The following is a 56,960-nucleotide window of genomic DNA, read 5'->3' as shown; positions in this document are numbered from 1 at the left end:
GTTGATCGGCAGGTCGACCGCCGCCTCCTCGCCCGCCCAAGTGAGAGCCATCGACCGGTCCGCATGACTGGTGAACCACGACAGCACCCGGAACTCGATCTCCTCGTCCCAGGTTCGACTGCTCCCGGTGAGCGCCTCCAGACGATCCCGCTGGGCCGGCGTCATCCGGCGAGCCACTTCCGCGTAGTACGGCGTGTGCCAGTCACCGATCCCGACCCCGCCGAGATAGACGACTCCGGCGGCGTGATCGGGGTACGACGCCGCATACGTCAACGCCAGCGTGGCGCCGAAGGAATGGCCGATCACCAGGATCCGCTGATGGCCCCAGTACTCGCGGAGTTCGTCGATGTCCTGGGCGAGTCGCGCCATCGTCTGCTCGTCCGACGGTCCCGAGCGACCGCACCCGCGCTGGTCGAAGCGGTGGACGACAGTCAGGTCGTCGAGCATGTCCGCGAGTACGGCGTAGTCGTCCCAGAGGCCAGGACCGCCGTGCAGGATGACGACCGGTGGCGCGGAGGTCGTCGTACCAGTGGTTGCGGTCCACAACCGAACGCCGTCAGATGTCGAAAACGGCATGCGGGGTGGCGATCTCGACGGGACCCGGGTAGGTGCGGCGGGCGTGCTCCGCTTGGGTGGCGCGGTCGTACCACGGTGGGACGTGGGTGATGACGAGCCGGCTGACGCCGGCCTTCTTGGCCTGCTCGCCGGCGTCCGCGGGGGTCAGGTGCAGGTTGGTCGGGTTGCGCGGATCGTTGTCCGGCAAGGCGGCCTCGGACAGCAGCAGGTCGGCGCCGCGGGCGAGGTCGACCAGTGCGTCGTTCGGGCCGGTGTCGCCGGTGTAGACGAGCGATTTGTTGCCATGCTCAACCCGGATCGCGTACGCCGGGACCGGGTGCACCATCGGCGCGGTCCGGACGGTGAAGGGGCCGATGGACTGAACATCCTGCCAGGCATGGAATTCCAGCTCCTCCTCCATCCCGGGATCGGTCGGCAGGTCGTAGGCCAGTGCCATCCGGCCCGCCGTACCGGGTGGGCCGAAGACCGGGATCCGCGGGATCGGTGCGCCCGGCGCGTACTTGGCCGCGACGTACAGACCGCACAGGTCCATGCAGTGGTCAGGATGCAAATGGGACAGGCCGACCGCGCCGATCTCCGAAACGGCGAGATGCCGCTGGAGCGAGCCGAGCGAGCCACTGCCGAGATCGAGGATCAGGTGGAAACCCTCGGCGGTGACCAGATAGCTCGAGGCAGCCGAGTCAGGCCCGGGGACGGACCCGGAGCAACCGATCACGGTGAGCTTCATACCTGGAACATTACCGGCGGGTTGCCGCCTTCGCAGACCAGCCGGTGGCGTCGATCCGACGGCCAGGCAGCGATTCCGCGCCGGGCACCGCCGGATCCGGTGCCGTGGACAACATCCGGTGCGACCCCCGTCACATCTGAGACGGCGAGTCGCCCGGGCGCGCTGCGCCTACCGGACCCAGGCGAACTGGTCGACATCGGCGAGGACCGGGCCGAGGAAGCGGGAGCCGATCGCGGCGAACTCGTCGGGGCTGCCGGTGGTGACGAAGCGGTGCCGCGGCTCAGGCAGGTGGTCCGGGCGGAGCAGCGCGGTCTTGGTCAGGACGCCGTACACGTCCTTGGCGCACTCCTCGGCGCTGCTGACCAGGGTGACGTTGTCGCCCATCACGTACGAGATCACGCCGGTTAGCAGCGGGTAGTGCGTGCAGCCGAGGATGAGCGTGTCCACGCCGGCCTCGACCAACGGGTCGAGGTACTCGTGGGCCGCCTCGAGCAGCTCCGGTCCGGACGTCACGCCCGACTCGACGAAGTCGACGAACTTCGGGCAGGCCCGGGTGAACAGCTCGACCTGCGGCGCGGCGGCGAACCCGTCCTCGTAGGCGAGCGACTGCGCGGTCGCCCGGGTGCAGATCACGCCGACGCGATGGTTGCGGGTCGCGGCGACGGCGCGGCGGGCGGCCGGGAGGATCACTTCCACCACGGGTACGTCGTACCGCTCGCGGGCGTCGCGGAGCATCGCGGCACTGGCCGAGTTGCAGGCGATGACGAGCATCTTCACGCCGGCGTCGACCAGGTGGTCGAGGCACTCGAGCGCGTACTCGCGGACCTCGGCGATGGGCTTGGGTCCGTACGGCTGGCGAGCGGTGTCGCCGAGGTAGAGGATCGGTTCGTGCGGCAACTGGTCGAGCACCGCGCGGGCGACAGTGAGTCCGCCGAAGCCTGAGTCGAAGATCCCCACCGGTGCGTCTGCCACAAAGGGAAGCTTATACAGGTCCGCTCGCGGGCAGTTCTCAAGTCAGCCTTACCTAACAGGGCGATCCGACACGCCGGACTTATCCACATCTTTACTCCGCGGAATTGCCTTTTCGCGTGATGCACGCCACTCTGGAGCGATGTTTGTTAGACCGCCCCTCGTGATGCCATGAGTCTGGCGCACCACATCGCGGTGGTGCTGAGCACCGCCGCCGCACCGAATCCGCAACCCGATCACGTCACGGCTGCCGGTCAGACGGCGAACCAGGCTGCGGCAAGCAACAGCACGTTCGCGGACATCGTCACGGCCCTCGGGCCGACCGGGATGATGCTGGTGGTCGCCGTGGCGGCGTTCGCCCTGTACGTCGTCTCGCTGTCCCTGCACCCGAACGCCAAGTGCAACCGCTGCAAGGGCGCCGGCCGCCACCGCGGCGCGGTCTTCAGCTACGCCCAACGCCCGTGCAGCAGTTGCAATGGCCGTGGCGTGCACCCCCGGCTCGGACGCAAGGTCCTCTTCAAGGAACCGTAGGAGCCATTAGCAACTATCAGGCCCAGAGCTGGCCTTCGAGGCGGTCCTCGGCCTCGTCGATGGTGCCTTCGTACGCGCCGGTGGACAGGTACTTCCAGCCGCCGTCGGCGACCACGAAGGCGATGTCCGCGGTCTGACCTTCGCGGACGCACTTGGCCGCCTGGCCGAGCGCGGCGTGCAAGATCGCGCCGCTCGAGATGCCGGCGAAGATGCCCTCGTTGTCGAGGAGTTCGCGGACCCGGCGGACGGCGTCGCGGGGGCCGACCGAGAACCGCGCGTCGATGAGCGTCTCGTCGTACAACTCCGGGACGAAGCCCTCGTCGAGGTTGCGCAGTCCGTAGACGAGTTCGCCGTACCGGGGCTCGGCGGCGACGATGCGCACGTCGGGCTTGTGCTCGCGGAAGAACCGGCCCGCGCCCATCAGCGTGCCGGTGGTGCCGAGGCCGGCGACGAAGTGGGTGACGGACGGCAGGTCGGCGAGGATCTCGCGAGCGGTGCCGTCGTAGTGCGCGGCCGCGTTCGACGGGTTGCCGTACTGGTAGAGCATCACCCAGTCGGGGTGCTCCTCCGCGACCTGCTTGGCCACCCGCACCGCCTCGTTCGAGCCGCCGGCGGCCGGGGAGGAGATGATCTCGACACCCCACATCCGCAGGATCTGCCGGCGCTCCTCGGAGGTGTTCTCCGGCATCACGCAGACCATCCGGTACCCGCGCAGCTTGGCCGCCATCGCCAGCGAGATGCCGGTGTTGCCCGACGTCGGTTCGAGAATCGTGTTCCCGGGCCGCAGCCGGCCCTCCTTCTCCGCGTCGATGAGCATGCGCAGGGCGGCCCGGTCCTTGATCGAGCCGGTCGGGTTGTGGTCCTCGAGCTTGGCCCAGAGCCGGACGTCGGCCGAGGGCGACAGCTTGGGCAGCCCGACCAGCGGCGTACCCCCGACCGAATCCAGCAGGCTGTCGAAGCGCATGATCAGCCGCCGGCCACCGCGGGCAGCACGACGACGACATCGCCGTCCTTGACGCCGGTCTTCAGGCCGCCGGTGAACCGGACGTCCTCGTCGTTCACGTACACGTTCACGAACCGGCGCAGTTCCTCCGGCTCGCCCTCGACGATGCGCTCCTTCAGGCCCGGGTGGGCGCCGTTCACGTTGTCGATGAATTCGGCCAGGGTCTCGCCGTCGCCGCTGACCGCCTTCTCACCGCTGGTGTAGGTGCGCAAGATCGTCGGCACCCGCAGCTCGATCGCCATATCAGTTGTCTCCTTCGGTTTCTCTATAAGAACCCACCACGCGCACTTCTTCTTCCACGACCTCGCCGTCGACGATCCGGTACGACCGGAACTCGACCGGTCCGTCGTACGCCGGGGAGTCCGCGCCGTCCTGGGTCGACACCAGCACGTAGTGCGCGCCGGGCTCCTGGGCGAGGGTGATGTCGGTGCGCGACGGGTACGCCTCGGTGGCGGTGTGCGAGTGGTAGATCACCACCGGTTCCTCGTCGCGCTCGTCCATCTCCTTGTAGAGCCGGAGCAGATCACCGGAGTCGAACTCGTAGAACGTGGGCGACATCGCCGCGTTGAGCATCGGCACGAACCGCACCGCCCGGTCGGAACCGGCCGGTCCCGCGACCACTCCGCACGCCTCGTCCGGATGGTCCTTACGGGCGTGCTCGACGATCGCGTCGTACGTCGCCCTCTCGATGATCAGCACGAGACCACGGTACGGCGGCCATCGGAGCGGTCCCGCCAACCCGGGAGTCGGTCCAGGATGCGGACAGAGAGCTACCAGCGGTCGTGGATCTGGGGGCGGATCAGGTCGTCGTACGTCTGCTGGACGGCGGCCAACTGGTCGGGAGTGAGCGGGGGCAGGGCCGCGGCGGCGACGTTGCCGGCCACCTGGGAGGGGTTGCGCGCGCCGGGGATGACGACGGTGACGCCCGGCTGGTCGAGGATCCAGCGGAGGGCGAACTGGGGCATCGTCGCGCCGGCGGGGACGGCGGGGAGCAGGCGGCGGGCAGCTTCGAGGCCGGTGGTGAAGTCGACGCCGGAGAAGGTCTCGCCGACGTCGAAGGCCTCACCGTGGCGGTTGTAGGTGCGGTGGTCGTCGGCTCCGAAGACGGTGCTCTCGTCGTACTTGCCGGAGAGCAGACCGCTGGCGAGCGGGACGCGGGCGATGATGCCGACGCCGGCCTTTTGGGCGGCCGGGAGCACCTCGTCGAGGGGCTTGAGGCGGAAGGCGTTCAGGATGATCTGGACGGACGCGACGTTCGGCCGGGCGATCGCGGTGAGCGCCTCGGCGCAGGTCTCGACGCTCACGCCGTACGACGCGATCCGGCCCTCGTCGACCAGCGTGTCGAGCGCGTCGAAGACCGCGTCGGTCGAGTAGACCGGGGTCGGCGGGCAGTGCAGTTGGACGAGGTCGATGGTGTCCACGCCGAGGTTGGCGCGGGAGCGGTCATTCCACGCCCGGAAGTTGTCCAGGGTGTAGTTGGACGGCACCTGCTCGACCCGGCGGCCCATCTTGGTGGCCACGGTGAGGCCGTCGTACTCCTTCAGCACCTGACCGACCAGTCGCTCACTGCGGCCGTCGCCGTACACGTCCGCGGTGTCGATGAACGTGACCCCGCCCTCGACCGCGGACCGCAGTACGGCCAGCGCGTCGCTCTCGTTGACGTCGCCCCAGTCGGCGCCGAGCTGCCACGCGCCAAGCCCGACGACGCCCACATCCCGACCGGTCCTGCCCAACGTCCGCGTCTCCATGAGCCCCACCCTAGGCAGTGATGTCGATCCGCAGTTCGGGACCCTCCACAACCTCCAGCTCAACAGCCAGCGTCTCCGCCATGATCAGCTCGCGATGCGCCTCGCCAGCGGCGACCACCGCGGGCGGTGCGGCGAGCGCGACAGCCTCGTCCGGTCGGTGACCTCCAGCCCATCGTCCCAACGGGCCTGCCCCGATCGGATCACCGGCCGAGCGCTCGAACAGTCCGGACTCCGCCTCGTCGTGATCGAACCGGACCCTCCGGACCTAGAACGGTGGCGGATCGCCGGTCGCGGGAACCCGCGCATCGGCGTCGGAGCTCGAGTGATCACGGCTTGGGGCCGGCTCGTAGAGGGTGGCCCGGAGGTGATCGGGGTCCGCCGCGCGGGGTTGGGTGATCGGACCGCGGGCGGATGGAACGGTCGTGTAGCGATGGCCTGTGGGCGTCGTCAACGTGATGGAGCCGTCGGGATGACTGGTGGTGGCTCAACCCCACGCGGGAGTGTCTTTGATGACGTGGTGTTGCGCCGTGAGGCGCTGTTGATTCGAGTGGAGGTGGGAGACCTTCGCCTTCGTCTTGTCGCAGCAAGGCGGTGAAGCTGGGGGCAGCCTGATCCGGGTGGTGCCGGGGAGGGTGGGAGCAGCCCTGACAAAGCCGGGACGTGCCAGTACTGCCAGATGGTGCGGGTCCGGCGAGCGTGATGGAGAGGAGTACGCGAGGAACCGGCGTTGTTACGTCCTTCAACTCTCAGACCGGCTCGAATCTGGTGGATGTGGGCCGGGCGCGGTGCGTCCCGCTGGGTAAGTAGGCCGGCGGGAACTCCTGAAGGGGCATCACCATGCTGCTTCGGGAGGCCATGGGGAAGGTCTGCGGCGTACCTGTGGCGATGCCGCTGGGACACAGTCGGGCTCCTCCTTCGTCGAGCGAATCACAGTGAACACGGGAACCATCCGGTGATGGCTCCCGGCGCCGGGGATCCAGTCCGGGCTGCCGGGATAGGCGCACCGACCGCTGAACGGGCCGGGTGGGGCGGAGCCGTCGTAGTACTCCGAGGCCGGGAGAGCCGGTCACATGGGGAAGGGCGGCAGCGGGTTCGAGCAGGGAAGGATGCTGTAATGCCGAAAGATGCGCCACCGAATGGTGACGCCGCGCCCGAGGAGGACGTGCCGGGGACAGACTCGGTGGGTCCGCGTCGGCGGGTATCGGAGATGCAGGCCAAGCTGCATCGTTGGGCTGTGGCCGATCCGGGCCGCAGGTTCGATGACTTGTTCAACTTCGTGCATGACCCGGCGACGCTGCTTGTGGCGTTCGATCGGGTCGCGGGCAATACCGGGTCCCGCACGCCGGGCGTGGACGGCCTGACGGTCGCCGACGTGGAACAACGGCTTGGGGTTCCGGGGTTTCTGGACGATCTGCGGGCCCAGGTGAAGGCGGGCACGTTTCGTCCGTTGCCGGTGCGGGAGCGCAAGATCCCCAAGCCGGGTGGGTCGGGAAAGCTGCGAAGTCTCGGCATTCCTACCGTGGCGGACCGGGTCGTTCAGGCGGCGCTGAAGCTGGTGCTGGAGCCGATTTTCGAGGCCGACTTCGAGCCGGTTTCGTATGGGTTCCGGCCCAGGCGGCGTGCTCAGGACGCGGTCGCGGAGATCCACTATTTCGGCACTCGTGGCTATCGATGGGTGCTGGATGCAGATATCGAAGCGGCCTTTGACAACGTCTCGCACTCGACCGTGATGGATCGGGCGCGGGCCAGGGTCAAGGACAAGCGCGTGCTGGCGCTGGTGAAGGCGTTCCTCAAGGCCGGGGTCTTGACCGAGCTCGGCGAACACAGGGACACCCACACCGGCACGCCGCAGGGTGGCATCATCTCCCCGTTGATCTTCAACATTGCCATGTCGGTGCTCGATGAGCACCTGCACGGTCCGTGGAAGACCGGCGGGACGATGGCCACCGGCAAACGGCGCGCTGCCCGCCGTCGCAGGGGTCTGCCGAACTGGCGGGTCATCCGTTACGCGGATGACTTCGCGGTGGTGGTGCATGGCACCCGGCACGACACCGAGGCGCTGCGCGATGACATCGCCGGGGTGCTCGCCACCTTGGGATTGCGCCTGTCGGAGGCCAAGACCCGAGTGGTGCATCTCAGCGATGGGTTCCAGTTCTTGGGGTTCCGCCTCCAGTGGCGCCGCAAACGAGGGACCACCCAGTGGTACGTCTACACCTTCATCGATGACCGGCCCATCCGGTCGGTGAAGGCGAAGATTCGTGCCCTGACACGCAAGACATCGCAACTGGATCTGGGATACGTGCTGACCAAACTCAACCAGGTCATGCACGGCTGGGCCAACTACTTCAGGCACGCCGTGGCCAAGAACATCTTCAGCATGCTGGACGGCTTCGCCTGGTGGCGGGTCATCCGCATGCTGAGGCAACGGCATCACTGGAGATGGACGGACGTCCGCCGATGGCTGACCACGCCCACCGGGCACTGGCGGCCGATCACCGCGGGCGAGATCGAACTGCGGCGGATCGCCGCGATACCGGTCACCCGGTATCGCTATCGCGGCGGCAAGATCCCCAACCCCTGGACCCAACCCGTATAACGACAGGACCCGTGGAGAGCCCGTTGCGTTGAAAGGCGCACGGCGGGTTCGGCGAGCGGCCCGGGGAAACGGACCGGGAGCAATCCCGGCACCGCGCCCCGGGCCGACTCAGCGTATTCGCAGTACGGCGCCAGGCCGGTCAGGCTGGTGATCCCGGTTCGGGCGAACGGGGTGGTGTGGTCTCGGTCGCAGTCCCGGGAGGTCCGGTTGCAGCCGGGCCAGGCGCAGACCGGATACCGGGCGAGCAAGGTCTCGCTCACCAGGGCGCCGGGGTCATGGCGGGTGGTGGACGCTTCCAGGACGGCGCCGTTCACCGGGTCGGTCAACAGCCGCCGCCAGGTGCCGTCGTGGGCGATACGGCGAGCCATCTCGGCGGGGATGGGGCCATAGCCGGTGAGCTCGGCGGGGTCCCCGTCCAGGCCGAGGAGGGTGTTGGCGGGGACGACGACTTCGATGTGGGGTCGCCGTCGGTGCTGGTCGGGGAGTCTGCGGCCGAGCCAGTCGAGTCCGTTGCGCAGGATGTGTTCGAACAGGTCTGCGGTGACGTCGGCGCGCCGCTGTTCGCCGGTCCGGTCATCCTTGACCAGAGCCGCGTTCTGGGCGGCAGTCGGGGCGTCCGACGTTGGTCTTGTGTCCGCGGTGTCAAGGACTGATCGCGCAGTGGCCGCCGTAGCGGGGGTGGTGGCCGCAGTTGGGTGGTGGCCGCAGTTGGGGCAGTGGCCGCAGTTGGGGTAGTGGCCGCAGTTGGGGCAGTGGCCGCAGTTGGGGCAGTGGCCGCAGTTGGGGTAGTGGCCGCAGTTGGGGTAGTGGCCGCAGTTGGGGTAGTGGCCGCAGTTGGGGTAGTGGCCGCAGTTGGGGTAGTGGCCGCAGTTGGGGTAGTGGCCGCAGTTGGGGTAGTGACCGTGACGGGGGTGAGGGTCGTGACGGGAGTGAGGGCCGATTCGCTCGAGGTGACGCCTTCTCTTTTGGCGAGCTTGGCGATGGCTTGGATGGCGACCCACATCTGCTGGATCTTGTCGGCGGTGTGAACGATCCACAGTCCGGCCATGCCCTCGGCCAGCGGGACGATTTTGCAGGTGCGATCGGTGACTGCGGCGCGATGTCTCGCGGCAGCCTCGCGGGTGGTGTGTTTGGCGACCTGCCGGCGCAGGGACTCGAGCAGGTTCTTATGGGTCTGCGAACCTGCGCGCTTGAGCACGTGCGCCTCGACCGCTTGGGCCGCTTCGCCGGACAGGTCGCGCGTAGCTTCGGAGATGGCCAGCGCCTTGCCCCAGGTCAGTGCGCCACACCTCAGCGCGGTGTGCGTGGCCGACAGGGTGGAGGTAAGTCGGAGGGCGGTGTCGACGCGGCGACCGATCGTGTTCGGAGACAGGCCGAGCGCCAGCGCCATCTCGCCGTACCAGGAACGTTCCGGGTCGATCGGACGACCCTTCGAATCCAGCTGAGTGGGGCGCGGCGACTCGCGATGCTCGGCCTGACGCTGACGGTAGAACGAAGCCATTGCGGCAGCCTTGATCGACTCGGCCCATCCGGACAGCTTGGTGGCGGCCTTCATCAACTCGATCAACGCCATCGGCGACATCGCCTGTGGCCGGGTCCCCTCCAACTCGGTCGCCAACTGACCGCCGGGCGGCAGGAACACCCACGCCGGGGCCTCGAGGCGCAGCGGTGACGACCTTCTGTGCCGAGCACGGCATCTCGCGCAGGACGTTCTACGAGATCCGGCGGCGTAGCCTGACCGACGGTGCCCGCGGCGGCGTTGGAGCCGAGGTCGCGGCGGCCGAAGTCGAGCCCTCGAAGCTGGCCGATGACGTCAGGCGGCAGGCGATCGGGGTCCGGGCTGCACTCGATTGGCTTGGCGGACGGCGTTGGCCGACGAGGAGTACGGCCGCCATAGCGGATGGGTAGCCACGCTCACACCATCGCATGGTCGACTCATGCCATCACCTGACCCTGCGCCTTGGAGCGGGTGAACGGGAATCGAACTCGCATTTCTCAGCTTGGGAATCCCACGTAGCCTCTTAGGTGGGTCTGAAATGACCGGGTCCGGTTATGGACGCCCGCTCCGCGGCCTCGGCTGACCACCGCCAAGGATGCACCGGGGGATGCACCAATGCTCAAGCTGAACCGGGCCACGGGCAGGGCTAGAGCATGGGCGTCGCCACCCTCGCCACTTCCGCCAGCCAGTTGCCTCTACGTCTCGGCAGTTGTGGGCCAGGCGGGCCCCTCGACAAGTCCCAGCCAACCAAACGCGGAAAGGGCGCGCAGCCACACTCTCTCTGCCACAATCCAATCTGCGACGCCGTAGACGCGTGAACCCTGGGAGAGGAACTGATGCCGGACGAACCCGATGCCGAGATCCGACGCCGGGTCGAACAGGCACTGGGCCGGCCGACCACGACGTGGGCCGTCCCCGATACCGGTTGGTCGGGGGCGATCCGGCACTCAGTCGGATTGGCCGACGGTACGCGCGTCTTCGTCAAAGCCGCCACCGACGACGATACCGAGCGCTGGCTCCGCACCGAACACCTTTCCCTGCAGCACGTTCCCGAGCGGTTCGCGCCAACGATCATCGCGTGGCTCGACGAGCCCGGCCGCCCGATTCTCGTCACTGAAGATCTCAGCCGGGCTCACTGGCCGGCCAGTCATCAGGGCGTGAATTGGCGCCCCGGCGATATCGATCTCCTACTCACCGCTGTCGCCAATCTTTCACATATCGAGGCACCGAACGTCTTCTCACCCACACCGCGAACGCGCGCTCGCTGGCCCGGCCTACTGTGCGGCCCGGACCGAACGGCCTTCCTCGAATTGCAGCTGTGCTCGGAGAAGTGGCTCGACAACGCCGCACCGCAGCTCATCGCCGCCGAATCCCGCTGCGACGAGGACGGAATGAGCCTGGTGCACGGGGATATTCGCAGCGACAGTATCTGCATCGACGGCGACCGGGTGGTCTTCGTCGACTGGAGCCATACCTCATGCGGCAGCGCCGACCACGATCTGGCCGGATTGCTCCCGACCCTGCACCTGGAAGGCGGCGCCCTTCCCTACGACGTCATGCCCGACGGCGCACCCTGGGCCGCCGCCGGTGCCGCCACGCTCGCCTATCGCGTTCACCACGATTCCCTGCCGGACTGGCTGGTCCCGGTGATGATCCGGCTGATCGCGATCGACCTGTCGTGGGCAGCGTCATCGCTGGGGCTTCGGTCGCCCGACGGCACCGCCCGGCGCTAGCCGAACAATTCTGGATCATCCGAGTCCGGGTTCTGGCCACCGATCGCGAAGAATCGGCGGGCCGGACGCACCCGGGCCGGTGCAGAATCTGACCGCCTGGCAGGCCACCGCGAAGACCGAGGCACCTCGCCCCACCCGTGACCTGATGCGCCGTCCCGCCGGCCGGCCCCGACCCACCCCGGCGCCTGACCAGCAACGGCGTCTTCATCCTGAACAAGGTCCAGTACATGGTCGACGGGCGACGAGGCTTCCAGCAGGTCCTCGTCATCATCGCCGGCGACAAGATCACCGTCGCCGGCCTCGAAGGCGAGATCCTCATCGAGCACACCAGACCCGCGCCCGGAGTGACCTACGTCGGCAACTGCCGCCCCCGCGGCCCACGCCAAGACCCCTGAATCGTCACCGACGTCCTGACACACCCAGTGTCACCGATGTCCTGATACAGAACCGTCACCGATGTCCTGAGACATCACACCAGGTCGATATCAACGCCTGTACCGCAGCTCAGACCTTCTCCACGCTCACCACCAGGTCGGTTCCCGAGGCGACAGTGAACGCGACCTCGACGGCCAGCGTCTCAGCCGCGATCAGTTCGCGATGCGCCTCGACAGCGGCGACCACCGCGAGCGGTGCGGCGAGCGACAGCCTCATCCGATCGGTCACTTCCAGACCAGCATCCCGGCGAGCCTGCTGCACCGACCGGATGACGTCGCGCGCGGTCCCCTCCGCCTCCAGCTCCGGCGTGACGATGGTGTCCAGTACGACGAACCCGCCGTCAGCCAGCAGCCCACTAGCGGAGCCTCCGTCGGCCAGAGTCGTCTCGAGGGTGTACTCCCCCTCCACCAACTCGATGCCCCCAGCAACAACCACGCCGGCGGCCGACACCGACCAGTCACCACTCTTCGACGCCTTGATCACCAGTTGTACATCGCGCCCGAGCCGCGGTCCCGCCGCCCGCGCGTTGACGGTCAGCCGCTGCGACACCGGCGCATCCACCGCGTCCGCCGATGTCAGCACGACCTCGCGGACATTGACCTCCGCGGCGATGACCGGCGCCAGCGGCCGCAGGGCGTCCGGATCGGCAACCGCGACCGTGAGCCGATGCAGCGGCTGGCGGGCTCGGATCCCCTCGGCCTTGCGAATCGCCGACGCGACCGAGCACACCTCCCGGGCGCGTTCCATCCCCTCGACCAACTCGGGATCGTCCGGCAGATTGTCGACAACAGGCCAATCCGACAGGTGGACGGATCGCTCACCGGTTAGGCCGCGCCACACTTCCTCGCTGACGAGCGGGAGCAGCGGCGCGACGGTCCGGCAGAGGATCTCCAGGGTCGTGTACAGCGTGTCGATCGCCTCGGCCGAGCCCGCCCAGAAGCGGTCCCGCGAGCGCCGGATGTACCAGTTCGTCAGGATCTCGACGTACGCCGCGACCGCGTCACAGGCCGACGCGATGTCGTAGCGATCGAGATCTTCCTGGACCTCGGTCACGAAGATCCGCAACCGCGCGAGCAGGTAGCGGTCCAGCTCGTCCGGGGATTCCGTGGACCGGCGCGCCTCGCGGCCGGCTGCGTTCGTGTACAGCGCGAAGAAGTACCACGCGTTCCACAGCGGGATCATCACCTGGCGGACGCCCTCGCGGATGGCCTGCTCGGTGACGACCAGGTTGCCGCCGCGCAGGATCGGGCTCGACATCAGGAACCAGCGCATCGCGTCCGCGCCGTCTCGGTCGAACACCTCGGACACGTCCGGGTAGTTCCGCAGCGACTTGCTCATCTTCTGCCCGTCGCTGCCGAGCACGATCCCGTGACTCAAGCAGGACGAGAACGCCGGCCGGTCGAACAGCGCCGTCGACAACACGTGCAAGGTGTAGAACCACCCTCGCGTCTGCCCGATGTACTCGACGATGAAGTCGCCCGGGAAGTGGTGCTCGAACCAGTCCGTGTTCTCGAAGGGATAGTGCACCTGCGCGAAACTCATCGACCCCGAGTCGAACCATACGTCCAGTACGTCGGGCACCCGGCGCATCGTCGACCGGCCGGTCGGGTCGTCGGGATTCGGTCGCGTCAGTTGGTCGACGTACGGGCGATGCAGATCCGGTACGGCGACGCCGAAGTCGCGCTCGAGCTCCTCGACCGAACCGTAGACGTCGATGCGTGGATACGCCGGGTCGTCCGATCGCCAGACCGGGATCGGGCTGCCCCAGAAGCGGTTCCGGCTGATCGACCAGTCCCGCGCGTTCGACAGCCACTTGCCGAACTGCCCGTGCTTCACGTGCTCGGGGACCCAGGTGATCTGCTCGTTCAGCTCGACCATCCGGTCCCGGATCCGGGTCACCTCGACGAACCAGCTCGACACTGCCTTGTAGATCAGCGGATTCCGGCACCGCCAGCAGTGCGGATAGCTGTGCACGTAGCTGTCCTCGCGGACCAGCGACCCTGCCGCGTGCAGGTCCCGGATGATCGGGCGGTTGGCCTCGAACACATGCAAACCCTGGTACGGCGGAACCACGGAGGTGAACCGGGCTCCGTCGTCCACGGTCAGCAGGGTGGGGATCCCGACAGCGTCACACGCGATCTGGTCCTCCTCGCCGTACGCCGGAGCCATGTGGACGACGCCCGTACCCTCATCGGTCGTGACGTGTTCGGCCGCGATCACCTGGAACGCCTCGCCCGTCCCCCACACCTCGGTGTCCGCGAAGAACGGGAACAACGGGGTGTAGCGGCGGCCGATGAGCTCCGAACCCTTGAACCGCCGCAGTACCTCGGAGTAGCCGTAAGCGTCGAGCCGCGCCTCGGCGAGGATGGTCGGCCCCGCAGGATCGTCGACAATCGCATAGTCGACATCCGGACCGACGGCCATCGCCAAGTTGCTCGGCAGGGTCCACGGTGTCGTCGTCCAGGCCAGCAGCCGCTCGCCCGTCTCCAGTTGGACCGCGATTGTCACGGACGGGTCCTGGCGGGGCTGGTAGACGTCGTCGTCCATCCGCAGTTCGTGGTTGGACAGCGGGGTCTCGTCGTTCCAGCAGTACGGCAGGACTCGCAGTCCCTCGTACACCAGGCCCTTGTCGTAGAGCGTCTTGAACGCCCAGATCACCGACTCCATGTATCCGGGATCAAGCGTCTTGTAGTCGTGGTCGAAGTCGACCCAGCGCGCCTGCCGGGTGACGTAGCTGCGCCACTCGTCGGTGTACTTCAGCACGGACGCCCGGCAGGCCTCGTTGAACTTCTCGATCCCCAGCGCCAGGATCTCGGCCTTCGTCTTCAGGCCGAGCACCCGCTGGGCCTCCAGCTCGGCCGGCAGCCCGTGCGTGTCCCACCCGAACCGCCGTTCCACCCGCCGCCCGCGCATGGTCTGGTACCGCGGTACGACGTCCTTCACGTACCCGGTGAGCAGGTGCCCGTAATGCGGCAACCCGTTCGCGAACGGCGGGCCGTCATAGAAGACGAACTCGTTCGCCCCGTCCTCCCCCGCCGCCCGCTGCTCCACTGAAGCCCGGAACGTCCCATCCGCGCCCCAGTACCCCAGAACGCCACGCTCAACCGCCGGAAAGTCCGGACTCGACGTCAGCTCACTGCCAACCTTCGGATAGCTCACTCAGCGCATGTTATGCAGCAGGGCTCTCAACCGGAGTACTTCGTGGCCTTGACTGCCACGAATCCTTACGGCGCGAGGACGCCGAGGTGGCAGGCTGCCTCGATCACCTCACCGAGCAACTTGAGCCATTGGTCCACGTCGGCGGCCTGCAGGCCTCCCGGGCGGGGTCATGGAACGCGGACACGATGCCGCGCAGTTCCTGCGCCGAGGAGGTGATCGGGATCAGGCCGTCGGCGAGCCGGCCGGCGCGTTGGATGGCAGCCGGCGCATTCGTGGCCAGCAGCACCGGAATGCGGGCCTTGCGGCTGCTCGACGCGTTCGCCGTCTCGAACTCGTTGTGCTGCCAGCCCTGTCCCAGACCGGCGATGACGCGGCCGCCGCTGAATCGGTCCAGGGTGGCCAGCCGGCGGGCGAGCATCACCGGCACGTGGAGCCGGAGGGGTAGACCGCTGTTCCTATATATTAGAATCGTGTCCAATATAGTAGATCCGTTGGCCGGGCAGATCGCCGCCCGCATCCGCAGTGAACGGGAACAACGCCGATGGACGCTGGCGCAGGTCGCCGACGCCTCCGGTGTGTCCCGCGCGATGATCAACCGGATCGAGCGCGCCGAGAGCAGCCCCACCGCTGTCGTCCTCGGCAGGCTGGCCGCTGCCTTCCAGGTCTCCGTCTCCGCCCTCCTCACCCCGGCCGAGGCCACTGGGGTGCACCGCATGGCCGACGCCATGGAATGGCACGATCCCGGCACCGGATATCGCCGGCGCCAGATCACCGGGCCGCAGTTCCCCGCAGACATCGCCGAGGTCCACCTGCCGCCCGGGGCCAGCGTGCCGTATCCGGCTGCATCGCTGGCCTTCCAACGGGAGGCCGTCTGGGTGCTCGACGGCCGGCTGACCTTCCACGAAGGCGACGCGGTGCACGAACTGAACCCGGGCGACTCGATCGAAGTCGAAGGACCCGTCGCGTGCGTCTTCGCCAACACCAGCGATGCCGAGTGCCGCTACGCGATCATTCTCGCGCGCGTCGACAGGCCGTGACCTGTCCTTGTGCGTCAGCGCATGTTGTGGAGGAGGGCGGACTGGAGGTAGCCGAGCCAGTCGTAGAGGTCGTACGTCAGGCGGCGGGGGTCCTCGTCGGGGAGCTTCTCCCAGGTGGAGTAGTCGTCCTCTTCCTTGATATCCAGGCGGGTGCCGATGGCCAGGCGCAGGTCGTTCAGGGCGCGCAGCCAGGAGAGCTGTTCGTCGGGTTCGAGGGCGATCTCGTCGGCGCCGGACTCCTCGAGCGCGGACAGTACCCGCCGCGCGTCGGTCACCTTGCCTTCGCGCAGGCCGCGCTCGGTGAAGCGGCGGAACTCGGCCGACGCCATGTCGTCGGCCTTGTAGGCGTCCGGCAGCAGTCGCTGGAGGACGACGTCCTCGGGCGGGGAGGTGGGTCCGTCGTTGTCGAGCAGGGCGGCGAGCGGGTCCGACGACTCGGTGGCGCGCGGCGGCATCCCGTCGTACAGGAGCTCGACCAGGTTGCGGAGCAGGTTCGCCAGGATGTCCGCCTCGTGCTCGGCGAAGCTGACGACGACGGTCTTGCGGTGCTTGCGGAACCGGGTCACGACTTCTCGCAGGTGGCCCACAGGCCGTAGGTGTGCATCGCCTCGACGTCGCGTTCCATTGCCTCGCGGTTGCCGTTCGAGACCGCCGACTTGCCCTCCTGGTGCACCTGCAGCATGAGCTTCTCCGCCTTCTTCTTGGAGTAGCCGAAGTAGGTCTGGAACACGAACGTCACGTAGTCCATCAGGTTGACCGGGTCGTTCCAGACGATCGTCACCCACGGAGGGCTCAACTCGATCGCCTCGTCGACCTCGGGGCTCTCGAGTTCGCTTGGTGCGGTGCTCACCAGTCCATTCTCTCCATCATCGGTTCGTGGTTCGCAATAGGCTGCCTTTGTGACGCACTCGACCGCGCTCCTGACGGACCACTACGAGCTCACCATGCTGCAGGCCAGTCTGGCCGACGGCACGGCACAGCGCCGCTCGGTCTTCGAACTGTTCGCCCGCCGGCTGCCCGACGGCCGCCGGTACGGCGTGGTGGCCGGCGTGAACCGGCTGCTCGACGTGCTCGAGCAGTTCCGTTTCGACGACCGGGCGATCGCTTTCCTGGCCGATCACGGCGTTGTCGACCAGGCTACCCGCGACTGGCTGGCGGACTACCGGTTCACCGGCGACATCTCCGGATACGCCGACGGGGAGATCTTCTTCCCCGGCTCCCCAGTGCTGGTGGTCGAGTCGAGTTTCGCCGAGGCGGTGCTGCTGGAAACCGTCTTCCTGTCCATTCTGAACCACGACTCCGCGGTCGCCTCGGCCGCCTCCCGGATGACCTGGTGGGCCGGTGGCCGGCCGTGTATCGAGATGGGTTCGCGCCGGACCCACGAGGAGGCCGCGGCCGCCGCGGCGCTGGCGGCCTACATCGCGGGCTTCGCCACCACCTCCAACCTGGAGGCGGCCCGCCGGTACGGCATTCCGAGCGCGGGTACGGCGGCGCACTCGTTCACGCTGCTGCACGACACCGAGCGGGACGCGTTCACGTCCCAGGTCGATGCCCTCGGCAAGGGCACCACGTTGCTCGTGGACACGTACGACGTGGCCGAGGCGGTCCGGACCGCGATCGAGATCACCGGTCCCGAGCTCGGCGCGGTCCGGCTCGACTCCGGCGACCTGCCGTCGCTGGCCGGGCAGGTCCGCGAGCAGCTGGACGCGCTCGGCGCCACGAAGACCCGGATCATCGTGACCAGCGACCTGGACGAGTACCAGATCGCCGCGCTCGCCCCCGCGGCGGTGGACGGGTACGGCGTGGGCACGTCGCTGGTGACCGGGAGCGGGTACCCGACCTGCGGGTTCGTCTACAAGCTGGTGGCCCGGGAGGACGCGAGCGGCGCGCTGATCCCGGTGGCGAAGAAGAGCCCGGACAAGATCTCGATCGGCGGCCGCAAGTGGGCGCTCCGGCGACGCTCGGCCACCGGGGTCGCGGAGGTCGAGCTGATCGGCGTCGGCGAGCAGCCGATCGACGACGGCGACGACCGCGTCCTGCTCAAGCCGCTGGTCGAGGGCGGCAAGATCGTCGGGCGTACGACGCCGGCCGAGTCGCAGGCGCATCACCTGAAGGTCCGCGACGAGCTCCCCCGCTACGCCGGCCAGCTCAGCCGCGGCGAGCCGGCCATCCCGACCGAGTACACCGGCGACTACGACGCCCGCAACCCGTTCCTCGCCCGGAGCCACACGTGAGCACCGAGCTCGACCCGACCACCGAGCCGGCCGCGACCGCCGGCTCGGACGGAGGCGCCGGCTCGGACGGAGGCGCCGGCTCGGACGGGGTCGGCGGTGCTGAGGGGTGGCCGCCAGGGGCGCCGGCCTCGGTGACGGATGTGCTGATCGCACTGCGGTTCGCCGACCGTGCCGCCCGGAAGGCGGTCGGCGCCGAGCTGGCCGGCACCGGACTGCACACCGGCCAGGAGCTCGTGCTCGCCAAACTCCTGCACCACGGCTCGCTCCCGGTCGCGAAGCTGGCGAAGGTGCTGGACGTCGAGGTCCCGACCGCGACCAAGACCACCCAGCGGATGGAGGCCGCCGGCCTCGTCCGCCGGGTGAAGAGCAGCACCGACGCCCGGCAGGTGGGCATCGAGCTCACCGACCGGGGCGTCGAGCTCGCCCACACCGTCCAGGAGGTCTACGACCGCGCCGGCCGCCGCGCCCTGGCTGACCTGACCCCCGAGGACCGCCGCCTCCTGCGCAACCTGCTCTGGACCATCACCACCACGCTCGAAGGCAACCCCTAGCGCGCGTCGATCACCTTCGCCAGCAGGCCCAGGGCTTCGCGCAGCAGGTCCGGCGGCATCACGAGCGGTGGCAGGAAGCGCAGTACGTTGCCGTCGGTCCCTGCGGTCAGCACGACCATGCCTTCGGCATGGCAGGCCTTGGCGATCGCAGCGGTCGCGGCCGCATCGGGCGCACCCGACCCGTCGACCAGCTCGATCGCGATCATCGCGCCGCGACCCCGGACGTCGCCGATCACCGGGTGCCGCGCGGCCAGCTCGCGCAGCGCCGGCAGCATGATGTCGCCGATGTCGCGCGCCCGGGCCGGCAGATCCTCGGTCTCGATGGTCGCTATCGCGCCCAACGCGGCCGCGCACGCCACCGGATTCCCGCCGTACGTCCCGCCGAGCCCACTCACATGCGGCGCGTCCATGATCTCGGCCCGGCCGGTGACCGCGGCCAGCGGCAGCCCGCCCGCGATCCCCTTCGCCAGCGTGATCAGATCCGGTACGACGCCCTCGTGAGTACACGCGAACAGATCACCCGTCCGCCCGAACCCGGTCTGGATCTCGTCCGCGACGAACACCACCCCGTTGTCCCGGCACCACTCCGCGACCGCCGGCAGGAACTCCTCTGCGGGTACGACGAACCCGCCCTCCCCGTGGATCGGTTCGATCACCACACACGCCACGTTCGACGCCCCGACGTACTTCTCGATCGAGGCCACCGACCGCGCCGCCGCCTCCGGCCCGCTCAGCCCGTCCCGATAGGGGTACGACGTCGGCACCCGATAGACCTCCGGTGCGAACGGCCCGAACCCGTCCTTGTACGGCATGTTCTTCGACGTCATCGCCATGGTCAGGTTGGTCCGGCCGTGGTACCCGTGGTCGAACACCACCACCGCGTCCCGCTTGGTGTGCGCCCGCGCGATCTTCACCGCGTTCTCGACTGCCTCGGCGCCGGAGTTCAGCAGCACCGACCGCTTCTCGTGGTCGCCGGGCGTGATCCGGTTCAGCGCCTCGCACACCTCGAGATACCCCTGGTACGGCGTGACCATGAAGCAGGTGTGCGTGAACCGGGCCACCTGCTCCTGCACCGCCTGAACCACGGCAGGCGCCGCGTTGCCGACGTTCACCACCGCGATCCCGGACCCGAGGTCGATCAACTGGTTGCCATCGGCATCCACCAGGATCCCGCCGCCGGCCTCGGTGACGAACACCGGCAGCGTGATCCCGACCCCGCGCGCGACCGAGCGCCGTACCCTCCCCAGCAGTTCGACCGACCGCGGCCCCGGAATCTCCGTGACCAGCTTGCGTTCTTGCGTGACAGTCATCGTCCTGCTCCTAGAGATTCGGCGTCGCCGGACAGTCGTTGGGCCAGCCAGACCGGGATCACCGAGAACACGATCAGCGTCGCCGCGACCACGTTGACGATCGGTGCCTGGTTCGGCCGGAACAGGTTGTTGAAGATCCAGATCGGCAGCGTCTGCTGGTTCGCCCCGGCGGTGAACGTGGTCACGATGATCTCGTCGAACGACAGCGCGAACGCGAGCAGTGACCCCGCCAGCAACGCTGACCGGATCATCGGGAACGTGACCAGCCGGAACGTGGTGAACCCGGACGCGCCCAGGTCCGCCGACGCCTGCTCCAAGGCGACCCCGGTACGGCGCAACCGGGCGATCACGTTGTTGAACACGGTCACGATGCAGAACGTCGCGTGCGCGATCACGATCGTGAAGAACCCGAGCTCCCAGCCGAAGATCGTCCGGAACGCGTTGTTCAGCGCGATCCCGGTGACGATGCCCGGCAGTGCGATCGGCAGGATCACCAGGAGCGACACGGTGTCGCGCCCATAGAAGGCGAACCGCTGCAGTGCGAACGCGACCATCGTGCCGAGCACCAGCGCGATCACGGTCGCGGCCAGTCCCACCCGCACGCTCACCCAGAGCGCGTCCAGCGCACCCTGGCTCTCGGCCGCCCGGCGCCACCACTCCAGCGTGAAGTCCCGCGGCGGCCAGGCGAACGTCTTGTTCACACTGAACGAGTTCACCAGAACCAGCAGCAGCGGTACATAGATGAAGCCGAGAATCAGCACGGTCAGGACCCGCAGCACGATCCGGGTCGATCGGGAGATCGTCATCACAGGCTCTCCATCGCTCCGGTACGCCGTACCGCCGCCAGGTACCCGACCATCACGATGACCGGAATGGTGGCGACCGCGGCCGCGAACGGCAGGTTGTTGGCCGCACCCACGTTGTCGTACACCACGTTGCCGAGCAACTGGTTGGTGCCGCCGACGATCCGGACGGCGATGTAGTCACCGAGCGACAGACTGAAGGTGAAGATCGAGCCGGCCACCAGCGCGGGGACGATCATCGGCAGGATCACCCGCCGCAGTGTCTGGGTGGTCCGGCCGCCCAGATCGGCGGACGCCTCCAGCAGTGAGTCCGGCAGCCGTTCGAGACCGGCGTAGATCGGCAGGACCATGTACGGCAACCACAGATACGCCAGCGTCACCACGGTCGCAGCGAGACCGTAGCCGGGCGACTTCAGCCCGACCGCCTCGAAGGCCGACGACACCAGCCCGCCCTCGGAGAACATCCCGCGCCACGCGTACGCCTTGACCAGATAACTGGCCCACAACGGCATCAGCACCGCCACCAGCAGGAACCGGCGCAACCCCGGCCCGGCCACCTTCGACATGTAGAGCGCGATCGGGAACGCGACCAGCGCGTCGATCACGGTCACCAGCAGGGCGACCCCGATCGTGCGCAGGGCGATCGTCCGATACACGTCGACGGTGAACAGGGTCCGGAAGTTGTCCAGCGTCCAGTTGCGCTCGATCAGCCCGGTGAACCCGTTCTGCGTCCACAGCGCGGTGATGAACAATGCCGCCAGCGCCCCCAGATACGCAACCCCGAGCCACAGCATCGGCGCGCCGAGCAGCAACGCCAGCCGGGCTCGGGGACGACGGTGGAGTGTGCTCATCCCTTAATCTGCGTCCAGGCCTGGGTCCAGCGGGTGTAGTCGGTGCACTTGACGTCAGTGCGACCGTCGAGGCACTGCTCGATGGGTGTGGTCCAGTACCAGATCTTCTCGGAGTAGGCCTGGTCGCCGGCGTGGAACGTCGTGCAGTGGTTCTTGTCAGCCGTCTTCGCACACGCCTTCGCGTTGGCCGGCGACTCACCGAAGTACTCGGCCACCGCCGCGTTCGCCTCGGGGCTGATGATGTGGTTCATCCACATGTACGCGCAGTTCTTGTTCTTCGACGTCGCGCTGACCATCCAGGTGTCCGACCATCCCGTGACGCCCTCGGTCGGCACGGTCACCTGCACCGGCACCTTCTCGCCGGTCGCGACGTTGGCGATCACCTGCCAGGTGGTGCCGACCACCGAGTTGCCGCTGGTGAACGCCTGCACCTCCTTCAGGTAGTCCGACCAGTACTCCGACACCAGCGTCTTCTGCTGCTTGAGCAGATCCACCACCGCGGTGAACTGCTTGTCGTCCAGGGCGTACGGGTTCTTGATGCCCAGGTCCGGCTTGGTCGCCATCAGGTACATGGCCGCGTCGGCGATGTAGATCGGCGAGTCGTACGCCGTGACCGTGCCCTTGTACGGCGAGTTGGCGTCGAACACCACGCTCCACGACGTCGGGGCCGGCTTCACCTTGTCGGTCCGCCACATCAGCAGGTTCGCGCCGTAGCCGTGCGGTACGCCGTACATCTGGCCCTTGACCGAGTTCCACGGACGGTTCTTCAGGAACGGGTAGATGTCGGCGTAGTTCGGGATCAGGTCGGTGTTCACGGGCTCCACCTGTCCGCCCGCGATCAGCCGCAGTGACGCGTCGCCGGAGGCCGACACCACGTCGTACTGCCCGGTCTTCATCAGGCTGACGGCCTCGTCCGACGTACCGAACGTCTTCACCGTCACCTGGCAGCCGCTCTGCTTCTCGAACGGCGTGACCCAGTCGACCTTCGGGTCGTTCGAGCCGTCCTCGGCGTACCCGGGCCACGCCAGCACGCTGAGCTTGCCCTCCCCGGTCCCGAGCTTGTCGAGCTTCGGCAGGTCCGGTGCGCTGAACCCGCTGCTCCCGCCGGCGGCGTTGTCACTCGAACTGCCACCGGACGTGCCGCACGCTGCGAGGAGTGCAAGCACAGCCAGGCTCGCCGCCACACTGAGTCTCTTCATCGAAACCTCCTGGGTTCGGGGCGGGAGTTGTAAGGAAGGAAAAAGAAGGGAGCGGAGGTGGGTTCGGGGCGGAGGTTGCTAAGGCTGACCGCCGATTGCGACGGTGTGTTCGCGGTGCCAGGTGAGCCGGACCTGGGCACCCCGAAGTTCGAGCTTGTCCTGCACGGATCCCTGCGCGTTCTGCTGCAGCACGATGAGCGAGCCGCCGGCGTCCAGGTCGACCACGCACTGGGTCGCCGAGCCCAGGTACACCACCTCACGGACGACTCCGGTCGCCGTACACAGCCCCGGTTCGGCGACGGCGTCGCGGAGCTGCAACTGGATCTTCTCGGGGCGGACGGTGAACAGCCCGGACGTCCCCAGGATCGTCGCCGCGATCTCGCCCTCGAGCAGGTTCGAGGTGCCGACGAAGCCGGCCACGAACGCGCTCGCCGGGTGCTCGTACAGCTCGGCCGGCACGGCCAGCTGCTCGATCCGGCCGCCGTTGAACACGGCGATCCGGTCGCTCATCGTCAGCGCCTCCTCCTGATCGTGGGTGACGAACACGAAGGTGATGCCGACATCGCGCTGCAGCGCCTTCAGCTCGAGCTGCATCTCCCGCCGGAGCTTCAGGTCGAGCGCTCCGAGTGGTTCGTCAAGCAGCAGCACCTTCGGCCGGTTCACCAGCGCCCGGGCCAATGCGACCCGCTGCCGCTGCCCACCCGACAGCTGACTCGGCCGGCGGTCGCCGTACCCCTCCAGCCGGACCGTCGACAACGCCTCGACAGCCCTCGTACGGCGACTCCGCCGGTCGACTCCCTTCACCCGCAGCCCGTACTCGACGTTCTGCAGCACACTCATGTGCGGGAACAGCGCATAGTCCTGGAAGACCGTGTTCACATCCCGCGCGTACGGCGCCTGGTCGGTGACGTCGACGCCGCCGAGCAGGATCCGGCCGGCCGTGGGCACCTCGAAGCCGGCGATCATCCGCAGCACCGTGGTCTTGCCGGAACCGGACGGGCCGAGCATCGAGAAGAACTCACCCTCGGCCAGGTCGAGGTCGATGCCGTCCACCGCGGTGATGTCGCCGAACGTCTTCCGCAGCCCGCGCAGGCTGACCGCCGTGGCGTCCGCCGTCACGGTCCCGACCTGCTCGTCCAGAGTTTTCATCCGACCGCCGACATCACATGTTTGACCCGCGTGTAGTCCTCGACGCCGTACAGGGACAGGTCCTTGCCGTGGCCGGAATGCTTGAAGCCGCCGTGCGGCATCTCCGCCACCAGCGGGATGTGCGTGTTGATCCAGACGCACCCGAAGTCCAGGGCCTTGGACATCCGCAGTGCCCGGGAGTGGTCGGCGGTGAAGATGCTCGACGCGAGGCCGTACTGCACACCGTTCGCCAGTCGCAGCGCCTCGTCCTCGTCGCCGAACGACTGCACCGTGATGACCGGCCCGAACACCTCGTCCTGGATCATCTCGTCGTCCTGCCGCAGACCGGTGACGACGGTCGCTTCGAGGAAGTAGCCGTCGGCAAGCGTCCCGCCCGGTCGTTGGCCGCCGAGCGCGATCGAACCGTGCTCGGGCATCCGGGCGAGGAAGCCGCGGACCCGATCGAGCTGCTGGCTGCTGTTCAGCGGGCCGAAGAGCGCATCGGTGTCGTCGGCTAGCCCCGGCCGCGCATTCGAGCGGGCCCACTCGACCAGGGTCTGGACGAACTCGTCGTGGACTCCTGCGTCGACGAGCACCCGGCAGGCCGCCGTGCAGTCCTGGCCGGCGTTGAAGTAGCCGGCGACGCCGATCGCTTCGGCCGCCGCGGCGAGGTCGGCGTCGGCGAAGACGACCGCCGGTGCCTTGCCGCCCAGCTCGAGGTGCGTGCGCTTCAGGTCCAGAGCCGCCGTACTCGCGACCTCGGTGCCGGCCCGCGTCGAGCCGGTGATGCTGACCAGGCCGGGCGTCGGGTGCGCGACCACGGCCTGTCCGGTCGCGCGGTCACCACAGACGACGTTGAAGACACCGGGCGGCAGCACCTCGGCTGCGATCTCCGCGAGCATCGCCGTGGTCGCCGGCGTGGTTTCGGCCGGCTTGAGGACCAGAGTGTTGCCGGCGGCAAGGGCCGGACCGAACTTCCAGACCGCCATCATCATCGGGTAGTTCCACGGCGTGATCTGACCGACGACGCCGATCGGTTCGCGACGGATCCAGGACGTGTGGCCGGCCATGTACTCACCGGCCGACTTGCCCTCCAGCAACCGGGCGGCGCCGGCGAAGAAGCGCATCTGGTCGACCATGACCACGAGCTCCTCGGTGCGGGTCAGCTCGAGCGGCTTGCCGGTGTTCTCCGACTCGGCGGCGACGAGATCGTCGGCGCGGGCCTCGACGAGGTCGGCGAACCGGAGCAACGCACGCTGCCGTTCGGCGGGAGTCGCACCGCCCCAGCCTGGTGCGGCGGCGGCCGCGGCCTGGTACGCCGCGTCGACATCGTCCGCGCCGGACAGTGGCGCCGTACCGAAGACCTTGCCGGTGGCCGGATCGACGAGCTCGCTGGTAGCGCCGTTGAGCGCGTCCCGCGAGGTTCCGTCGATGAGATTTCGCACTGTTCGCATCAGGGGACTCCCGGGGTGGAGGCTGGACGCTGTGCCGTAAACGGACACTGTGGCCGTAAACATATGAAAACAGATGTTAAAGTTCAAGGGATCGGTGAGAATGTTGCCGGAGTTGTGTCGGCGGCTGTGTCCGTGGCTTGGAGGGTGGCGGGATGGCGCTGCGGTTCTACGGCAGTGGCGCGGCGGCGGTGTTCGCACCGCTGGAGACGCTCAGCCGGTCGGAACTGGTGGCGCGGCGGCTGACCGACGCGATCGCCCTCGGCCTGATCCCGGACTCCGAGCAACTCCCCGGCGAGGCCGACCTGGCCGGCATCTTCGGTGTGTCCACCACGACGATCCGCGAAGCCCTGTCGTCGTTACGGCTGCGCGGGCTGATCCACACCCGGCGCGGTCGTGGTGGCGGCAGCTTCGTCAGCGCGCAGGACGAGATGTCCACCGCGATCGTCCGGGACCGGCTGGAGGAGCTGAGCCTCGCGCAACTGCGCGACCTCGGCGACCACTACAGCGCGATCGCGGGTACGGCGGCCAGACTCGCGGCCGAGCGCGCGACGCCGGATGACGTCCAGCGGCTCGTCGCGGTCTGCGACAGCCTGGACAGCGCCAAGGGTCTGGGCGGACGCCGCCGTGCCGACGCCCAGTTCCACATCGAGGTGGCCGCGACCGCCCAGTCCACCCGGCTCTACCGCGCCGAGGTGAGCCTGCAGGCGGAGGTGGGCACGTTGCTCTGGCTCGCGTTCGGCGACGACGAGAGCCACCGCCGCACCGTGCAGAGCTGCCGGGACGTGGTCGCGGCGATCGACCGCACCGACGGCGACGCGGCCCGGTCCGCCGCCGAGGAACGGGTGGCCGACTCGACCGCCCGCCTGATCGACCTCAGACTGGCCTTGGAGGACTGATGAGTTCTTATGAAGGCACTGCCGCCTTGACGCTCGACGCGGGCCTCGAAGTCGTGCTCGACGTGGTCGAGTCCGTGGTCGGGGAAGCGTTCGGGCTGGCGGATCGGGTCGCGAGCTCGGTCGGCGAGGTGTTCGCCGACGGGGACAGTGTGCGCCGCGGCGACCTGACCGGTGTCGCCGACCTCGTGCATCCCGCGCTGACCGATCCGGACGGCCGGGTCCAGGGCGCCGGCTTCGTCGCGGCCGTCGACGTACTGGCCGACTCCCGGTGGTGGCTCGAGTGGTTCATGCTCAGCAACGGGTCGGCCGAGCGCCTGGTGGTCGACACCGATCCCCGCGGGGAGAACTTCTACGACTACGGATCCCTCCCCTGGTACGACGTACCCCGCACGACCGGGCGCCGCCACATCACCGGGCCGTACGTCGACTACCTCTGCACCGACGACTACACGCTGACCTTCACCGTGCCGGTGCTGGCCGGGGAACGCTTCGTCGGCGTGGCCGGCGCCGATGTCCGGGTGTTCACGTTCGAGAAGGCCGTGCTGCCGTGCCTCCGGGCCACCCGCCGTACCGTTGCCATCGTCAACGATCAGGGCCGGGTCGTGCTCAGCAACAGCGCCCGCCACGTCAGCGGGACGCTGCTCCGCACACCGTACGCGTCGTACCCGATCGACGACCTTCCGCTGTCGCTGGTGGATCTCAGCTAGGCAGGTAGGTGTCCAGGTACGGGTTGCGGAACTTGCCGGCGGGGTCGTACTTCGCGGCGAGGGCGATGAAGTCGGGCACCTTCGGGTAGCGCTGCCGAAGTGTCGCGGCGTCGGCGACGAAGACCTTGCCCCAGTGCGGCCGGGCGTCGAGCGGGGCGATCGCCTCCTCCAGCGCGGCGAGGACCGGGCGTACGGCGGCCTCGTCCTGGATCCAGGTGAAGTGCAGGGCGACGGTGTCCCGGCCCTGACTCGGGCTCAGCCACAGGTCGTCGGCGGCGATCGTCCGGATCTCGGAGACCTGGATGACCGGCGCGAACTGGTTGCCCAGGGCCCGCAATGCGTCGAACGCCTCGGCGGCCCGCTCGCGGGGGACGAAGTACTCGGACTGCAGTTCGTCGCCGTTGCTCGGGGTGAACTCCAGCCGGAAGTGCGGGAGGCGCTCGTGCCATGGCCCGGGGATGCCGCCCTGCTGGGTGGCGTAGTCGGCCGGCATCGCCTTGATCGGATGCCGGGGGCCGTCGGCAACCTTCGCCCCGAGCCAGGTGGGCTCGATCGGCTCGTGGCCGCGCTGCTTGCGCCAGACCATCACGTCCGGGTCGACCCAGTCGGTGAACGCGCTGACGCTGTACGCACTCCCCATCACCGCGGCGAAGTCCGTCCCGAGCCGCTCCACCGGCAACCCGTCGTACACGACCTGACTGACCTGGTACGACGGTTGCACGTCGAGCGTGAGACTCACCGTCACGCCGAGGGCTCCGAGCGAGACGATCGAACCGGCGAAGTCCGCGTCGCCCCGGGTCAGCGTGACCAGCTCACCACTCGCGTCCACGAACGTGATCGCGTTGACCGCGTCCGCCAAGGGTCCGTTCCCGTCCCCCGACCCATGCGTCCCGGTCGCGCACGCCCCGGCTACCGAGATGTGCGGCAACGACCCCAGGTTGTGCAATGCGAGCCCCTGGGCCTCCAGAGCCGCCGTGATCTCGCCGTACCGCAACCCGGCCGAGACGGTGACTCCACTCGCACCGACCTCGATGACCTTCGGCAGCTCGGCAACGCTGACCAGCGTCCCTGTGCTGTCCGCGATCCGGTTGAACGAATGCCCGGTCCCCAGCACTCGCAGCTTCTCGCTCGCCGCAACCAGCTCCTGCAGCTCCTCGACCGAGCGCGGTGCCTCGAGCGCGCTCGCGAAACTGACATTGCCCGCCCAGTTCGTGACATTTGTCATGGTCTGCACCTTCCTCGCGCGCCGGTCCCGCAACGACTCTCGCACATCATCGATGGTGGGAGATTGACGGTCTTACCCATTGGAGAGGAACTAAGTTGCGCCCCACACTGTCCCGCCGCCGGGTCTTCATCGCCCTCGGCCTGGCGGGTGTCCTGGCCACCGGCACCGCGATCACCGTCGCCGTCAAAGGCCCGTCGCAGCCGGCCACGGCCGCCACCGCTACCGCCGTCACGGCGACGCGCGCCATCAGCTGTGACACCAGCGCCGGTGGCAGCCACTTCTACGACGGGCCATCGGCCTCGAAGAAGTACGACAGCCGGTTCAGCAACAGCGCCGCGCTGCCGCGACTCGGCTCGTACACCCCGCAGGGCATCGGCACCTGGTGGAACTGGTCCGGGTCGAAGAACCTGCTGCTGGTGACGATGTATCACCCGGGCAAGAACTCGATCATCGTCGGCATCGACCCGGCCACCAACAAGGTCGTCGGCGACGTCGCGATCGCCGAGACGCATGGCGGCGGCATCACCACCGTCTACGGCTGGGCCTTCGTCCAGGGCAGCACCAACGGCATCCGCAAGTACAAGCTGTCGACCCTGGCCGCCGCGATGAAGAAGTCCGGCACGCCGTACGTGAAGGCGACCGGCTCCGAGCGCAAGGTCTACGGCGCGTCGTTCCTGACCAGCTACGGCGACTCGCTGTGGTCGGGCAAGTTCAACGACACCGGCCGCGGCAAGATGTACGAGTACAAGATCAAGCCGGACGGCACGCTGACCACGATCAACAGGGCGTGGGAGATCCCGACCAAGACCCAGGGCCTGCTGGTCACCAAGTCGCACTTCATCTTCAGCACGTCGTACGGCCGGGACAAGCTGAGCAACCTGTACGTCGTCCGCCGCGGACAGCCGGATCTGGACAAGGCGACGCTGAGCTGCTTCCGGGCGCCGAGCATGTCCGAGGGCATCACCGAGTACGGCGGCCGCGCGTACCTGGTGTTCGAGTCGGGCTCCTACCAGTACCGGTCCGACCCGAAGACCAAGAACGTCATCACCCACCTGCACAAGGCGTCGATCTCGTCACTGACCAGCCTGGCGTGACCCATCGGGCGCCATCCGCGTGCTTGGATGGCGCCCGATGCTCATCTCGTTCGCCGTCGCCGGCTTCTGGTTCCTCGTCTTCGCGGTCAGCTTCGGGCGGGATCGGCGGCTGTTCAAGAACGGGATCTTCCTGGTTCTGACGCTGATGTTCGCCGGGCTCGGGGTGATCTTCGCGCTCGAGTCCGTCAACGCGACCGCGGCCCGGCTGCTGGTGGTGGCGATCCTGGTCGCGATCCCGCTGGCGATCGCCGTACTCGCGGTGTTCCTGGTGATCAACGGGATCACGATGCTGCGCCGGGAGGGGCGGCGGCCGGCCACCCTGCTGTCGCTGCTCGCCGGGCTCGGGATCATCGGGTTCGTCGTCTTCAGCGTCGCGGTGCAGAAGATCGGCTGGGAGCCGCTCGCGGCGGTGCGGTCGGTGCTGATCGGCGTGCTCACCTACATCTCGTTCCTGTTCGTCTGCTTCCTGGCTTACTCCTTCGTCTACAGCCGGGTCCGCTCGTCCCGGAAGGTCGACTTCGTCATCGTCCTCGGCTCCGGACTGCGCGGCTCGCGGGTCCCGCCGCTGCTGGCCGGCCGGCTGGACCGGGCGAAGCAGGTGTACGACCGGGCCGTCCGCAGAGGGCGCTCGCCGCTGCTGATCACGTCCGGCGGCCAAGGCCCGGACGAGGACATCCCCGAGTCGCACGCGATGGCGTCGTACCTGATCGAGCGGGGTGTGCCGGCGGACCGGATCCTGCGCGAGGACAAGTCGACCAGCACGATGGAGAACCTGACCTTCAGCCGGGAGCTGATGGTCGACCTGCGGCCGACGTACCGGTGCCTGATCGTGACGAACAACTTCCACGCGTTCCGGGCCACGCTCACCGCGCGGAAGGCCAAGGTCAACGGCCAGGTGATCGGCTCCCCGACCGCGGCGTACTACTGGCCGACGGCAACCATCCGTGAGTTCGTCGCGATCCTTTTCACCCACAAGTACCTGAACGGCGGCATCTGCCTGCTGATCGCCGTGGGCGCGATCACGCAGCACATCTAGCGAAGCATCAGTACGGCGGCGACGACGCCGGCGATCACGATCAGGGCGCGGAGGAGTCCGCTCGGGAGACGGCGGCCGATGTGCGAGCCGACGTACCCGCCGACGACAGAACCGACCGCCAGCAGAGCGGCCGCGGTCAGGTCGAGGTCTGCGATGAAGAGGAAGATCACGCTCGCGACCAGGTTCGCGGCCAGCAGGGCCAGCGTCTTGAGAGCGTTGACGATCCGGAGCTCCAGGTCGAGGCCGAGACCGAGCACCGCCATCATCATCACGCCCGCGCCGGCGCCGAAGTACCCGCCGTAGACGCCGGTCAGGGCGGTGAAGAAGGTCGTCGCCGGAGTCATCGTCTCGTGGGACTGCCCGTTCCGGGCCCGCAACCGGCGTGAGATCCAGGGCTGGACGCCGACGATCAGGCAGGTGAACAGGATCAGCCACGGCGCCGCCGCCGCGAAGACTCCGGCCGGCAGCGCCAGCAGCAACGCCGCACCACCGATCGCGCCGATCGCACACGTCAGGACGACCGCGATCGTGATCGGCCGGGAGATTTCGCGCAGCTCACGGCGATACCCGAACGAGCCGCTCAGCGCTCCCGGGAGCAATCCGATCGTGTTCGACGCGTTGGCCACCACCGGCGGAATCCCGAGCGCGATCAGGGCCGGGAAACTGATCAACGACGCGACACCGACTGTCGAGGTCAGCATGCCGGCACCGAGCCCTGCTGCGATGACGGCCAGCTGCTCCGGTCCCGTCACGACAGCACGCGCGGCGGACGGGAGGAGGACGGATGCACCCTGACAGCATAGGAACACGGTCTCGAGCCCTCACCGCTACCCGTTTCATCGCGTCAGGCTGCGGCCCAGGCGCGCCAGTGGGGACAGGCTCAGAGCGAGCGGTGAGAGGAACATTCCCGCGGTGGCGGCGAAGAGTGCAGTCCGGATGCCGAAGGCTCCGGCGGCGGCGCCGCCGAGGAGGGCACCGAGCGGAGTCAGGCCCATGCCGAGGAAGTTGATTGTGGCGACGACACGTCCCTGGACCGGGAGCGGAGTGACCGCCTGCCGGATGGCCGTCACCGCGATGTCAACAGTCTGACTCAGTACGCCGTACAGGACGTTGATCGTGATCAGTGCGGCTACCGCTGCCGGGCCGGAGCCGTGGAGCGCCGACGTGCACAGCATGACCAGGTCGGAGATCAAAGCGGCGAACACCACGACCCGGCCGTACCCGAACCATCGGGGCAGCCAACTGGACAGGAGCGAGCCGATCAGCACGCCCGGACCGAACCCGGCGAGCACCAGGCCGACTACTGCGCCCGGCAGGTCCAGGGTGCGCGTCACGAAGAGCAGATACACGGTGGTCAGCGCGGTGAAGGAGAACTGGTACACACAGGTCGCCGTCGCGATCGCCCGCAGCGACCCGTCGTGCACGACGATCCGCAGTCCGTCGCGAATCTGGCGCACCACGCCGCTGGACGCCTCAGAGGTCATGCTCGGCAGCCGCCGGATGCGCCGGATCGACAAACTGGAAAAGGCGAACAACACCGCGCTCGCGAGGACCGCGATCGGCGCGGTCAGCAACGACACCAGCGCGCCACCGAGCGCCGGGCCGCAGATCTGCGCGGCCGAGCGAGTGGTCTCCAGCATGCTGTTGCCCTGGGCAAGCTGATCACGCTCGACCAGCCGCGGCAGGGCAGCTTGGTACGCCACGTCGAAACAGACCGTGAACACGCCGGCGGTGAACGCCACGACATACAGGAACGGCAGACCGAGCATCCACCCGAGCGGGACGGCCGCGAGGACGAGCGCTCGGCCGAGGTCGGCGTACACCATCACGGTGCGGGATCGCCAGCGGTCCACCAGCACGCCGACGAACAGCGAGAAGATCAGGATCGGGAGCTGCTGGACGGCGCGGAGCGCGCCGAGCTGGGCAGCCCCGGCGCCGAGTGAGACGACGGCGACCAGTGGCAGGGTCACCTGGCCGGCAAAGCCGGCAAGTTGCGATGCGGTCTGGCCGAGCCAGAGACTGAGGAAATCACGATGCGCCCACAGGCTGGGCGTGCGCGACGGCAGCGACACGAGGAAGTCCTTGGAGTCGGCCCCGGGCGGAACGCACCAGGGCAGGGAGAACCGTGCCGCTTACATCGGAAGCAGCACGCGATGACGATTCAGGTCAGCGCGTGCTCGATTGACCGACCATCTCCAACTCCTCGAACTGTCGACTCGGCCGAGAGCCTAATTCACCCTCGCCGCGATCGCACCGGATTTGATCAGCGGACCTTGACCGCCGCGGCCGTGCCCTGGCGGACGTTGCGGCCGTCGGTCACCTCGACGTGGTAGCCGAGGGTCTGGCCGCTGCTCAGGCGGCTGTCGGTGAACGTCGTGATGGTCGGCGCCGTCCACGGGTACGAGTAGCGCGACCACGTGCCGATCCTGGTCTTGCCCCGGTACACCGTGTACGTCAGCAAGGTGTTGTCCAGATCGACCACCGTGGAGAAGCTCACCGTCACCTTGTTGACGCGGCTGCTCGAGACCTTCGGCGCACCCGGCCGGGCCGGCACCGCACCCCCCGGAGCATTCGTGAACCGGGTGAGGCCCTGCTGCGGTACGCCGTTCACCTCGGTGAAGTCGCCGCCCGCCCACAGGTCGTTGCCGCCGGACGCGAACGCCAGCGGCCCGACCAGGGTCTCGCCGCCGGCATCGGTGTTCGGGAACCAGGGGCCGAGCTTGCCGGTGGACGTGCTCAACACCAGCAGGTGGTGCATGCCGGTGTCGTCGCCGAAGCCGCCGTCCTCGCTGCAATCGTGGGCGTGTGAGCCCTTGTAGAGCCAGTTGCCGAGGGCCTTGATCGCCTCGGTCGCGCCCAGGCAGTGGTTCTGCCACAGCAACTTGCCGGTGGTCGCGTCGGCGGCGAGGACGCCGTCGTAGCAGCCGATGCCGCTGCCGGCATTGGCCACGAAGACCTTGTCGCCCTGCGTCTCGATGTCCTTGACCCGGCTGTCGCAGTCCGGCGTCTCCGCCGGGATCGCGGCGGCGGCCGGCATCGCGAACGCGGCACCGGTCTTCGAGTCCAGCATGGCGAGCGCGTGGTGCTCCGCGCCGTTCAGCGTCGTGAAGCCGCCGCCGACGAAGACGCGTGTACGGTCGACGGACAGGTCGATCGCGTGCACGTCGTCGTCCGCGTCCGGATTCCACGGCAGCAGCGCGCCGGTGTTCAGGGCCACGGCGGCGAGGCGATTGCGGGTGACCTTGCCCACTCGGCCGAACGAGCCGCCCAGGTAGACGGTGTTGCCGGTGATCGCCAGCGCCGCGACGCGGTAGTTGACCGCCGGATCCCACCCGCCCACAAGGTTGCCGGTGGCCACGTTGAACAGCGCGAGGCGCTGACGGGGCCGGCCGTTCACGGCCGTGAAGTCGCCGCCGATCACGACCCACTTGCCGTCAGGGGAGGTGGCGGTGCTCCAGACCGGGCCGTTGACACTCGGGGCGAACCGCGTTGGCGCACCCGTGGTCCGGTTGAAGGCAGCGACGTACTTCCGGGCCGCGTCCCCCTCGCCCACCGGCTTGCCCGGCGGCCGGATCCGGGTGAACAGGCCGCCCGCGAACACTGTGTTCCCGGCGACGGCCAGCGCGTTCACGCTGGCGTTGGTCTGCCACGTCGGGTACTTGACCGCGGACAGGGCCGAGGCGAACCCCGACGGGGCCCGGCCCGACTGGCCGCCCGTCGCCGCCACCACTGGCCGGCCGGACGGGACCAGCGCCGCGGCGACCACGGCCGCGGTGGTGACAAGTGCCAGAACTGCCTTCTTCATGAGCGCCCCCAAGGGCCGCTCCGGCGGATGGCGCCAGCCCATGACTCGTGCCTTGTGACGGTGTGCCAGCACACGATAACTCTCAGCTCATCGCCGCGGGTCACCGCGGGTGGGTTGACGAGATTTTGTTAGACGGCTAAATTTTCTGATTAGCCGACTAAATGTTAGTGGAGGAGCGGTTCATGGAGCTGGGACTGAAGGACGCGGCCGTGCTGGTGACCGGCGGGTCGTCGGGGATCGGGCGGGCCACCGCGGTCGCGTACGGGCGCGAAGGTGCACGGGTCGCGATCACCTACCACTCCCGGAAGGACGCGGCCGAGGCGGTCGCGGAGGAGATCGAGGCGGCCGGCGGTACGGCGTACATCGTACCGATGGAGCTGAACGAGCCGGAGACGATCGCGGCCGCGGTCGCCTCGACCGTCGAGCGGTGGGGCGGGCTCGACGCGGTGGTGGGGAACGCGGTCAACTGGGGCAACCTCGGGTTCAACGACCGGCCGGAGAACATCGAGGACGCCAAGCCGGAGTGGTGGATCCCGATCCTGCGGGCCAACCTCGAGGGGAACTTCCATCTGGTGCAGCAGGTGGCGCCGGCGCTGCGGCGTTCGGCCCACGGTCGCCTCGTGCTGCTGACGACGGATGTGGCTGTCCGTCCGCTGCCGGGGTCCTGGCCGTACGGCGCGGCGAAGGCCGGGCTGCACGGGTTCGTCACCGCGCTGCAGCATGACCTCGGTCGGGACGGCGTCCTGGTCAACCTCGTGATGCCTGGTATCACCCTGGAGAATGGCGAGCACCGGGTCATCCCCAAGCCGGCGCTCGACCGGATCGCCGCCGGGTTCAGCGCCCGCAAACTGCCGGACACCACCGACGTGGCCGACGCGATCCTCTTCCTCACCTCGCCGCGGACCACCGCGATCCAGGGCGAGATCGTGCGCGTGACCGGAGGCCAACTACTCGCCGGGTGACCCACCGACGGCCCGCAATCCGGGGTCTGCGGGCGGCAACGCTTGTACCGTTGGCCTAGGACACCTGACAAAGGAGCGTCGCGATGGCCCGGGCACTGATCGTGGTTGATGTGCAGAACGACTTCTGCGAGGGCGGGAGTCTGGCGGTCAGTGGCGGAGCGGATGTCGCGTTCCGGATCGGCGAGCTGCTGCACAAGTGGCACGAGGACGACCCGGCGGACCGGCAGTACGCGTACGTCGTGGCCACCCGGGACCACCACGTCGACCCGGGCGACCACTTCTCCGACCACCCCGACTACGTGGACTCCTGGCCGCGGCACTGCGTGGCCGGCACCGACGGCGTCAGCTTCCACCCGAACCTGGACCCCCAGCCGTTCGACGCGATCTTCAACAAAGGCGAGTTCGCGGCTGCCTACTCAGGTTTCGAGGGCAAAGCCCACGAAGGCGGCCACGAACTCGAGCACTGGCTGCGGTCCAAGGGTGTCACCGAGGTCGACATCTGTGGACTCACCACCGACTACTGCGTCCGAGCGACCGCTCTGGACGCCCACCACGCAGGTTTCGCCACGACGGTCCTCACCACCTTGACCGCCGGAGTCGCACCCGCCACCACGCAACAGGCACTCACCGAACTCCGGGCGGCCGGCGTCACTCTCACCTGACCGGCGCCGGCGGGGTCCCGGACGATGCTCATGAACGTTGCCGGAGACAACGGACGACTGATCCCTACCGCACCTACCGTGCTGCTATGAGCGAAATGAGTTGGTCGCGGGCGGCCGTCCGCAGCGTCCTGATCGCACTCGGCGTCGGGGCCGGAACAGCCGTGGTGGCGGCCGTCATCGCAACCAACATCGCCTCGCGCGACTGCACGGACGACTACGAGTGTCTGGCGGTCGTGACTGGGATCGGGTCCGGCGTGGCGGTGGGCGGAATCGCCGCCGCCGTGGCTGTCCTCGTACTGGCCGTCCGGCTCGGCGCCGGCCTGATCTTCGGTATCGGCGCCGCGGCAACGATTCTGTTGCTCGTGCGCGCGGCGTGGGGTGCGTTCCTGGGCCAGGCACCACTGCTGGTGTTCCTGGCCGCGATCGTGGGTGTCGCCGGCACGCTCGTCGGCAGTTCCTACCGGCGAGCCGAAGGTGATCGGTGGCGGATGCCTTTGCGGACAGTCGTGGTCGCGGCCGGCGTTCTGGTGATCGCCACCCTTCCGGTCGCGTCCAAGCTGGTCGCGGTGTGGTCGGAGCAGCGCAAGATCGAGGCAGTCGTGGAGCGACCGCTGCAGACCGACCTCGACGGCACCTGGCCGTACAGCGTGAGCTACTCGAGCACCGGTGTCGACTACGCCGTACTCGAACGTCCAACCGCAGATGGCGACCGGATCGCGGACATCGACGTCACCACCCGTACTCTCGACCCCGACCAGGCCCCCTGCACCGGCTTCGACGACAAAACCGAGGGCCCGGTCACCGAGTGCACGGCGCTGGCCCCGAACCTCTGGCAGGCCCGCGGCGACCAGGGCGAGGCCCACTACTTCGTGCACGCCGGCGACCGCCAGTGGGCGTACGTACGCTCCGGAACCTACGGCGGCGCTGACGCCCAGCGCATGCACGACGCAAGAGCCGAACAGGTCGCCAGGTCGCTACAACCCCGGTCCGCCTGGCCCCTGGCCGCCGACAGCGCCGCCTGCGGCTTCTGCGAGTGGCTAACCTGACCGGGAGCGCGCGTGGGCAGACCAGCCGGCAGGGTCAGCCTGTGATCGTGATCGGGGTGCCGTTCGAGGTGAGGGACCAGTCGACGCTGGCGAAGGTGGCCGGGTCGACCGTGCCGGTGCTGGTGACGTAGTCGATCATCAGCTGGCGGATCTCGACCTGGCGGTTGTAGACGACCGGCGCGGTCTTGACGTGCGGGAAGTTGCCGCCGCCGGACTGCCGGTAGTTGTTGACCGCGACCACGAACTGCTGGTCGGCCGCCAGCGCGACCCCGTCGTAGGCGAGGTCCGTGATCCGCGACCCCACCGCCTGGGCGATGTCGATCTTGTAGGTCAAGGGCTTCGTCAGGCCGCCCATGATGTCGTAGTTGTAGTCCGGCGTACCGGTCGGTGCGGTCGGGGTCGGAGCATTGGTGACCTGGTCGGACGGGAAGGGCCCCGTGCCGGTCACCTGCTTGAAGTACTGCGCGGAGAACTCGAGGTAGTCCTTGACCTGCGCGCCCGACATCGTCACCGCGAGCAGCGTGTTGTCGAAGATGTAGAGCCCGGCCACGTCGCGCACCGAGACATCACCGGCCGGGATCGCGGCCGCCCGGTTGAACGGCGCGGCGATCGCGAGCACCGGCAGCGCGGCCTGCGGCGTACCGGCCAGGGCCTTCGACACCGCGTCGGCCTGGATGAAGTTGACGAAGTCCAGCGCGGCGGTGTCCTCCCAGGGCGCGGTCGCCGCGGACATCGCCTCCTTGCAGGTGCCGATCTTCCCATTGACGTACTCGACGACCTTGTCGTGGTCCTTCTGCAGGACGGCGACCACCATCGGGTCGGCGTCGACCGTGTTCGCGTTCAGCACCTGGCTGTGCCGGCCGACGACCTTCCAGCGGCCGTGGACCTTCTGCAGATCCAGGTCGATCAGCGACAGCCGCATGCCCCACTTCAGCGGCTCGGTCAGCACGACCTGCTCACCGCTGGTCGGGTTCGTGACGAGGCGCTCCGGGATCTCCAGGTGCGCGTGCCCGACGAGCACGGCGTCGATGCCGGGGACCGTCTCGGCCATCAGCACCGACGCGTTCTCCGGGTACGGCAGGGTGTCGCCGTACGACGAGGAGAGGTCCATACCGGAGTGCGCGGACACGATCACCACGTCGGCGCCGGCCTTGCGGACCCGCGGGACCCAGACCTTGGCCTGCTCGACGATGCCGCCGAAGGTGATCTTGTTGTCGACGTTCGCCTTGTCCCAGATCGCGATGCCCGGGTTGGTCAGGCCGAGGATGCCGACCGTGATCGGCTTCTCGCCCGGCACCTGCACCCGCTTCAGCACGTACGGCGGGAAGACCGGAAGGCCCGTGGTCCAGTCCTGGGCGTTGGCCCCGAGCAGCGGGAACTGCAACTGCCGCTGGAACTTGCGCAGGATGTCGAGCCCATAATTGAACTCGTGGTTGCCCAGTGCCGCGGCGTCGTACCCGATCTGGTTCATCGCGGCCGCCATCGGGTGGATGTGGCCGCCGGTGATGGGCTCGATCCGGGCGAAGTAGTACGCCAGCGGGGTGCCCTGGATGGTGTCGCCGGCGTCGAGCATCAGCGGGCGCGGCGCGCGCCGCTCGGCGGCGATCCGGTCCCGGACCGCGGTGACCAGGGTGGAGATCTTGGCCAGGCCGATGTCGTTGTGCGCGGCGTCGTCGTACTCGGCGTTCTTGAAGTAGTCCCAGTTCAGGACGTTGCCGTGCAGGTCGGTGGTGCCCATCACGGTCAGCCGGACCGCCTTGCCGCTGCCGCCATCGCCGTCGCCGGCGTAGGCGGGCATCGCCTGGAACCCGGCCGCGGCCAGCGCCGCAGCACCGCCGATCACTGTTCGCCTCGTCATCGTCGTGCGCTCACCGCTGTCCGTCATCATTCGCCTCACGTGTGGTCGCTGCTGCCTGCCCCGGGGTCCCCGGCATCTGGTCACCCTAAGGCCGACACACCCCGGACCCGATGCCCGGATGGCCCGGTGGGCGCGAGAGGATGCCGGTCATGACCAAGCCGCCCGGCAAGATCCTGCCGTTGGTCGCCGCCCTACTCTGCGGTGCCGTCCTCGCCCAGGCCGCCAAGCCGTCCGACCACTCGATCACCAGCGCCGCGCCCGTCGTCCAGGTCGCCTCGGCGCACGGACCGCTGAGTCCGCCGATCACGCACAAACAGGACAGGTCGGTCGGGCCGCGGAAACCGCCGCACCCGTCCCAGCGCAGTATCACGCCGACGACCGCGCCGGACGACTGGAACCTGACCGCGCACGGCAAGGTCCTCTATCTGACGTTCGACGACGGACCACAGCCCGAGTGGACGCCGAAGGTGCTGCAGGTCCTGCGCAAGCACAAGGCGCACGCGACGTTCTTCGTGCTCGGCATCCAGGTGGCGCAGTTCCCGGAGCTGGTCACGCTCGAACGAGCCGCCGGTCACCACGTCGGCAACCACACGTGGGACCACAAGACGTTGACCCTGCTGCCGGACGTGAAGATGCGGCAGGAGATCGCTTCCGGCGTGAAATCGAAATGCCTGCGGCCGCCGACCGGGGCCACGAACGCCAAGATCGAGGCGACCGCGGCGGCCTTGCACCAGCGCCAGGTCCTGTGGGATGTCGACACCGAGGACTGGACCAAGCCGGGCACGGCGAAGATCGAGCACGAGATCCTGCGCGGCGCCAGGCCGGGCGCGATCATCCTCATGCACGACGGCGGCGGCAACCGCTCCCAGACCGTCGCAGCCCTCGACAGCGCCCTGACCAAACTGACCAAGCTCGGCTACAGCTATCAGAGCCTGCCCTGCTAGCTGCTAGCGACGGACGCCGGCGGTGCCGCCGGAGAAGTGCTTGAGGGCCTCGTCGATGACGTGGACCGGCTGGTCGAGCGACTTGACCAGATACAGGCCGGTGGGGCGCAGGAGCGGATTGGGCTTCACGACGGTCCGGACCGCGGGCTGGTCGAGGCCGCGGACGCCGGCCGTGGTGGCGCCGACGCCTGGAGCAAGGTCCAGCTCGAGGGCGTACTGACCGAAGAGCTTCTCCTGCCGGAAGCCGCGGACCGTCGACCACGGCAGCACGACCGGGTACGCCGCTCCTTCGCAAGCCAGCTCCAGCGCCTTGGGTGACATCCGCATCGCGACCGGCTGCAGCTCGTTGGCGGCGTACCAGCGTCGGCGCTCCGCCTGGAGCCGCAGCGCCAGGACGGTGCTGAGCACGAGCGGGATCATTGCCGCGATCAACAACACGGCGAACGGCCACATCCCTGCCCCACGGAACGCGAACACCGCGTAGAGCGCGGCGACGATGCCCACGGCGCCGATCACCAGCGTCACCCAGGCGCCGCGCCGCTGCACCTTCGCGACGATCTCGCGCCGGCGCAGCACCGCATCCCGATCGACCCCGACGACAAAGGTCCGCGCCGCCTCCCCGTCCTCACTCACCGGTCAAGAATCGCACACGATCCGGGCCTACGAGGTGCGGCGGCCGGCCCAGGTCCAGGCGTACACGCCGTCGTCGACCGCCTGACCGCCCTCGCCCAGCTCCAGCGGGCGGAACGTGTCGACCATCACCGCGAGTTCCTCGAACCGCTCAGCGCCGAGTGAGGCCTCGATCGCGGACGGCTGCGGCCCGTGCGCGTACCCACCCGGGTGCAGCGAGATCGAGCCGAGTCCGATCCCGGATCCCTTCCGCGCCTCGTAGTCGCCGCCGCAGTAGAACATGACCTCGTCGGAGTCGACGTTCGAGTGGTAGTACGGCACCGGCACCGACAGCGGGTGGTAGTCCACCTTCCGCGGGACGAAGTTGCAGACCACGAAGTTGATGCCCTCGAACACCTGGTGCACGGGTGGCGGCTGGTGGATCCGCCCGGTGATCGGCTCGTAGTCGCTCACGTTGAACGTGTACGGGTACAGGCAGCCGTCCCACCCGACCACGTCGAACGGATGCGTCGCGTACGTCATCCGGCTGCCGACGATCCCACCGGGACCGCTGCCCCGGTGCTTCACCAGCACCTCGACGTCCGTGTCCTCGACCACGAGCGGCTCGCTCGCCGCGTGCAGGTCCCGTTCGCAGTACGGCGAGTGCTCGAGGAACTGCCCGTAGCGGGACAGGTACCGCTTCGGCGGCGCGATGTGGCTGTTCGCCTCGATGCAGTAGGCGTGGACACCGTTCGGGCCTGGCAGCCAGCGATGCGTGGTCGCCCGCGGGATGATCACGTAGTCGCCCTCGACCGCGTTCAGCACCCCGAACACCGTCTCCACGGTCGCCGACCCCTTCTCGACGTACACGCACTCGTCCCCGATGGCGTTGCGGTAGTACGGCGACGGCTGCTCGGCGACGACGTACGAGATCCGGACGTCGCCGTTCCCCAGCACCAGCCGCCGGTCGTCGACGGTGTTGAATCCATTTCCCACCCCACCGCCCCGGTCGTTGCTCTTGGAGGTGTCGCTGAACAGGTCGTGCAGTTTCAGGTGCCGCGGGGTGAGCGGGTGATTGGCCACGGTGGCCAGGTCGGGCAGGTCCCACACCTGCGAGTCCACGATCGCGGACGGGACGCCGGCGTGGTACAGCAACGACGAGTCCGATGAGAACCCCTCCTCCCCCATCAGCTCCTCGTAGTACAGCCCGCCGTCCGGTTTCCGGAACTGCGTGTGCCGCTTCGGTGGAACCTGGCCGACCTGCCGGTAGAACGTCATGACCCCTGCTCCCGGACTTCTCACAGCCCATCCGATTATCGGACGCTTGCGTCCGCTTACCGAAAGCATCCGTTAGGCTCAGGGCCATGTCAACCGTCCCTGCCCTGTTCCGGCACCTGGTCGACGACGCATCGATGTTCCCGCCCGGGGACCTGCCGCTGGCCGAGGCCGTCGCCGGCCACCGCGCGCACCGCCGGTCGCCGTACGCCGAGCTGGTCGGACCGTTCGTGTGCACCGACGAGGACCTGGTGAAGGTCGCCGCGGAGGCCGCCCGCGACGGCGCCGGCCCGCTCGAGGTCGCCGTCGTGATCACCGGCGGCGCCGGCGGGATCGAGCCCGCCGTCCGGTACGGCGACCGGTCCCACGACGTCGAGGTGAAGGCCATCGAGGTCCGGCTGCGGAACGAGGACGACCTGTCCCGCAACGCACTGCGCGTGGTCCGCGCGTGTGACGACTGCCTCGACGAGGAGACGGCGTACGTCGAAGTGGGTCTGGACGGGGCCTGGGAGCGCGCACTCGACGTCGTCGCCGATGCCGGGTACGCCGCCAAGCTGCGGACCGGCGGGCTGGATGCGGCGTTGTTCCCGTCGGAGATCCAGGTCGCAGCGTTCATCACCGCCTGTCTGGATCGTGAGGTCGCGTTCAAGTGCACGGCCGGGCTGCACAACGCAGTCCGGCATACCGCGGCCGACACCGGGTTCGAGCATCACGGGTTCCTGAACGTGTTACTCGCCACCCGGGCGTCTCTCGACGGCGCCTCGCAGGACGAACTGGCCGCCATACTGGCGTCGCGGGACGGTGACGCGCTCGCCGACCAGGCCCGCGAACTGTCCGAGGACCAGGCCGTGAGCACGCGCCGCTGGTTCACCTCGTTCGGCTCGTGCAGTATCGAGGAACCCCGCCACGACCTGACCGCTCTGAACCTGCTGGAGGGGGCCTCATGACCTGGATCGACATGCCGCCGAACTCGCCGTTCGGGCCGGACAACCTGCCGCTGGGCGTGTTCCGGCACGGTGACGAGGACCCGCGGGTGGGTGCCGCGATCGGTGACCAGGTGATCGATCTCGCGCCGCTCGCGTCCGCGCAGATGCTGGACGGCGCGCAACTGTTCGCCGAACCGACGCTGAACGCCTTCCTCGCGCTCGGCCGCCCGGCCTGGCACGCGACCCGCAACTGGCTGCTCGAGCTCGTCCGCAACGAGAACGACCGGGACACCGTCGAGCCACACCTGATCCCGCAGTCGGCGGTCACGATGCAGCTCCCGTTCGATGTCGGGGACTACGTCGACTTCTACGCCTCCGAACAGCACGCGACCAACCTCGGCCGGCTGTTCCGCCCGGACTCCGAGCCGCTGCTCCCGAACTGGAAACACCTCCCGGTCGGCTACCACGGCCGGTCCGGCACGATCGTTGCCAGCGGCACCGACATCGTCCGCCCGTCGGGTCAGCGCAAGGCGCCCGACGCGGCCGCTCCGACGTACGGCCCGTCCCAGCGCCTCGACATCGAGGTCGAGCTCGGCTACGTCGTCGGTACGCCGTCCGCACTCGGGAAGCCGGTGTCCGTGCGGGATTTCCGCGAGCACGTGTACGGCGTGGTGCTCGTGAACGACTGGTCCGCGCGCGACCTGCAGGCGTGGGAGTACGTGCCGCTGGGACCGTTCCTCGGGAAGTCGTTCGCCACGTCCATCTCGCCGTGGGTCGTCTCACTGGAGGCCCTCGAGGCCGCGGCCGTCCCGCTGCCGGCGCAGGACCCGCCGGTCCTCCCCTACCTGGCGAGCGACGACCTGGTGAACTACGACATCACCTTCGAGGTCTATCTGAACGGCCAGCTGGTGAGCTCACCGCCGTACAAGGACATCTACTGGTCGCCGGCGCAGATGCTGGCGCACCTGACCGTGAACGGCGCCTCGGTCCGGACCGGGGACCTGTACGCCTCCGGCACGGTCAGCGGCCCGGAGAAGGACCAGCGGGGCTCGTTCATCGAGCTCACCTGGGGCGGGCGTGAGCCGCTCGTCCTGGACGGCAAGGAGCACACGTTCCTGGCCGACGGCGACGAGGTCACGATCGCCGCCTGGGCCACGACTGCCGACGGCTCCCGCTTTGGCCTGGGCGAGGTCACGGGCACGATCATTCCCTGAGCAACCCTGTTCATAAGTGTTCGTTTCTCTTGACGTGTTAGCGGTTACGTGCGAACTTTCTGCGCATGAAACGTTCAGTGGGGTGTGGAGTACTGACTGTAGCGATGGCTGCCGGCGTGTTGAGCGTGCCTGCGGGTGCGCACGCCGCCGGCGATCTGACGCTTCGGTCGAACGACTTGACTGTCACTGTCGGGGCCGACTTCCCGCGGGTGATCAAGTACGTCGACAACGGCTCCGGTCAGGCCCTCGGCGGCCAGCCAGATGCGATCTCGACGGTCACCATCGACGGAGTGGCCCGGACGGCGCACCTGTCCGCGCCACCCACGGTCGGTGGCGGGCGAGCGTCGTACCACTTGGTTTTCGACGCGCTGCCCGGCGTGGAGCTGGACGCGAGCCTGAGCGTGAGCGGCCGGGTGACGACGTTCGCGATCGACGCGGTCCGCGACACCGAGACCAGCCGCGTGCACACCATCGACATCCCTGACCAGGACCTGGTGTCCATCGCGAGTACGGACGCCGGGGCGACCACCGCCTTCACCACGCTGGACCCCGACTCCACCCGTACCGCGGACAAGATCACGCCCATCACCGCGGCTACTCCGGCCGAGCCGTCCGCGACGGGAGCGGCGTACGCGTTCGTGAACACCAGCGGCCTGGCCGCCGGCATCGAGTCGAGCTCCGTCTACGACAAACCCTCCGGCCAGTCCGTCGACGACGGCGCCCGGTTCTGGCACCGCGCCCGCAAGGCCGCCGACGGCGGCACCCGTGTCGGCGTGTGGAGCGGCCAGTGGACCTACCGCGCCGACACCTCGCCGTACACCGAGCCGTTGCCCTGGGCAAAGGTCGTGGTGACGCCGGACGCGAACCAGGACAAGACCGTCGACTGGCAGGACGGCGCGATCGCGTTCCGCTCGATCATGACCGAGCCGCAGGGCGGCGACCAGGTCAAGGACCGGGTCGTCACGCACATCCCCTTCAACTTCGCCAGCCAGGCGACGCACCCGTTCCTGCGGACCCTCGACGACGTCAAGCGGATCTCGCTGTCCACCGACGGGCTCGGCCAAATGGCCATCCTCAAGGGGTACGGCGCCGAGGGCCACGACTCGGCTCACCCGGACTACGGCGGCAACTACAACACCCGCGCCGGCGGCCTGACCGACCTGAACACGCTCCTGAAGCAGGGCAAGTCCTGGAACGCCGCCTTCGGCGTCCACGTGAACGCGACCGAGTCCTACCCGGAGGCCAACGCGTTCAGCGAGGACCTGGTCGACAAGAACTCCAAGGGCTGGAACTGGCTGAACCAGAGCTACTACATCAAGCAGCGCCCTGACCTTGCCACCGGCAACATCGTCAAGCGGTTCCAGCAACTCCGCGACGAGACCGACAAGAACCTGCAGGAGCTCTACATCGACGTGTACTACCAGTCGGGCTGGCTCGCCGACGGCCTGACCCGGCAGCTGGCCGGCCAGGGCTGGCAGATCGCGACCGAGTGGGCCGACCGGCACGAGCGCACCTCGTTGTGGTCGCACTGGGCCAACGACCTCGACTACGGCGGTCCGACGAACAAGGGCCTGAACAGCCAGATCATCCGGTTCGTCCGCAACCACGAGAAGGACGTCTGGAACAACGACCCGATCCTCGGCCAGTCCGCCATCGTCGAGTTCGAGGGCTGGACCGGCGAGACCGACTGGAACGCCTTCTACGCCAACATCTGGCAGCGGAACCTGCCGGCGAAGTTCCTCCAGCAGCAGAAGATCACCGACTGGAACAGCGACGACATCACCTTCACCGGCGGCGTCCGCGGCGCGGTCGAGAACGGCAAGCGGACCGTGTACGTCGGTGCCGCGAAGGTGCTCGACGGCGACAAGTACCTGCTGCCCTGGGACGGCAACAAGAAGCTCTACCACTACAACCCGGCCGGCGGCCGGACGACATGGCAGCTCCCGGCGGCCTTCGCAGGTGTCTCGAAGTTCTCGGTCTACAAGCTGACCGACAACGGCCGGGTCAAGGTCGCGTCCGCACCTGTGCACAACGGCGCGATCAGTCTCGACGCGACCGCCGGTCAGCCGTACGCAATCTACCCGGACGCGGCGCCGTCACCGCGGAGCGCGAACTGGGGTGACAGGACGCACCTGAAGGACCCCGGCTTCAATGCCGGCGACCTCGCTGCATGGAACGCCAGCGGCGGCGCGACGATCGACACGCTGGCCAACGGCCAACATGTCGCATCGCTCGGCAGCAAGACCTCGTCGCTGCGCCAGCGGATCACCGGCCTGACCCGCGGCCGCACCTACAGCGCCTCGGCCTGGATCGAGGTCGAACCGGGCAAGTCCCGACCGACCACGCTGACGGTCGACGGCGTACGCAACGTGGTGACGAGATCGACCGCCCAGAACATGGTTGCCTCCGACGACAAACAGGGTGCCTACTACCAGCGAGCCCGCGTCGTCTTCGACGCCAAGGGCGACGGTGCCGATCTCAGCATCAGCGCGGCCGCCGGGGGCGCCAAGGTCCGGATCGACGATGTCCGCGTGGTGGAGACGACGCGTCCGGCTGCAGGACTTGTCGACGACTTCGAGAACGTCGACCAGGGCTGGGGACCGTTTGTGAAGGGCGATGCCGGTGGGGTCACCGACCCACGGACCGTGCTCGCTCGCAAGCATGTCCCGTACACGCAGGCCGGCTGGAACGGGAAGCTCGTCGACGACGTGCTCGACGGCGAGTGGTCGCTCAAGTCCCATGAGGAGAACCAAGGGCTCGTCTATCGAACCGCGCCGTGGACGGTGAACTTCCAGCCGGGCCACAAGTACAAGGTCAGCTTCGACTACACCAATGGTCGGGCCGGCCAATATGCGTGGGTCCAGGGCGTCGACCGGCCGGACTCGGTCGAGGTCAAGTCCACGCCGATCGGCGAGCAGCGGACCAAGGCGGCCTTCAGCCAGGAGTTCGTGGCCGGATGCGGCGGCGACTACTGGGTCGGCCTGCGCAAGCTGTCCGACGGCGGTGACCAGGCGGACTTCATCATGGACAACTTCGCCGTCACCGACCTCGGTACGACGTCGGAGCCGGCCGACTGTACTTCGGTCGCGGTGTCCGGTGTCACCGGTCTCGTCTCCGGTGAGGCGAACACGGTCGTCACTACCTTCACCAACAACGATGTCGTTGCCGCCGACAACATCACGCTGGGGCTGACTGCTCCGAACGGCTGGACCGTCACGGCGACGACTCCGGCCGCCCACGCGACTGTTGCCCCCGGCGCCAGTGTGACGACCAAGTGGGACGTGACCCCACCAGCCGGCACGCCGGAAGGCAAGTACGTGCTGACGGCAACAGGTGGTCGGTCGACTCTCAGTGCCGAGGCGACCGTGCTGCCGCCAGGCATCGTGCCGCAGTCCCGGATCACGGTGGCGGACGTGAGCAGTGAGGACGTCGCCACGGGCGGTGCGGCGACGTCGGCTCTCGACGGAAACCCAAGCACACTGTGGCATTCGGCGTGGTCGGAGGTGCCGACGCCGGCGACCTTCCCGCACCACATCACGCTCGACCTCGGATCGACGTACCAGGTCGACGGGTTCAGCTACCTGCCGCGGCAGAGCGGGACGAACGGGATGTTCAAGGGCTACGAGCTCTACGTCAGCGCCGACGGCCAGGACTGGGGTACGCCGGTCGCGACCGGTGAGTTCCCGAACTCGACGGCGACGCAACGGCTGGACTTCGCCGCCAAACCCGGACGGTTCGTGAAGTTCGTCGGCACCAGCTCACTCAACGGCGCGGTCTTCGGATCGGCCGCGGAACTCAACGTCTACGGCACCCACTAACCGGGACCCCGGACACCAACTGGGGACCTGAGACAGGTTATTTCGGCTCTACTGCTGGATGTGTGGGCGAAGTGAGTGGGGTCGGCCGGGGTGCAGCTCGACAGGAGGTGCCGGTCCAGGACTGCTGGTCGGGCAAGGCTTTCACGCCTGGCCCGACCGGCCCGGCCGGGGCCGGGGCGGACACCTCCTGTCGAGCTGCCCCCGTCCGCACCCCCGCTGCCACAGTCCACACCCGACCAGCTTGCACCGGCGGGCAGGTGCGGTGACTGGGCGCGGTCGTCTTGCCGGTCGTGGGGATCGGCACCGATCCCCGGGACCTGGGACACCATCGGGCGACCTCGGACAGGCTGTGCCGTGTCCGAGGTCCCCACTACCTGTCCGAGGTCACGGCACGACCAGCCGCTCTCCTCACGAGCGAGCCGCGTCACTTGGTGATGGTCACCGCGGCCGCGGCGCTCGCGGTCTTGGCGGCGCGGTCGCGTCGCGAATAGTTGTGTTACGGCTCCGTCTCAGGTCCCGCCGGCAGGACCAAGCGGGCCAGCGCACCACCACCACCACCGGCGGACGCGCCGAAGGTCAGCTCGGCCCCGAGCACCTTGGCGTGACCGGCCGCGATGGTCAGGCCGAGGCCGTGACCGACTCCCCTCTCGGCCATCCCGGACCGGAACCGACGCGGGCCCTCGGCAATCAACTCCTCCGGGTAACCGTTGCCGTGGTCAACCACCTCGACTGTCCGGCCGGTGACCGTGACCTCGACCGGCGGTGCACCGTGACGCAGCCCGTTGACGATCAGGTTGGCCAGGATGCGTTCGACCCGGCGCGAGTCCGTGGACACCGTGACGTCGGGACCGAGCTGATGCACCACCACGCTGTCCGGCGGAAGCGCCTGCTGCATCCGCAGCCGGCCGACCGCGGACCCGACGAACGCGCCGAGGCCGACCAGTTCGAGGTCGGCCTGCTCCACACCGGAGTCGAACCGGGCGATCTCCAGCAGGTCCTCGACCAGGCGGCGCAGCACCTTGGCCCGGTCCCGGACCAGCTCGCTCGGCCGCCCCGCGGGCAGCAACTCGGCCGCGGTGGTCAGCCCGGTGACCGGAGTCCGCAGGTCGTGCGCGACGTCGGCGGTGAACCGCCGTTCGGCCTCCAGCTGACCACGCAATGAGCTGGCCATCGTGTCCAGCGCGGCGGCCAGCGACTGCACCTCGTCCTTGCCCTTGCCGACCGCCTCGGCCGCCGACGCGTCCAGATCGCCGGCCGCGATCCGGCGCGCCGTCCCGGCCACGGCGACGATCCGCCTGGACAGGCTGCCGGCCAGGATCACGCTGACCAGGGCGACCAGCGCCACCGTTCCGAACCCGCCCAGCACAAGCGCCTGCTGCAGCGCCTTCATCGAGTCGTCGCTGGTCTCGTAGTCCTGCTCGATCGAGAGGATCTTGCCGTCCTTGACCCCGACCGCCGCCCACATCTTCGCGCGCGGCGACCCGGTCTTGAACGTCGCCCGCTTGCCCTCCAGCACTGCCTCGCGCAGCTGCGGCGGCAGATCGGGGTCGTCCAGCTTCGCCCCGAGCACCGGGACGTCGTTGGTGTCGTAGTTCTGCGCCGCGAGCTGGATCCGCTCGTCCGCGAAACTGCGTGTGCGGTCCAGCCGGGCCGACTGCGCCTGGGTGTAGACCGCGACACACAGCACGAGAATCGCGAGCGCCGAGACCAGCAGGAAGATCAGCCCGAGCTTGCCACGGAGACCCACTCCTAGGCCCTGAGCTTGTATCCGAATCCGCGGACCGTTTCGATCCGGTCCGCGCCGATCTTGGTCCGCAGCCGTTGCAGGTGGACGTCGACCAGGCGGCCGTCGCCACCCCACTCGTAGTCCCAGACCCGCTGCAACAGGGTGGACCGACTCAGCACCACACCCGGGTTGTTGGCGAACTCGATCAGCAGCTTGAGCTCGGTCGGTGTGAGCTGGACGGTCGACCCACCACGCCGTACCTCCAGGGCCTCGCGGTCCAGCTCGAGGTCGCCGAACGACTCCACGCCTGAGCCGGCCGTCGGCGTCGGTCGCTCCGGATCGGACACCGCCCGCCGCATCACCGCCCGCAGCCGGGCCACCAGGACCTGCGTGTCGAACGGTTTGGTCACGTAGTCGTCCGCGCCCGCCTCCAGCCCGAGTACGACGTCGAGCGCGTCACCGCGGGCGGACACCATCACGATCGGGACCGTGCTGGTCTCCCGGACCCGGCGGCATACCGAGATCCCGTCCAGCCCGGGCAGCATGATATCGAGCATCACGACGTCGGGATGGATCTTCTCGAATCGTTCGATCGCTTCCAGGCCGTCCTCGGCCGTGGTCACGTCGTACCCGTGGCGTTCGAGGGTCAGTTGGGTCGCCTCACGGATCACCGCGTCGTCCTCGACCATGAGAATGCGCGCTGCCGGTTCTTCCGGTACCACCGAACTTCAGTCTCCCTTATTGGTCGGTCGAGCTCACCTTGGCCATCTGACGGCCGTCCCAACGGTAGACCTCGATCCGCCCGCCCGACGGGCAACAGACCTTGTCGTCGATCGTGAAGATCTTCGACTCGACGACCAACTCACCCTGCGGGCTGGCGTTGACCGTCGGCAGATCGGCTTTCAGGCTCCAGATCGGTCGCGGGCCCGAGGGCTCGACGGCGATCAGGAAGAAACCGAAGACGAAATTCTCCAGGGTGTGGATGAAGACGATCTGCTGAGGAGTACCGCTGTGCATAACATCAACGGTCTTACCCCGGCTGAGGCAACGCGGAATCACCGTACATTTCTCCAGCACGCTCCGCGCGTACTGCGGCAGGTGCTTGTCGGCGAGCAGCTTGACCCGGACCTGGGCCAGGTCGACGGCCACCTCCGGTGTCAGCTTGGGCTCGGGTTGCACACCGTTGGTGCCCAGGGCGATGGACGGCGTCGAACTGGCCGGGGGCGCCTCGGCCCCCTCGACCCGCAGGCCGCCGCCGTTCGCGCAGGCGGACAGAACGGTCAGGGCGACGAAAGCTGCGACGGCAGGGATCGCGGTACGGCGTAGCGCGGCAGGCCACCGACGCCCCGAAGGCTGCGTGCGCATAGGGCGCCTCCTACCCTGCCTCATCGATCCCCCGGGAGATTCAGACAACTACCTTCCATAGTGCGGGCCGCACGTCACAGCCGACGGCCATGGACGTCGAATGGCCTCGGCAGTTCCGTTGCGGTTGAGTCACAGCCGCTAGCCGGCCACGACCTTGCCGGGATTCAGGATGTTCTTCGGGTCCAGGGCGGCCTTGATCGCGCGGTGGACGTCGATCGCGACCGGGCCGATCTCCTCGACCAGCCAGGTCCGTTTCAGGACGCCGACACCGTGCTCACCGGTGATCGTGCCGCCGAGCTCGAGCCCGATCTCCATCACCCGGTCGAACGCCTGCTGTGCCCGCGCGGCCTGGTCGGCGTCGGTCTGGTCGAAGACCACCGTCGGGTGCATGTTGCCGTCACCGGCGTGCCCGAGCACCCCGATCGTGATGTCCAGCTCGGCCGACAACTGCTCGATCCGGCCGATGAAGTCGGCCAGCCGGGACCGGGGCACGGCGACGTCGTCGATCATCGTCGTCCCGAGTTGCTCGAGTGCGGTCAGCGCCGCCCGCCGGCCCTCGAGCAGCAGCTCGCCCTCGGCGTCGTCCTCCGCCTCGATGCACTCCAGCGCACCGTGGTCGCGGCACAGCTTCGCCACCGCGGCGACGTCGGCCGCGCCGGCCTCGCCACCCGCGTCGGACTGCGCGATCAGCATCGCCGCGGCCTCGTCCGGCAGATCCATCCGCTTGTACTTGTTCACGGCGCGGATCGTGGTCCGGTCCATGATCTCGAGCAGGCTCAGCGAGACACCGCTGCGAATGATCTCGAGGATCGCCTCGCCCGCCACGACACCGGAGCCGAACAGCGCCGCCATCGTCCGTGGTTTCGCCGCCTGCGGACGCAACGCGAGCGTCGCCTCGGTGATGATGCCGAGCGTCCCCTCGCTGCCCACGATCAGCTTGGCCAGGTCGTACCCGGCGACGCCCTTCACGGTCTTGCGGCCGGTCCGCAGCACCCGGCCGTCCGCGAGTACGACCTCCAGGCCGAGCACATAGTCCGTGGTCACGCCGTACTTCACGCAGCACAGACCGCCGGAGTTCGTCGACAGGTTGCCGCCGATCGAGCAGAACTCCCAGCTGGACGGGTCCGGCGGGTAGAACAGCCCGTGCTCGGCGACGGCCCGGGACAGTACGGCGTTGTAGACGCCGGGCTGGGTGACGACGTACCGGTCCACCGGCTCGATCGCCAGCACCTTGTCCATCTTCTCCAGCGAGATCACGATGCAGGCGTCGAGCGCGTTCGCCGCCCCGGACAGCCCGGACCGGGCACCCTGCGGCACCACCGGTACGCCGGCCTGCGCCGCGATCTTCACCGCCGCCTGCACATGCGCGGTCTCCCGGGCCAGTACGACGGCGAGCGGCATCCCGGCCGGGCAGAACATCGCCCGGTCGTACCGGTAACTCTCCATCCGGTCCGGATCCGTCACCAGCGCCTCGGGAGGCAACGCCTGGCGCAGTTGCTCGACAACGTCACTCATACTGCGAGCCTAGTAGCTGCCTCCGACGTGACGCGCCAGTAACGGTGTCCGCTTCCGGAAGAATCACCCCACGCGTCACCCCATCGGGTGAGCGGACTCAGCGGGTGCGCTTGGTGGCGTTCTCCGAGATCTCCTCGTAGCCGCCGCCGTAGTTGTGGAACTCGCGGCCGATCGCGGCGAAGGTGACAGCGCCGTCGGTCGACTTGACCTTGGGAGTCCGGCAGGTGCGTTGGCCCTTGATCACCGCGCCGTTGCCGCCGCTGCTGTCACAGCTGAGCACGCGACCACTGTTGGCGCCGCCGTACTGGACCAGGAAGGCGTTGGCCTTCGCGTTGGCCACCACCGGCGATGCCATGGTGATCTCGGCCCAGTACTGCGAACAGCTGTCCCGGACCAGCCGGACCGTGCCCCAACTGGGCGGTCTCTGATCACGCAGCATCGGCGCCGACGCAATGGATCTCGCGCCCGAACAGCTCGCGGCTTCGGCCGCCTGGGCCGGTGTCGCGGCGAGGGCGATCGCGCCCACCCCGGCCAGGCCCACGGTGCTGAGCAAAGTGCCCAGAGTCTTCATGACGGAACCCTTCCTGAGCATGCGCCCCGACGCACACTCAGGAAGGCACACTACGCGAACAGCCCCTGCCCGGACAGTCAATCCGGTAATCGGACGACGACACGCCGTGTGCAGTTGCTGTCGGCAAGGTTCATGGCGGCTGCGAACCCTTAAAGGTTGCCCCGGCGCTCTTGTTCGCGCTCGATCGCCTCGAACAGGGCCTTGAAGTTGCCCTTGCCGAAGCCGAGCGAGCCGTGCCGCTCGATCAGTTCGTAGAAGACGGTCGGGCGGTCGCCGATCGGCGCGGTGAAGATCTGCAACAGATAGCCGTCCTCGTCGCGGTCGACCAGGATGCCGCGGGACTGCAGGTCCTCGATCGGCACCCGCACCTGGCCGATCCGGGCCCGCAGCTCCGGGTCCTGGTAATACGAGTCCGGCGTGTTGAGGAACTCGACCCCGTTCGCCCGCATGATGTCGACCGTCCGCAGGATGTCGTTGGTGGCGAGCGCGATGTGCTGGGCGCCGGCGCCGTCGTAGAACTCGAGGAACTCGTCGATCTGCGACTTCTTCTTCGCGATAGCCGGCTCGTTCAGCGGGAACTTCACCCGGTGGTTGCCGTTGGCGACGACCTTGCTCATCAGCGCGGAGTAGTCGGTCGCGATGTCGTCGCCGATGAACTCGGCCATGTTCACGAAGCCCATGACCTTGTTGTAGAAACCGACCCACTCGTCCATCTTGCCGAGCTCGACGTTGCCGACGACGTGATCGACCGCCTGGAACAGCCGCTTCGGGTGCCCCTCCGGCCGGGTCACCTGGGTGGTCGCCGCGACGAACCCGGGCAGGTACGGCCCGTCGTACTTGCTCCGGTCGACCAGCGTGTGCCGGGTGTCGCCGTACGCCGCGATCGCGGCCCGGCGGATCGTGCCGTGCTCGTCGGAGACGTCGTTCGGCTCCTCCAGTACGACGGCGCCCTGCTTGCGGGCGTGCTCGATGCACTTGTCCACGTCCGGCACCTCGAGCGCGAGGTCGGCCACGCCGTCACCGTGCTTGCGGTGGTGCTCGAGCAGCGGGCTCTTCGGGCTGACGCCGCCGGTGATGACGAACCGGGCCGAGCCGGCCTTCAGGACGAACGCCTTGCTGTCCTTGCTGCCCGTCTCGGGGCCGGAGTACGCGACCAGGTCCATCCCGAAGGCGAGCTGGTAGTACTTCGCGGTCTGGGTGGCGTTGCCGACCACGAAGACCACCGCGTCCATCGCGGTGACCGGGAACGGGTCGGTGCTCTCGTCGTACGGCACCAGGCCGACGAGCTGCTTCAGCTGGTCGAGGTCGAGATCGGCGTCGAGCTCTGCGGGGGTGAGGTCGGTGCTGGTCATCGTGATCCTCCCGGTTCGGATGCGTGCACCGAGCCTCGTGGTGGGGAGGCAGGTTGCGCAACAGTTCCTTGTTTCACTGCGCAGGTTGTTCAGTATGCTGGGGTGACTGCTGGACTATTTGGTCAGCCTGACCACTGCGGGAGGTGCCATGTCGGTGGATGCGCTGGACGCCCGGATCCTGGGGCTGTTCGCGGCCGAGCCGCGGGTCGGCGTACTCGAGGCGTCGCGGCGGCTCGGGGTCGCGCGAGGCACTGTGCAGGCCAGGCTCGACCGGCTGCAGCGTGACGGTGTCGTCCGCGGCTGGGGGCCGGACATCGACACGACCGCGATCGGCTATCCAGTGACGGCGTTCGCGACGCTGCAGATCGAGCAGGGCTCGGGCCACACGGCCGTGGCAGCGGCACTGGCCCGGATCCCGGAGGTGCTCGAGGTGCACACGATCACCGGCGCCGAGGACCTGTGGTGCCGGATCGTCGCCCGCTCGAACGCGGACCTCCAGCGGGTGATCGACCAGGTCGTCATCGTCCGCGGCATCCAGCGAGCATCCACAGTGATCGCGCTGGCCGAACAGATCCCCCACCGGGTGCTGCCCCTGGTCGAGGCGGCGACGAAGAACTAAGCGAGACGCTTGGCGACTTCTACCGCCGCGCGGGCCACGCGAGGGCCCACGAAGTCGCGGTCGAGCTTGCCGAGGACGACGACGCCGATCGAGGCCTCGACGCCCGGTACGCCGAGGACCGGGGACGACACGCCCTGCGCGCCGGCCTGCAACTCCCCCGACGTGACCACGAACGGCCGCCCGGCCGGGTCGGGTTTGCGGCGTCCGGCCAGGATCGCCTTGCCGGCCGCGCCCTGGTCGAGGGCATGCCGCGAGCCCATCCGGTAGGAGACGTGGAAGTCGGTCCAGCTCGGCTCGATCACCGCGATCGCGAGCGCCTCGTCGCCATCGGCCACGGTCAGATGAGCCGTCGCACCGGTGTCCTCCGCGAGTGATCGCAGCACCGGCAGCGCTGCGTCACGGAGCGTTGGCTGAACGCGACGGCTGTAGTGCAGCACAGCCAGACCGAGGCGCGCCCGGCCTTCACTGTCACGGCGGACCAGGCGGTGCAGCTCGAGGGTGTTCACCAGGCGGTAGACGACGGTCCGGCTGACTCCCAGCGCGGCTGCCAGTTCGGTGATCGAGAGACCGTCCGGAGCGTCCGCCAGCAACTCGAGGACAGTGAGTCCCCGGTCGAGCGTCTGAGAGGTCTCCGCGGGCACCTCCGAAGAGTATCCGTTTTTCGGGCGCGGCCCGATGGCCCCGTATCTTGCTGCCGTGCGAAATTACTGGGCGCTCCTCCCCGCCGTCGCCGTGATCGTGGTGCTGATCCTGGTCTATGCCGTTCCGACCCTGATCAATCCGCAGTGGACCAGCTCGATCCTGGCGCTGTTCCGCCAGCACCCGGTGGACCTGCAGGCGACCCAGGACGAGGCTCAGCGGGCGGCCGGCGTGCTCGGCCCGCAGCAGATCAGGTCGCGGCGGATGCTCGCCGCCGCGATGGTGGTCGGCGCGGTCGCCCTGATCGGTTTCAACGTGTCCCTGAACCGGGAGGCGAACGGCTGCCACATCGCGGCCCGGGCGTTCGGCGCGGTCGAGGGCGATGGCAAGGACGCCAAGGACCCGTGCATCAACATGATCTTCGGCAGCTTCTTCGGCGACGGCACCGGAACGACCGAGGAGACGAAGCCGCAGCCGGTTCTGTCGTACCAGCTGGTCCGGAAGAAGCACCCGACCTACCTCCAGTGGATCCAGAACGCGCCGGACTACAAGGAGGCCGACCTGCTCATCGGGACCAGCCTCGAGTGCAACGGGGACCTGCGGGTCGAGGAGGGCGACGACAAGATCTCCGTGCTGGTCGACAGCGACTCGCCGTGCCCGCCCGCGACCGAGGTCGAGCTCACCGCGATCAAACTGAAGAAGCCGCTCGGCGACCGCAAGATCGTCACCGTCGACGACCAGCCGATGCAGCAGATCGACCCGGACGTCGACTCCTGGCCGACCGTGCTCAAGAAGCTGGTGACCGGCGGCTAGCTCAACGCGCGGACCTGCGAGTCGTACTCGCGGAAGGGCCGGTTGCGGGCCAGCAGGATGAGCAGGCCGACGATGCAGACGGTCGCGCCGCCGAGCAGCGCGATCGTCGGGGTGGTGAGGGACGCCGCCGTACCCGCGACGAAGTCACCCAGGCGCGGTCCGCCGGCCACCACCACGATGAAGACACCCTGCAGTCGCCCACGCATGGCGTCCGGAGCGGCGGACTGCAGGATGGTGTTGCGGTACGCCGAACTCACCATGTCGGCCGCCCCCGACAACGCGAGCAGCCCGACACCCAGCCAGATCGTGCGCGACAGACCGAACAGACCGACCGCCGCGGCGTACACCGTGATCGCGACGACGATCGCCACGCCCTGACGACGCACCCGGCTCACCCAGCCGGAGAACAGCACGCCAACCAGAGCGCCGAGCGCCGGAGCCGCCTGCAGGACACCGACGGTACGAACGCCGCCGGCGAAGAACGCGCCCGCCACGGCCGGGAACAACGCGCGGGGCTGGGCGAACACCATCGCGAGGATGTCCGCGAGGAACGTCGCCAGCAGCGCCGGCGCCGCCCGCAGGAACGTGAACCCCTCGAGCACCGACCGCAGCCCGGCCCGCCGGACCAGTCCCGTCGGCGGCACCGGCGGCAACCGGAACAGTGCGTACAGGGCCGCGGTGAACGTGATGACGTCGACCAGGTACGCCGCCGCGAACCCGTGCCAGGCGATCACCGCCGCA

General features: G+C 68.5%; 55 protein-coding genes (2 of these 55 cut by a window edge). 21 read left to right on the top strand and 34 right to left on the bottom strand.

From position 1 onward, the window contains the following. The 3 genes from OG555_RS22770 to murI form a co-directional block, all read right to left on the bottom strand. Nucleotides 1-576, bottom strand: the 5' portion of a protein-coding gene (locus tag OG555_RS22770; RefSeq protein ID WP_329474538.1) for an alpha/beta fold hydrolase. The gene continues 255 nt to the left of window position 1, outside the view; the window shows 576 of its 831 coding nt (coding positions 1-576); its start codon is at nt 574-576; its stop codon lies off the left edge, out of view. Beyond that, complete coding sequence (locus OG555_RS22765; protein WP_329474537.1) at nt 557-1,303, bottom strand: MBL fold metallo-hydrolase; 747 nt, start codon at nt 1,301-1,303, stop codon at nt 557-559. The genes OG555_RS22770 and OG555_RS22765 overlap by 20 nt, the downstream gene beginning before the upstream one ends. Before the next feature lie 168 nt (nt 1,304-1,471). After that, nucleotides 1,472-2,275 carry a glutamate racemase gene (gene murI / locus OG555_RS22760; RefSeq protein ID WP_329474536.1) on the bottom strand — a complete coding sequence of 268 codons (804 nt, stop codon included), beginning with the start codon at nt 2,273-2,275 and terminating at the stop codon, nt 1,472-1,474. Nucleotides 2,276-2,443: 168 nt separating this feature from the next. Here murI and OG555_RS22755 point away from each other — a divergent pair, with 168 nt between their 5' ends. Then, entirely contained in the window at nt 2,444-2,803 is a 360-nt protein-coding gene (locus tag OG555_RS22755) for a hypothetical protein (protein ID WP_329474535.1), read from the top strand. A 16-nt stretch (nt 2,804-2,819) separates the two neighbouring features. Here OG555_RS22755 and OG555_RS22750 read toward each other — a convergent pair whose 3' ends face one another. The 5 genes from OG555_RS22750 to OG555_RS22730 all read right to left on the bottom strand — a co-directional run bounded on the left by OG555_RS22750 (nt 2,820) and on the right by OG555_RS22730 (nt 5,735). Further along, nucleotides 2,820-3,767: a PLP-dependent cysteine synthase family protein gene (locus OG555_RS22750; RefSeq protein ID WP_442914439.1), complete on the bottom strand. Its 948-nt coding sequence runs from the start codon at nt 3,765-3,767 to the stop codon at nt 2,820-2,822. 2 nt (nt 3,768-3,769) lie between these two features. After that, complete coding sequence (locus OG555_RS22745) at nt 3,770-4,048, bottom strand: MoaD/ThiS family protein (protein ID WP_329474534.1); 279 nt, start codon at nt 4,046-4,048, stop codon at nt 3,770-3,772. A gap of 1 nt (nt 4,049) precedes the next feature. After that, the gene (locus OG555_RS22740) at nt 4,050-4,505 is read right to left on the bottom strand and encodes a M67 family metallopeptidase (protein ID WP_329474533.1); all 456 of its coding nucleotides are present in this window, start codon (nt 4,503-4,505) and stop codon (nt 4,050-4,052) included. Between the two features lie 71 nt (nt 4,506-4,576). Then, complete coding sequence (locus OG555_RS22735) at nt 4,577-5,554, bottom strand: aldo/keto reductase (RefSeq protein ID WP_329474532.1); 978 nt, start codon at nt 5,552-5,554, stop codon at nt 4,577-4,579. Between the two features lie 10 nt (nt 5,555-5,564). Next, entirely contained in the window at nt 5,565-5,735 is a 171-nt protein-coding gene (locus tag OG555_RS22730; protein WP_329474531.1) for a hypothetical protein, read from the bottom strand. Between the two features lie 933 nt (nt 5,736-6,668). On the opposite strand from OG555_RS22730, the gene ltrA reads away from it, so the two are divergent. Next, entirely contained in the window at nt 6,669-8,150 is a 1,482-nt protein-coding gene (gene ltrA, locus OG555_RS22725; RefSeq protein WP_329474530.1) for a group II intron reverse transcriptase/maturase, read from the top strand. Here ltrA and OG555_RS42895 read toward each other — a convergent pair. After that, nucleotides 8,105-9,151, bottom strand: coding sequence for a DUF222 domain-containing protein (locus tag OG555_RS42895; RefSeq protein ID WP_442914438.1), 1,047 nt, complete (start codon nt 9,149-9,151; stop codon nt 8,105-8,107). The genes ltrA and OG555_RS42895 overlap by 46 nt on opposite strands. Nucleotides 9,152-9,818: 667 nt before the next feature. Between OG555_RS42895 and OG555_RS22715 the strand changes: the two genes are divergently transcribed. From OG555_RS22715 to OG555_RS22705, 3 genes are all read left to right on the top strand, one after another. Continuing rightward, on the top strand, nt 9,819-10,058 hold the full coding sequence (locus OG555_RS22715) for a hypothetical protein (RefSeq protein WP_405071695.1): 240 nt from the start codon (nt 9,819-9,821) through the stop codon (nt 10,056-10,058). 426 nt (nt 10,059-10,484) lie between these two features. Continuing rightward, nucleotides 10,485-11,381, top strand: a complete 897-nt coding sequence (locus tag OG555_RS22710) for a phosphotransferase (RefSeq protein ID WP_329474528.1) — start codon at nt 10,485-10,487, stop codon at nt 11,379-11,381. A 227-nt stretch (nt 11,382-11,608) separates the two neighbouring features. Next, the gene (locus OG555_RS22705) at nt 11,609-11,776 is read left to right on the top strand and encodes a hypothetical protein (RefSeq protein WP_329474527.1); all 168 of its coding nucleotides are present in this window, start codon (nt 11,609-11,611) and stop codon (nt 11,774-11,776) included. Nucleotides 11,777-11,885: 109 nt separating this feature from the next. On the opposite strand, the gene ileS is transcribed toward OG555_RS22705, so the two are convergent. Further along, nucleotides 11,886-14,975, bottom strand: coding sequence for an isoleucine--tRNA ligase (ileS, locus tag OG555_RS22700; protein ID WP_329474526.1), 3,090 nt, complete (start codon nt 14,973-14,975; stop codon nt 11,886-11,888). Nucleotides 14,976-15,078: 103 nt separating this feature from the next. Next, nucleotides 15,079-15,393 carry a hypothetical protein gene (locus OG555_RS22695; protein ID WP_329474525.1) on the bottom strand — a complete coding sequence of 105 codons (315 nt, stop codon included), beginning with the start codon at nt 15,391-15,393 and terminating at the stop codon, nt 15,079-15,081. Nucleotides 15,394-15,466: 73 nt separating this feature from the next. Between OG555_RS22695 and OG555_RS22690 the strand changes: the two genes are divergently transcribed. Then, nucleotides 15,467-16,012 carry a helix-turn-helix domain-containing protein gene (locus OG555_RS22690; RefSeq protein WP_329474524.1) on the top strand — a complete coding sequence of 182 codons (546 nt, stop codon included), beginning with the start codon at nt 15,467-15,469 and terminating at the stop codon, nt 16,010-16,012. A 14-nt stretch (nt 16,013-16,026) separates the two neighbouring features. On the opposite strand, the gene OG555_RS22685 is transcribed toward OG555_RS22690, so the two are convergent. Both OG555_RS22685 and clpS read right to left on the bottom strand, forming a co-directional pair. Continuing rightward, entirely contained in the window at nt 16,027-16,578 is a 552-nt protein-coding gene (locus OG555_RS22685; protein ID WP_328523367.1) for a DUF2017 domain-containing protein, read from the bottom strand. Continuing rightward, the gene (clpS, locus tag OG555_RS22680) at nt 16,575-16,862 is read right to left on the bottom strand and encodes an ATP-dependent Clp protease adapter ClpS (protein WP_328523368.1); all 288 of its coding nucleotides are present in this window, start codon (nt 16,860-16,862) and stop codon (nt 16,575-16,577) included. The genes OG555_RS22685 and clpS overlap by 4 nt, the downstream gene beginning before the upstream one ends. Before the next feature lie 94 nt (nt 16,863-16,956). Here clpS and OG555_RS22675 point away from each other — a divergent pair, with 94 nt between their 5' ends. Beyond that, on the top strand, nt 16,957-18,246 hold the full coding sequence (locus OG555_RS22675) for a nicotinate phosphoribosyltransferase (protein ID WP_329484856.1): 1,290 nt from the start codon (nt 16,957-16,959) through the stop codon (nt 18,244-18,246). After that, a complete protein-coding gene (locus OG555_RS22670; RefSeq protein WP_329474523.1) occupies nt 18,243-18,797 on the top strand; it encodes a MarR family winged helix-turn-helix transcriptional regulator in 555 nt (184 codons plus the stop codon). The genes OG555_RS22675 and OG555_RS22670 overlap by 4 nt, the downstream gene beginning before the upstream one ends. Here the strand turns inward: OG555_RS22670 and gabT are convergent. The 6 genes from gabT to OG555_RS22640 all read right to left on the bottom strand — a co-directional run bounded on the left by gabT (nt 18,794) and on the right by OG555_RS22640 (nt 25,542). Next, nucleotides 18,794-20,107, bottom strand: coding sequence for a 4-aminobutyrate--2-oxoglutarate transaminase (gabT, locus tag OG555_RS22665; RefSeq protein ID WP_329474522.1), 1,314 nt, complete (start codon nt 20,105-20,107; stop codon nt 18,794-18,796). The two genes, OG555_RS22670 and gabT, sit on opposite strands and share 4 nt — an antisense overlap. Next, on the bottom strand, nt 20,104-20,913 hold the full coding sequence (locus OG555_RS22660) for an ABC transporter permease (RefSeq protein WP_329474521.1): 810 nt from the start codon (nt 20,911-20,913) through the stop codon (nt 20,104-20,106). The genes gabT and OG555_RS22660 overlap by 4 nt, the downstream gene beginning before the upstream one ends. Further along, complete coding sequence (locus OG555_RS22655) at nt 20,913-21,761, bottom strand: ABC transporter permease (protein ID WP_329474520.1); 849 nt, start codon at nt 21,759-21,761, stop codon at nt 20,913-20,915. Before OG555_RS22655 ends, OG555_RS22660 begins: the two co-directional genes overlap by 1 nt. Then, nucleotides 21,758-22,960 carry an ABC transporter substrate-binding protein gene (locus OG555_RS22650; protein WP_329474519.1) on the bottom strand — a complete coding sequence of 401 codons (1,203 nt, stop codon included), beginning with the start codon at nt 22,958-22,960 and terminating at the stop codon, nt 21,758-21,760. Before OG555_RS22650 ends, OG555_RS22655 begins: the two co-directional genes overlap by 4 nt. A 78-nt stretch (nt 22,961-23,038) precedes the next feature. Then, the gene (locus OG555_RS22645; protein ID WP_329474518.1) at nt 23,039-24,109 is read right to left on the bottom strand and encodes an ABC transporter ATP-binding protein; all 1,071 of its coding nucleotides are present in this window, start codon (nt 24,107-24,109) and stop codon (nt 23,039-23,041) included. Continuing rightward, nucleotides 24,106-25,542 carry a gamma-aminobutyraldehyde dehydrogenase gene (locus OG555_RS22640; RefSeq protein ID WP_329474517.1) on the bottom strand — a complete coding sequence of 479 codons (1,437 nt, stop codon included), beginning with the start codon at nt 25,540-25,542 and terminating at the stop codon, nt 24,106-24,108. The genes OG555_RS22645 and OG555_RS22640 overlap by 4 nt, the downstream gene beginning before the upstream one ends. 152 nt (nt 25,543-25,694) lie before the next feature. On the opposite strand from OG555_RS22640, the gene OG555_RS22635 reads away from it, so the two are divergent. Then, a complete protein-coding gene (locus OG555_RS22635; protein WP_329474516.1) occupies nt 25,695-26,438 on the top strand; it encodes a FadR/GntR family transcriptional regulator in 744 nt (247 codons plus the stop codon). Further along, nucleotides 26,438-27,145: a cache domain-containing protein gene (locus tag OG555_RS22630; RefSeq protein ID WP_329474515.1), complete on the top strand. Its 708-nt coding sequence runs from the start codon at nt 26,438-26,440 to the stop codon at nt 27,143-27,145. Before OG555_RS22635 ends, OG555_RS22630 begins: the two co-directional genes overlap by 1 nt. On the opposite strand, the gene OG555_RS22625 is transcribed toward OG555_RS22630, so the two are convergent. Further along, complete coding sequence (locus OG555_RS22625) at nt 27,138-28,370, bottom strand: D-arabinono-1,4-lactone oxidase (protein ID WP_329474514.1); 1,233 nt, start codon at nt 28,368-28,370, stop codon at nt 27,138-27,140. The two genes, OG555_RS22630 and OG555_RS22625, sit on opposite strands and share 8 nt — an antisense overlap. A gap of 95 nt (nt 28,371-28,465) precedes the next feature. On the opposite strand from OG555_RS22625, the gene OG555_RS22620 reads away from it, so the two are divergent. Both OG555_RS22620 and OG555_RS22615 read left to right on the top strand, forming a co-directional pair. Then, a complete protein-coding gene (locus OG555_RS22620; protein WP_329474513.1) occupies nt 28,466-29,464 on the top strand; it encodes a hypothetical protein in 999 nt (332 codons plus the stop codon). A gap of 37 nt (nt 29,465-29,501) precedes the next feature. Beyond that, nucleotides 29,502-30,500 (top strand): YdcF family protein, encoded by a 999-nt coding sequence (locus OG555_RS22615; RefSeq protein ID WP_329474512.1) that lies wholly within the window; start codon nt 29,502-29,504, stop codon nt 30,498-30,500. On the opposite strand, the gene OG555_RS22610 is transcribed toward OG555_RS22615, so the two are convergent. The 3 genes from OG555_RS22610 to OG555_RS22600 all read right to left on the bottom strand — a co-directional run bounded on the left by OG555_RS22610 (nt 30,497) and on the right by OG555_RS22600 (nt 34,305). Beyond that, entirely contained in the window at nt 30,497-31,252 is a 756-nt protein-coding gene (locus OG555_RS22610; protein ID WP_329474511.1) for a TSUP family transporter, read from the bottom strand. The two genes, OG555_RS22615 and OG555_RS22610, sit on opposite strands and share 4 nt — an antisense overlap. An 84-nt stretch (nt 31,253-31,336) precedes the next feature. Continuing rightward, nucleotides 31,337-32,572, bottom strand: a complete 1,236-nt coding sequence (locus OG555_RS22605) for an MFS transporter (protein WP_329474510.1) — start codon at nt 32,570-32,572, stop codon at nt 31,337-31,339. A gap of 191 nt (nt 32,573-32,763) precedes the next feature. Next, nucleotides 32,764-34,305: a fibronectin type III domain-containing protein gene (locus tag OG555_RS22600; RefSeq protein WP_329474509.1), complete on the bottom strand. Its 1,542-nt coding sequence runs from the start codon at nt 34,303-34,305 to the stop codon at nt 32,764-32,766. 182 nt (nt 34,306-34,487) lie between these two features. Here OG555_RS22600 and OG555_RS22595 point away from each other — a divergent pair, with 182 nt between their 5' ends. The 3 genes from OG555_RS22595 to OG555_RS22585 all read left to right on the top strand — a co-directional run bounded on the left by OG555_RS22595 (nt 34,488) and on the right by OG555_RS22585 (nt 36,975). Next, the gene (locus OG555_RS22595; protein WP_329474508.1) at nt 34,488-35,267 is read left to right on the top strand and encodes an SDR family NAD(P)-dependent oxidoreductase; all 780 of its coding nucleotides are present in this window, start codon (nt 34,488-34,490) and stop codon (nt 35,265-35,267) included. Between the two features lie 83 nt (nt 35,268-35,350). Beyond that, entirely contained in the window at nt 35,351-35,929 is a 579-nt protein-coding gene (locus tag OG555_RS22590; protein WP_329474507.1) for an isochorismatase family protein, read from the top strand. A gap of 86 nt (nt 35,930-36,015) precedes the next feature. Beyond that, on the top strand, nt 36,016-36,975 hold the full coding sequence (locus OG555_RS22585; RefSeq protein ID WP_329474506.1) for a hypothetical protein: 960 nt from the start codon (nt 36,016-36,018) through the stop codon (nt 36,973-36,975). 34 nt (nt 36,976-37,009) lie between these two features. Here the strand turns inward: OG555_RS22585 and OG555_RS22580 are convergent, their stop codons facing one another. Then, entirely contained in the window at nt 37,010-38,833 is a 1,824-nt protein-coding gene (locus OG555_RS22580) for a bifunctional metallophosphatase/5'-nucleotidase (protein WP_329474505.1), read from the bottom strand. 149 nt (nt 38,834-38,982) lie between these two features. On the opposite strand from OG555_RS22580, the gene OG555_RS22575 reads away from it, so the two are divergent. Next, a complete protein-coding gene (locus OG555_RS22575; protein ID WP_329474504.1) occupies nt 38,983-39,777 on the top strand; it encodes a polysaccharide deacetylase family protein in 795 nt (264 codons plus the stop codon). Between the two features lie 3 nt (nt 39,778-39,780). On the opposite strand, the gene OG555_RS22570 is transcribed toward OG555_RS22575, so the two are convergent. Continuing rightward, the gene (locus OG555_RS22570) at nt 39,781-40,410 is read right to left on the bottom strand and encodes a hypothetical protein (RefSeq protein ID WP_329474503.1); all 630 of its coding nucleotides are present in this window, start codon (nt 40,408-40,410) and stop codon (nt 39,781-39,783) included. 27 nt (nt 40,411-40,437) lie between these two features. Further along, nucleotides 40,438-41,664: a homogentisate 1,2-dioxygenase gene (locus tag OG555_RS22565; protein ID WP_329474502.1), complete on the bottom strand. Its 1,227-nt coding sequence runs from the start codon at nt 41,662-41,664 to the stop codon at nt 40,438-40,440. An 86-nt stretch (nt 41,665-41,750) separates the two neighbouring features. On the opposite strand from OG555_RS22565, the gene OG555_RS22560 reads away from it, so the two are divergent. The 3 genes from OG555_RS22560 to OG555_RS22550 all read left to right on the top strand — a co-directional run bounded on the left by OG555_RS22560 (nt 41,751) and on the right by OG555_RS22550 (nt 47,619). Then, nucleotides 41,751-42,608 carry a hypothetical protein gene (locus OG555_RS22560; RefSeq protein WP_329474501.1) on the top strand — a complete coding sequence of 286 codons (858 nt, stop codon included), beginning with the start codon at nt 41,751-41,753 and terminating at the stop codon, nt 42,606-42,608. Next, nucleotides 42,605-43,801, top strand: a complete 1,197-nt coding sequence (gene fahA / locus OG555_RS22555) for a fumarylacetoacetase (RefSeq protein WP_329474500.1) — start codon at nt 42,605-42,607, stop codon at nt 43,799-43,801. Before OG555_RS22560 ends, fahA begins: the two co-directional genes overlap by 4 nt. A 104-nt stretch (nt 43,802-43,905) precedes the next feature. Further along, nucleotides 43,906-47,619 (top strand): endo-alpha-N-acetylgalactosaminidase family protein, encoded by a 3,714-nt coding sequence (locus OG555_RS22550; RefSeq protein ID WP_329474499.1) that lies wholly within the window; start codon nt 43,906-43,908, stop codon nt 47,617-47,619. A gap of 496 nt (nt 47,620-48,115) precedes the next feature. Here the strand turns inward: OG555_RS22550 and OG555_RS22545 are convergent, their stop codons facing one another. From OG555_RS22545 to hppD, 6 genes are all read right to left on the bottom strand, one after another. Then, nucleotides 48,116-49,366 carry a HAMP domain-containing sensor histidine kinase gene (locus OG555_RS22545; RefSeq protein WP_329474498.1) on the bottom strand — a complete coding sequence of 417 codons (1,251 nt, stop codon included), beginning with the start codon at nt 49,364-49,366 and terminating at the stop codon, nt 48,116-48,118. Nucleotides 49,367-49,368: 2 nt separating this feature from the next. Continuing rightward, complete coding sequence (cseB, locus tag OG555_RS22540) at nt 49,369-50,067, bottom strand: two-component system response regulator CseB (RefSeq protein ID WP_329474497.1); 699 nt, start codon at nt 50,065-50,067, stop codon at nt 49,369-49,371. Nucleotides 50,068-50,083: 16 nt separating this feature from the next. Then, a complete protein-coding gene (locus tag OG555_RS22535) occupies nt 50,084-50,710 on the bottom strand; it encodes a hypothetical protein (RefSeq protein WP_329474496.1) in 627 nt (208 codons plus the stop codon). Between the two features lie 138 nt (nt 50,711-50,848). Further along, nucleotides 50,849-52,225 (bottom strand): FAD-binding oxidoreductase, encoded by a 1,377-nt coding sequence (locus tag OG555_RS22530; protein WP_329474495.1) that lies wholly within the window; start codon nt 52,223-52,225, stop codon nt 50,849-50,851. A 97-nt stretch (nt 52,226-52,322) separates the two neighbouring features. Next, on the bottom strand, nt 52,323-52,796 hold the full coding sequence (locus OG555_RS22525) for a hypothetical protein (protein WP_329474494.1): 474 nt from the start codon (nt 52,794-52,796) through the stop codon (nt 52,323-52,325). Between the two features lie 149 nt (nt 52,797-52,945). After that, nucleotides 52,946-54,148, bottom strand: coding sequence for a 4-hydroxyphenylpyruvate dioxygenase (gene hppD / locus OG555_RS22520; protein ID WP_329474493.1), 1,203 nt, complete (start codon nt 54,146-54,148; stop codon nt 52,946-52,948). Nucleotides 54,149-54,296: 148 nt separating this feature from the next. On the opposite strand from hppD, the gene OG555_RS22515 reads away from it, so the two are divergent. Further along, a complete protein-coding gene (locus OG555_RS22515; protein ID WP_328523403.1) occupies nt 54,297-54,767 on the top strand; it encodes an Lrp/AsnC family transcriptional regulator in 471 nt (156 codons plus the stop codon). On the opposite strand, the gene OG555_RS22510 is transcribed toward OG555_RS22515, so the two are convergent. Further along, complete coding sequence (locus OG555_RS22510) at nt 54,764-55,408, bottom strand: IclR family transcriptional regulator (protein ID WP_132150562.1); 645 nt, start codon at nt 55,406-55,408, stop codon at nt 54,764-54,766. The genes OG555_RS22515 and OG555_RS22510 overlap by 4 nt on opposite strands. A gap of 55 nt (nt 55,409-55,463) precedes the next feature. Here OG555_RS22510 and OG555_RS22505 point away from each other — a divergent pair, with 55 nt between their 5' ends. Beyond that, nucleotides 55,464-56,219: a hypothetical protein gene (locus OG555_RS22505; protein WP_329474492.1), complete on the top strand. Its 756-nt coding sequence runs from the start codon at nt 55,464-55,466 to the stop codon at nt 56,217-56,219. Here OG555_RS22505 and OG555_RS22500 read toward each other — a convergent pair. After that, nucleotides 56,216-56,960 carry the 3' portion of an MFS transporter gene (locus tag OG555_RS22500; RefSeq protein ID WP_329474491.1) on the bottom strand. Its footprint extends 488 nt past the window's final position, so only the last 745 of its 1,233 coding nucleotides appear in the window; its start codon lies beyond the right edge, outside the window; it ends in the stop codon at nt 56,216-56,218. The genes OG555_RS22505 and OG555_RS22500 overlap by 4 nt on opposite strands.

Source organism: Kribbella sp. NBC_01484 (genome assembly GCF_036227145.1).
Classification (GTDB): Bacteria; Actinomycetota; Actinomycetes; order Propionibacteriales; family Kribbellaceae; genus Kribbella.
Note: the sequence above shows the minus strand (reverse complement) of the source record. Positions and strands in the feature narration are given on the sequence as shown.

Coding starts and splice junctions, on each gene's coding strand:
- OG555_RS22585 (WP_329474506.1), top strand. CDS start 36,016: ATGAGCGAAATGAGTTGGTCGCGGGCGGCCGTCCGCAGCGTCCTGATC.
- OG555_RS22755 (WP_329474535.1), top strand. CDS start 2,444: ATGAGTCTGGCGCACCACATCGCGGTGGTGCTGAGCACCGCCGCCGCA.
- OG555_RS22525 (WP_329474494.1), bottom strand. CDS start 52,796: ATGAAGACTCTGGGCACTTTGCTCAGCACCGTGGGCCTGGCCGGGGTG.
- OG555_RS22650 (WP_329474519.1), bottom strand. CDS start 22,960: ATGAAGAGACTCAGTGTGGCGGCGAGCCTGGCTGTGCTTGCACTCCTC.
- OG555_RS22710 (WP_329474528.1), top strand. CDS start 10,485: ATGCCGGACGAACCCGATGCCGAGATCCGACGCCGGGTCGAACAGGCA.
- OG555_RS22660 (WP_329474521.1), bottom strand. CDS start 20,913: ATGACGATCTCCCGATCGACCCGGATCGTGCTGCGGGTCCTGACCGTG.
- OG555_RS22515 (WP_328523403.1), top strand. CDS start 54,297: ATGTCGGTGGATGCGCTGGACGCCCGGATCCTGGGGCTGTTCGCGGCC.
- OG555_RS22565 (WP_329474502.1), bottom strand. CDS start 41,664: ATGACGTTCTACCGGCAGGTCGGCCAGGTTCCACCGAAGCGGCACACG.
- OG555_RS22645 (WP_329474518.1), bottom strand. CDS start 24,109: ATGAAAACTCTGGACGAGCAGGTCGGGACCGTGACGGCGGACGCCACG.
- OG555_RS22705 (WP_329474527.1), top strand. CDS start 11,609: ATGGTCGACGGGCGACGAGGCTTCCAGCAGGTCCTCGTCATCATCGCC.
- OG555_RS22560 (WP_329474501.1), top strand. CDS start 41,751: ATGTCAACCGTCCCTGCCCTGTTCCGGCACCTGGTCGACGACGCATCG.
- OG555_RS22640 (WP_329474517.1), bottom strand. CDS start 25,542: ATGCGAACAGTGCGAAATCTCATCGACGGAACCTCGCGGGACGCGCTC.
- OG555_RS22600 (WP_329474509.1), bottom strand. CDS start 34,305: ATGAAGAAGGCAGTTCTGGCACTTGTCACCACCGCGGCCGTGGTCGCC.
- OG555_RS22615 (WP_329474512.1), top strand. CDS start 29,502: ATGCTCATCTCGTTCGCCGTCGCCGGCTTCTGGTTCCTCGTCTTCGCG.
- OG555_RS22750 (WP_442914439.1), bottom strand. CDS start 3,767: ATGCGCTTCGACAGCCTGCTGGATTCGGTCGGGGGTACGCCGCTGGTC.
- fahA (WP_329474500.1), top strand. CDS start 42,605: ATGACCTGGATCGACATGCCGCCGAACTCGCCGTTCGGGCCGGACAAC.
- OG555_RS22595 (WP_329474508.1), top strand. CDS start 34,488: ATGGAGCTGGGACTGAAGGACGCGGCCGTGCTGGTGACCGGCGGGTCG.
- OG555_RS22745 (WP_329474534.1), bottom strand. CDS start 4,048: ATGGCGATCGAGCTGCGGGTGCCGACGATCTTGCGCACCTACACCAGC.
- OG555_RS22575 (WP_329474504.1), top strand. CDS start 38,983: ATGACCAAGCCGCCCGGCAAGATCCTGCCGTTGGTCGCCGCCCTACTC.
- OG555_RS22635 (WP_329474516.1), top strand. CDS start 25,695: ATGGCGCTGCGGTTCTACGGCAGTGGCGCGGCGGCGGTGTTCGCACCG.
- hppD (WP_329474493.1), bottom strand. CDS start 54,148: ATGACCAGCACCGACCTCACCCCCGCAGAGCTCGACGCCGATCTCGAC.
- OG555_RS22590 (WP_329474507.1), top strand. CDS start 35,351: ATGGCCCGGGCACTGATCGTGGTTGATGTGCAGAACGACTTCTGCGAG.
- OG555_RS22550 (WP_329474499.1), top strand. CDS start 43,906: ATGGCTGCCGGCGTGTTGAGCGTGCCTGCGGGTGCGCACGCCGCCGGC.
- OG555_RS22580 (WP_329474505.1), bottom strand. CDS start 38,833: ATGACGAGGCGAACAGTGATCGGCGGTGCTGCGGCGCTGGCCGCGGCC.
- ltrA (WP_329474530.1), top strand. CDS start 6,669: ATGCCGAAAGATGCGCCACCGAATGGTGACGCCGCGCCCGAGGAGGAC.
- OG555_RS22625 (WP_329474514.1), bottom strand. CDS start 28,370: ATGACAAATGTCACGAACTGGGCGGGCAATGTCAGTTTCGCGAGCGCG.
- OG555_RS22735 (WP_329474532.1), bottom strand. CDS start 5,554: ATGGAGACGCGGACGTTGGGCAGGACCGGTCGGGATGTGGGCGTCGTC.
- OG555_RS22630 (WP_329474515.1), top strand. CDS start 26,438: ATGAGTTCTTATGAAGGCACTGCCGCCTTGACGCTCGACGCGGGCCTC.
- OG555_RS22675 (WP_329484856.1), top strand. CDS start 16,957: ATGCTGCAGGCCAGTCTGGCCGACGGCACGGCACAGCGCCGCTCGGTC.
- OG555_RS22765 (WP_329474537.1), bottom strand. CDS start 1,303: ATGAAGCTCACCGTGATCGGTTGCTCCGGGTCCGTCCCCGGGCCTGAC.
- gabT (WP_329474522.1), bottom strand. CDS start 20,107: ATGACTGTCACGCAAGAACGCAAGCTGGTCACGGAGATTCCGGGGCCG.
- OG555_RS22655 (WP_329474520.1), bottom strand. CDS start 21,761: ATGAGCACACTCCACCGTCGTCCCCGAGCCCGGCTGGCGTTGCTGCTC.
- OG555_RS22695 (WP_329474525.1), bottom strand. CDS start 15,393: ATGCTCGCCCGCCGGCTGGCCACCCTGGACCGATTCAGCGGCGGCCGC.
- OG555_RS22535 (WP_329474496.1), bottom strand. CDS start 50,710: ATGCGCACGCAGCCTTCGGGGCGTCGGTGGCCTGCCGCGCTACGCCGT.
- OG555_RS22530 (WP_329474495.1), bottom strand. CDS start 52,225: ATGAGTGACGTTGTCGAGCAACTGCGCCAGGCGTTGCCTCCCGAGGCG.